The 52,347-nt window shown below is 63.9% G+C and carries 71 protein-coding genes (2 of these 71 cut by a window edge); 23 read left to right on the top strand and 48 right to left on the bottom strand.

The features are described from left to right. Positions 1-82 carry the 5' portion of a hypothetical protein gene (locus NYR54_RS12220; protein ID WP_261515941.1) on the bottom strand. 71 nt of this gene lie to the left of the window's left edge, so 82 of the gene's 153 nt are visible here — the first part of the coding sequence; it begins with the start codon at positions 80-82; the stop codon falls past the left edge of the window. Positions 83-285: 203 nt separating this feature from the next. On the opposite strand from NYR54_RS12220, the gene NYR54_RS12215 reads away from it, so the two are divergent. Further along, the gene (locus NYR54_RS12215; RefSeq protein WP_261515940.1) at positions 286-1,116 is read left to right on the top strand and encodes a class I SAM-dependent methyltransferase; all 831 of its coding nucleotides are present in this window, start codon (positions 286-288) and stop codon (positions 1,114-1,116) included. Positions 1,117-1,194: 78 nt separating this feature from the next. On the opposite strand, the gene NYR54_RS12210 is transcribed toward NYR54_RS12215, so the two are convergent. Continuing rightward, positions 1,195-1,893, bottom strand: a complete 699-nt coding sequence (locus tag NYR54_RS12210) for a hypothetical protein (protein ID WP_261515939.1) — start codon at positions 1,891-1,893, stop codon at positions 1,195-1,197. A 129-nt stretch (positions 1,894-2,022) separates the two neighbouring features. On the opposite strand from NYR54_RS12210, the gene NYR54_RS12205 reads away from it, so the two are divergent. The 3 genes from NYR54_RS12205 to NYR54_RS12195 all read left to right on the top strand — a co-directional run bounded on the left by NYR54_RS12205 (position 2,023) and on the right by NYR54_RS12195 (position 4,542). Further along, entirely contained in the window at positions 2,023-2,283 is a 261-nt protein-coding gene (locus tag NYR54_RS12205) for a DUF4212 domain-containing protein (RefSeq protein WP_261515938.1), read from the top strand. 15 nt (positions 2,284-2,298) lie between these two features. After that, positions 2,299-4,110, top strand: coding sequence for a sodium:solute symporter family protein (locus NYR54_RS12200; RefSeq protein WP_261515937.1), 1,812 nt, complete (start codon positions 2,299-2,301; stop codon positions 4,108-4,110). A gap of 84 nt (positions 4,111-4,194) precedes the next feature. Continuing rightward, positions 4,195-4,542, top strand: a complete 348-nt coding sequence (locus NYR54_RS12195) for a YggT family protein (RefSeq protein WP_261515991.1) — start codon at positions 4,195-4,197, stop codon at positions 4,540-4,542. A 127-nt stretch (positions 4,543-4,669) separates the two neighbouring features. Here NYR54_RS12195 and NYR54_RS12190 read toward each other — a convergent pair whose 3' ends face one another. From NYR54_RS12190 to NYR54_RS12170, 5 genes are all read right to left on the bottom strand, one after another. Then, positions 4,670-5,470, bottom strand: coding sequence for an ATP12 family chaperone protein (locus tag NYR54_RS12190; protein ID WP_261515936.1), 801 nt, complete (start codon positions 5,468-5,470; stop codon positions 4,670-4,672). A 62-nt stretch (positions 5,471-5,532) separates the two neighbouring features. Next, positions 5,533-6,516: an RluA family pseudouridine synthase gene (locus tag NYR54_RS12185; protein ID WP_261515935.1), complete on the bottom strand. Its 984-nt coding sequence runs from the start codon at positions 6,514-6,516 to the stop codon at positions 5,533-5,535. 754 nt (positions 6,517-7,270) lie between these two features. Then, entirely contained in the window at positions 7,271-7,645 is a 375-nt protein-coding gene (gene crcB, locus NYR54_RS12180; protein ID WP_261515934.1) for a fluoride efflux transporter CrcB, read from the bottom strand. A gap of 39 nt (positions 7,646-7,684) precedes the next feature. Continuing rightward, the gene (locus NYR54_RS12175; protein ID WP_261515933.1) at positions 7,685-9,010 is read right to left on the bottom strand and encodes a replication-associated recombination protein A; all 1,326 of its coding nucleotides are present in this window, start codon (positions 9,008-9,010) and stop codon (positions 7,685-7,687) included. Positions 9,011-9,014: 4 nt separating this feature from the next. Further along, positions 9,015-10,487, bottom strand: a complete 1,473-nt coding sequence (locus tag NYR54_RS12170) for a DegQ family serine endoprotease (RefSeq protein WP_261515932.1) — start codon at positions 10,485-10,487, stop codon at positions 9,015-9,017. A gap of 211 nt (positions 10,488-10,698) precedes the next feature. Between NYR54_RS12170 and NYR54_RS12165 the strand changes: the two genes are divergently transcribed. Continuing rightward, entirely contained in the window at positions 10,699-11,049 is a 351-nt protein-coding gene (locus tag NYR54_RS12165) for a DMT family protein (RefSeq protein WP_261515931.1), read from the top strand. A 58-nt stretch (positions 11,050-11,107) separates the two neighbouring features. Here the strand turns inward: NYR54_RS12165 and rplQ are convergent, their stop codons facing one another. The 31 genes from rplQ to rpsL form a co-directional block, all read right to left on the bottom strand. Then, positions 11,108-11,539, bottom strand: a complete 432-nt coding sequence (gene rplQ, locus NYR54_RS12160; RefSeq protein ID WP_261515930.1) for a 50S ribosomal protein L17 — start codon at positions 11,537-11,539, stop codon at positions 11,108-11,110. A gap of 41 nt (positions 11,540-11,580) precedes the next feature. Continuing rightward, positions 11,581-12,594, bottom strand: a complete 1,014-nt coding sequence (locus NYR54_RS12155) for a DNA-directed RNA polymerase subunit alpha (protein WP_261515929.1) — start codon at positions 12,592-12,594, stop codon at positions 11,581-11,583. A 98-nt stretch (positions 12,595-12,692) separates the two neighbouring features. Next, positions 12,693-13,082, bottom strand: a complete 390-nt coding sequence (gene rpsK / locus NYR54_RS12150) for a 30S ribosomal protein S11 (RefSeq protein ID WP_261515928.1) — start codon at positions 13,080-13,082, stop codon at positions 12,693-12,695. Positions 13,083-13,203: 121 nt separating this feature from the next. After that, complete coding sequence (rpsM, locus tag NYR54_RS12145) at positions 13,204-13,572, bottom strand: 30S ribosomal protein S13 (protein ID WP_261515927.1); 369 nt, start codon at positions 13,570-13,572, stop codon at positions 13,204-13,206. 247 nt (positions 13,573-13,819) lie between these two features. Next, complete coding sequence (locus NYR54_RS12140; RefSeq protein WP_261515926.1) at positions 13,820-14,419, bottom strand: adenylate kinase; 600 nt, start codon at positions 14,417-14,419, stop codon at positions 13,820-13,822. Further along, positions 14,416-15,756, bottom strand: a complete 1,341-nt coding sequence (gene secY / locus NYR54_RS12135) for a preprotein translocase subunit SecY (RefSeq protein WP_261515925.1) — start codon at positions 15,754-15,756, stop codon at positions 14,416-14,418. The genes NYR54_RS12140 and secY overlap by 4 nt, the downstream gene beginning before the upstream one ends. Positions 15,757-15,961: 205 nt before the next feature. Then, entirely contained in the window at positions 15,962-16,438 is a 477-nt protein-coding gene (rplO, locus tag NYR54_RS12130; RefSeq protein ID WP_261515924.1) for a 50S ribosomal protein L15, read from the bottom strand. A gap of 20 nt (positions 16,439-16,458) precedes the next feature. Then, a complete protein-coding gene (gene rpmD, locus NYR54_RS12125) occupies positions 16,459-16,659 on the bottom strand; it encodes a 50S ribosomal protein L30 (protein ID WP_261515923.1) in 201 nt (66 codons plus the stop codon). Between the two features lie 31 nt (positions 16,660-16,690). After that, the gene (rpsE, locus tag NYR54_RS12120) at positions 16,691-17,251 is read right to left on the bottom strand and encodes a 30S ribosomal protein S5 (RefSeq protein WP_261515922.1); all 561 of its coding nucleotides are present in this window, start codon (positions 17,249-17,251) and stop codon (positions 16,691-16,693) included. 72 nt (positions 17,252-17,323) lie between these two features. Next, positions 17,324-17,683 carry a 50S ribosomal protein L18 gene (gene rplR / locus NYR54_RS12115; RefSeq protein WP_261515921.1) on the bottom strand — a complete coding sequence of 120 codons (360 nt, stop codon included), beginning with the start codon at positions 17,681-17,683 and terminating at the stop codon, positions 17,324-17,326. Positions 17,684-17,694: 11 nt separating this feature from the next. Next, positions 17,695-18,228 carry a 50S ribosomal protein L6 gene (rplF, locus tag NYR54_RS12110; protein WP_261515920.1) on the bottom strand — a complete coding sequence of 178 codons (534 nt, stop codon included), beginning with the start codon at positions 18,226-18,228 and terminating at the stop codon, positions 17,695-17,697. 37 nt (positions 18,229-18,265) lie between these two features. Continuing rightward, a complete protein-coding gene (rpsH, locus tag NYR54_RS12105; RefSeq protein WP_261515919.1) occupies positions 18,266-18,664 on the bottom strand; it encodes a 30S ribosomal protein S8 in 399 nt (132 codons plus the stop codon). 12 nt (positions 18,665-18,676) lie between these two features. Further along, positions 18,677-18,982: a 30S ribosomal protein S14 gene (gene rpsN, locus NYR54_RS12100; RefSeq protein ID WP_261515918.1), complete on the bottom strand. Its 306-nt coding sequence runs from the start codon at positions 18,980-18,982 to the stop codon at positions 18,677-18,679. Positions 18,983-19,009: 27 nt separating this feature from the next. Next, entirely contained in the window at positions 19,010-19,570 is a 561-nt protein-coding gene (rplE, locus tag NYR54_RS12095; RefSeq protein WP_261515917.1) for a 50S ribosomal protein L5, read from the bottom strand. After that, entirely contained in the window at positions 19,563-19,877 is a 315-nt protein-coding gene (gene rplX, locus NYR54_RS12090; protein WP_261515916.1) for a 50S ribosomal protein L24, read from the bottom strand. The genes rplE and rplX overlap by 8 nt, the downstream gene beginning before the upstream one ends. A 13-nt stretch (positions 19,878-19,890) precedes the next feature. Next, positions 19,891-20,259, bottom strand: a complete 369-nt coding sequence (gene rplN / locus NYR54_RS12085; protein ID WP_261515915.1) for a 50S ribosomal protein L14 — start codon at positions 20,257-20,259, stop codon at positions 19,891-19,893. Between the two features lie 67 nt (positions 20,260-20,326). Beyond that, positions 20,327-20,578, bottom strand: a complete 252-nt coding sequence (rpsQ, locus tag NYR54_RS12080) for a 30S ribosomal protein S17 (RefSeq protein ID WP_261515914.1) — start codon at positions 20,576-20,578, stop codon at positions 20,327-20,329. Positions 20,579-20,586: 8 nt separating this feature from the next. Continuing rightward, positions 20,587-20,787, bottom strand: a complete 201-nt coding sequence (gene rpmC, locus NYR54_RS12075; protein ID WP_261515913.1) for a 50S ribosomal protein L29 — start codon at positions 20,785-20,787, stop codon at positions 20,587-20,589. Positions 20,788-20,800: 13 nt separating this feature from the next. Next, positions 20,801-21,214 carry a 50S ribosomal protein L16 gene (gene rplP / locus NYR54_RS12070; protein ID WP_261515912.1) on the bottom strand — a complete coding sequence of 138 codons (414 nt, stop codon included), beginning with the start codon at positions 21,212-21,214 and terminating at the stop codon, positions 20,801-20,803. 24 nt (positions 21,215-21,238) lie between these two features. After that, complete coding sequence (gene rpsC, locus NYR54_RS12065) at positions 21,239-21,940, bottom strand: 30S ribosomal protein S3 (protein ID WP_261515911.1); 702 nt, start codon at positions 21,938-21,940, stop codon at positions 21,239-21,241. After that, the gene (rplV, locus tag NYR54_RS12060; RefSeq protein WP_261515910.1) at positions 21,940-22,329 is read right to left on the bottom strand and encodes a 50S ribosomal protein L22; all 390 of its coding nucleotides are present in this window, start codon (positions 22,327-22,329) and stop codon (positions 21,940-21,942) included. Before rplV ends, rpsC begins: the two co-directional genes overlap by 1 nt. Positions 22,330-22,331: 2 nt before the next feature. Then, positions 22,332-22,610 (bottom strand): 30S ribosomal protein S19, encoded by a 279-nt coding sequence (gene rpsS / locus NYR54_RS12055; RefSeq protein ID WP_261515909.1) that lies wholly within the window; start codon positions 22,608-22,610, stop codon positions 22,332-22,334. Positions 22,611-22,628: 18 nt separating this feature from the next. Then, positions 22,629-23,465: a 50S ribosomal protein L2 gene (gene rplB / locus NYR54_RS12050; protein ID WP_261515908.1), complete on the bottom strand. Its 837-nt coding sequence runs from the start codon at positions 23,463-23,465 to the stop codon at positions 22,629-22,631. Positions 23,466-23,485: 20 nt separating this feature from the next. Next, positions 23,486-23,779 (bottom strand): 50S ribosomal protein L23, encoded by a 294-nt coding sequence (locus NYR54_RS12045; RefSeq protein ID WP_261515907.1) that lies wholly within the window; start codon positions 23,777-23,779, stop codon positions 23,486-23,488. Next, a complete protein-coding gene (gene rplD, locus NYR54_RS12040) occupies positions 23,776-24,396 on the bottom strand; it encodes a 50S ribosomal protein L4 (RefSeq protein ID WP_261515906.1) in 621 nt (206 codons plus the stop codon). The genes NYR54_RS12045 and rplD overlap by 4 nt, the downstream gene beginning before the upstream one ends. Continuing rightward, a complete protein-coding gene (gene rplC / locus NYR54_RS12035; protein WP_261515905.1) occupies positions 24,396-25,124 on the bottom strand; it encodes a 50S ribosomal protein L3 in 729 nt (242 codons plus the stop codon). The genes rplD and rplC overlap by 1 nt, the downstream gene beginning before the upstream one ends. Before the next feature lie 74 nt (positions 25,125-25,198). Next, on the bottom strand, positions 25,199-25,507 hold the full coding sequence (gene rpsJ, locus NYR54_RS12030) for a 30S ribosomal protein S10 (RefSeq protein ID WP_007066362.1): 309 nt from the start codon (positions 25,505-25,507) through the stop codon (positions 25,199-25,201). Between the two features lie 70 nt (positions 25,508-25,577). Continuing rightward, positions 25,578-26,753, bottom strand: coding sequence for an elongation factor Tu (gene tuf, locus NYR54_RS12025; RefSeq protein ID WP_261515863.1), 1,176 nt, complete (start codon positions 26,751-26,753; stop codon positions 25,578-25,580). 59 nt (positions 26,754-26,812) lie between these two features. Beyond that, complete coding sequence (fusA, locus tag NYR54_RS12020; RefSeq protein WP_261515903.1) at positions 26,813-28,903, bottom strand: elongation factor G; 2,091 nt, start codon at positions 28,901-28,903, stop codon at positions 26,813-26,815. 27 nt (positions 28,904-28,930) lie between these two features. Next, on the bottom strand, positions 28,931-29,401 hold the full coding sequence (gene rpsG, locus NYR54_RS12015) for a 30S ribosomal protein S7 (protein ID WP_261515902.1): 471 nt from the start codon (positions 29,399-29,401) through the stop codon (positions 28,931-28,933). Positions 29,402-29,464: 63 nt separating this feature from the next. After that, complete coding sequence (gene rpsL / locus NYR54_RS12010) at positions 29,465-29,836, bottom strand: 30S ribosomal protein S12 (RefSeq protein ID WP_159593254.1); 372 nt, start codon at positions 29,834-29,836, stop codon at positions 29,465-29,467. A 460-nt stretch (positions 29,837-30,296) separates the two neighbouring features. Here rpsL and NYR54_RS12005 point away from each other — a divergent pair, with 460 nt between their 5' ends. Further along, the gene (locus NYR54_RS12005; RefSeq protein WP_261515900.1) at positions 30,297-30,578 is read left to right on the top strand and encodes a transcriptional regulator; all 282 of its coding nucleotides are present in this window, start codon (positions 30,297-30,299) and stop codon (positions 30,576-30,578) included. Positions 30,579-30,653: 75 nt separating this feature from the next. Here NYR54_RS12005 and rpsD read toward each other — a convergent pair whose 3' ends face one another. Next, a complete protein-coding gene (gene rpsD / locus NYR54_RS12000) occupies positions 30,654-31,271 on the bottom strand; it encodes a 30S ribosomal protein S4 (RefSeq protein ID WP_261515899.1) in 618 nt (205 codons plus the stop codon). A gap of 269 nt (positions 31,272-31,540) precedes the next feature. On the opposite strand from rpsD, the gene NYR54_RS11995 reads away from it, so the two are divergent. Together NYR54_RS11995 and NYR54_RS11990 are read left to right on the top strand one after the other, a co-directional pair. Next, complete coding sequence (locus NYR54_RS11995) at positions 31,541-31,885, top strand: ArsR/SmtB family transcription factor (protein WP_261515898.1); 345 nt, start codon at positions 31,541-31,543, stop codon at positions 31,883-31,885. A gap of 4 nt (positions 31,886-31,889) precedes the next feature. Further along, on the top strand, positions 31,890-32,147 hold the full coding sequence (locus NYR54_RS11990; protein WP_261515897.1) for a hypothetical protein: 258 nt from the start codon (positions 31,890-31,892) through the stop codon (positions 32,145-32,147). 110 nt (positions 32,148-32,257) lie between these two features. Here NYR54_RS11990 and NYR54_RS11985 read toward each other — a convergent pair whose 3' ends face one another. From NYR54_RS11985 to NYR54_RS11960, 6 genes are all read right to left on the bottom strand, one after another. Then, a complete protein-coding gene (locus NYR54_RS11985) occupies positions 32,258-33,871 on the bottom strand; it encodes a molybdopterin-binding/glycosyltransferase family 2 protein (protein WP_261515896.1) in 1,614 nt (537 codons plus the stop codon). Continuing rightward, positions 33,868-34,575 (bottom strand): XdhC family protein, encoded by a 708-nt coding sequence (locus NYR54_RS11980; RefSeq protein ID WP_261515895.1) that lies wholly within the window; start codon positions 34,573-34,575, stop codon positions 33,868-33,870. Before NYR54_RS11980 ends, NYR54_RS11985 begins: the two co-directional genes overlap by 4 nt. A gap of 6 nt (positions 34,576-34,581) precedes the next feature. Continuing rightward, positions 34,582-34,920, bottom strand: a complete 339-nt coding sequence (locus NYR54_RS11975; protein WP_261515894.1) for an XdhC family protein — start codon at positions 34,918-34,920, stop codon at positions 34,582-34,584. Positions 34,921-34,991: 71 nt separating this feature from the next. After that, entirely contained in the window at positions 34,992-36,236 is a 1,245-nt protein-coding gene (locus NYR54_RS11970) for a vWA domain-containing protein (protein WP_261515893.1), read from the bottom strand. 4 nt (positions 36,237-36,240) lie between these two features. Continuing rightward, positions 36,241-37,170 (bottom strand): AAA family ATPase, encoded by a 930-nt coding sequence (locus NYR54_RS11965; RefSeq protein WP_261515892.1) that lies wholly within the window; start codon positions 37,168-37,170, stop codon positions 36,241-36,243. Positions 37,171-37,191: 21 nt separating this feature from the next. Beyond that, positions 37,192-37,686 (bottom strand): flavin reductase, encoded by a 495-nt coding sequence (locus NYR54_RS11960; RefSeq protein WP_261515891.1) that lies wholly within the window; start codon positions 37,684-37,686, stop codon positions 37,192-37,194. 136 nt (positions 37,687-37,822) lie between these two features. Between NYR54_RS11960 and NYR54_RS11955 the strand changes: the two genes are divergently transcribed. The 5 genes from NYR54_RS11955 to purB are packed head-to-tail and all read left to right on the top strand — an operon-like array spanning position 37,823 to position 42,542. After that, positions 37,823-38,890, top strand: a complete 1,068-nt coding sequence (locus NYR54_RS11955) for a branched-chain amino acid ABC transporter substrate-binding protein (protein WP_261515890.1) — start codon at positions 37,823-37,825, stop codon at positions 38,888-38,890. Next, complete coding sequence (locus NYR54_RS11950) at positions 38,890-39,894, top strand: P1 family peptidase (RefSeq protein WP_261515889.1); 1,005 nt, start codon at positions 38,890-38,892, stop codon at positions 39,892-39,894. The genes NYR54_RS11955 and NYR54_RS11950 overlap by 1 nt, the downstream gene beginning before the upstream one ends. A 26-nt stretch (positions 39,895-39,920) precedes the next feature. Beyond that, positions 39,921-40,649, top strand: coding sequence for a DUF2259 domain-containing protein (locus NYR54_RS11945; RefSeq protein ID WP_261515888.1), 729 nt, complete (start codon positions 39,921-39,923; stop codon positions 40,647-40,649). Further along, complete coding sequence (locus NYR54_RS11940) at positions 40,646-41,176, top strand: hypothetical protein (protein ID WP_261515887.1); 531 nt, start codon at positions 40,646-40,648, stop codon at positions 41,174-41,176. The genes NYR54_RS11945 and NYR54_RS11940 overlap by 4 nt, the downstream gene beginning before the upstream one ends. Positions 41,177-41,234: 58 nt before the next feature. Beyond that, positions 41,235-42,542, top strand: coding sequence for an adenylosuccinate lyase (gene purB / locus NYR54_RS11935; protein ID WP_261515886.1), 1,308 nt, complete (start codon positions 41,235-41,237; stop codon positions 42,540-42,542). Positions 42,543-42,633: 91 nt separating this feature from the next. On the opposite strand, the gene NYR54_RS11930 is transcribed toward purB, so the two are convergent. Continuing rightward, positions 42,634-43,443 (bottom strand): VOC family protein, encoded by an 810-nt coding sequence (locus tag NYR54_RS11930; RefSeq protein WP_261515885.1) that lies wholly within the window; start codon positions 43,441-43,443, stop codon positions 42,634-42,636. Between the two features lie 219 nt (positions 43,444-43,662). Here NYR54_RS11930 and NYR54_RS11925 point away from each other — a divergent pair, with 219 nt between their 5' ends. Then, a complete protein-coding gene (locus NYR54_RS11925; protein WP_261515884.1) occupies positions 43,663-44,211 on the top strand; it encodes an RBBP9/YdeN family alpha/beta hydrolase in 549 nt (182 codons plus the stop codon). Here NYR54_RS11925 and NYR54_RS11920 read toward each other — a convergent pair. Together NYR54_RS11920 and NYR54_RS11915 are read right to left on the bottom strand one after the other, a co-directional pair. Continuing rightward, a complete protein-coding gene (locus NYR54_RS11920) occupies positions 44,200-45,000 on the bottom strand; it encodes an HpcH/HpaI aldolase family protein (protein WP_261515883.1) in 801 nt (266 codons plus the stop codon). The two genes, NYR54_RS11925 and NYR54_RS11920, sit on opposite strands and share 12 nt — an antisense overlap. A gap of 12 nt (positions 45,001-45,012) precedes the next feature. Then, on the bottom strand, positions 45,013-45,333 hold the full coding sequence (locus tag NYR54_RS11915) for a DUF1476 domain-containing protein (RefSeq protein ID WP_261515882.1): 321 nt from the start codon (positions 45,331-45,333) through the stop codon (positions 45,013-45,015). A 277-nt stretch (positions 45,334-45,610) separates the two neighbouring features. Between NYR54_RS11915 and purC the strand changes: the two genes are divergently transcribed. From purC to NYR54_RS11870, 9 genes are all read left to right on the top strand, one after another. After that, a complete protein-coding gene (gene purC / locus NYR54_RS11910; RefSeq protein WP_261515881.1) occupies positions 45,611-46,402 on the top strand; it encodes a phosphoribosylaminoimidazolesuccinocarboxamide synthase in 792 nt (263 codons plus the stop codon). A 19-nt stretch (positions 46,403-46,421) separates the two neighbouring features. Then, positions 46,422-46,664 carry a phosphoribosylformylglycinamidine synthase subunit PurS gene (gene purS, locus NYR54_RS11905; RefSeq protein WP_261515880.1) on the top strand — a complete coding sequence of 81 codons (243 nt, stop codon included), beginning with the start codon at positions 46,422-46,424 and terminating at the stop codon, positions 46,662-46,664. 19 nt (positions 46,665-46,683) lie between these two features. Next, the gene (locus NYR54_RS11900; RefSeq protein WP_261515879.1) at positions 46,684-46,938 is read left to right on the top strand and encodes a hypothetical protein; all 255 of its coding nucleotides are present in this window, start codon (positions 46,684-46,686) and stop codon (positions 46,936-46,938) included. Continuing rightward, complete coding sequence (gene purQ / locus NYR54_RS11895; protein ID WP_261515878.1) at positions 46,935-47,603, top strand: phosphoribosylformylglycinamidine synthase subunit PurQ; 669 nt, start codon at positions 46,935-46,937, stop codon at positions 47,601-47,603. The genes NYR54_RS11900 and purQ overlap by 4 nt, the downstream gene beginning before the upstream one ends. 50 nt (positions 47,604-47,653) lie before the next feature. After that, complete coding sequence (locus tag NYR54_RS11890) at positions 47,654-48,070, top strand: hypothetical protein (protein WP_261515877.1); 417 nt, start codon at positions 47,654-47,656, stop codon at positions 48,068-48,070. A gap of 187 nt (positions 48,071-48,257) precedes the next feature. Next, a complete protein-coding gene (gene purL, locus NYR54_RS11885; protein WP_261515990.1) occupies positions 48,258-50,474 on the top strand; it encodes a phosphoribosylformylglycinamidine synthase subunit PurL in 2,217 nt (738 codons plus the stop codon). Positions 50,475-50,513: 39 nt separating this feature from the next. Then, positions 50,514-50,747 (top strand): BolA family transcriptional regulator, encoded by a 234-nt coding sequence (locus tag NYR54_RS11880; RefSeq protein ID WP_261515876.1) that lies wholly within the window; start codon positions 50,514-50,516, stop codon positions 50,745-50,747. Positions 50,748-50,887: 140 nt separating this feature from the next. After that, entirely contained in the window at positions 50,888-51,223 is a 336-nt protein-coding gene (gene grxD / locus NYR54_RS11875) for a Grx4 family monothiol glutaredoxin (RefSeq protein WP_261515875.1), read from the top strand. A gap of 182 nt (positions 51,224-51,405) precedes the next feature. Then, positions 51,406-52,347 carry the 5' portion of a multidrug effflux MFS transporter gene (locus NYR54_RS11870; RefSeq protein WP_261515874.1) on the top strand. The gene runs 306 nt beyond the window's last position, so 942 of the gene's 1,248 nt are visible here — the first part of the coding sequence; the start codon lies at positions 51,406-51,408; its stop codon lies beyond the right edge, outside the window.

Raw genomic sequence — 52,347 nt, 5'->3', positions numbered from 1 at the left:
GCTGCCGTATCACCAGAAGCGTCCAACGTTCGGCAAGAATCTCCGAGGCTTTGGCCAAAGGGCAAAGCTGGCCGTGTTCCATGAAGCCTCCATCAAGGCCAAGTATAATTCAAAGCTGCTCTTGATGCCGTTTCAAATTATGGACTGGAGTTATCTCCCCCGCGCGCGCATGCTGTCCGGCTGGAGCATTCGGAAAAGAAAACGCGGCGCGCAGCCTGGCCGCCGCATTCCGGAAAGGCTGGCGCGGATGAGAGCTATCGCCGGCGCGCTCGGGAGGAGGACAAGATGACACCGATCGAACAGGATGTGGTCCGCCACTGGACCCATGGTTCACTCGAAGAGGCGATCCGCAATGGTCTGATCGCCGCGGGGCTCAGCCTCGAGAGGCTTCAGCCGGACGATCTCGCTCCGGTTGACGAATTTCACATGGGCGGGCGCGACGCCACCGTTCATCTGGCGGAAGGGCTCGGCCTCAAGGAGGGCATGAGTGTCCTCGACATCGGCTCCGGCATCGGCGGGCCCGCCCGCTTTTTTGCCAGCCGCTATGGCTGCCGCGTCACCGGAATCGATGTCACGCCCGAGTATGTCCAGGTCGCCGGGAGCCTGACAGCTATGGTCGGCCTTACCGACCGGGTGACGTTCAGAATCGGCAGCGCCACGGCGCTCCCCTTCGACGCGGAAAGCTTCGATGCGGCCACCTTGATCCACGTGTCCATGAACATCGCTGACAAGGAGAAGCTCTGCGCCGAGGTCGCGCGCGTAGTCAAGCCGCAGGCGGTCTTCGGGCTCTACGAGGTGATGCGCACCGCCGACGGGGACCTGTCCTACCCGGTCCCCTGGGCCGAAACGCCAGCCCTTTCCATTCTCGCCACCCCTCTTGCGTACCGGCAGGCACTCGAACGGAACGGCTTCGAGGTGATGGCCGAGGAAAACCGGCGCGATTTCGCTCTCGATTTCTTCCACCGGGTACGGAAGCGCATCAGCGAAAGCGGCCTGCCGCCGCTCGGCATTCACCTCCATATGGGGCCGAGCGCGGCGGAGAAGATCGCCAACATGGTGGTCAACTTGGAGCGCGGGTTGATCGCCCCGGTGGAGATGATCTGCCGGCGCAGATAGCACCGACACGGCCGCCTACGAACGATCAGCGGCTGACGATACGCCTGGGATTGAGGTCGAACGGAAAGGGAGCCACGGTCAGAGTTTGGCAAACTCCCTCTGCCGGAAATCCGCAGCGATTTCAGCAGGAACGGCGCGTTTGCGAAAGTCGCGTATGATCTCCGCCCAAGCGAAGCGGATGGAGTTTTCCACAATCTCACGGTCGAGGCGCTTGAGTGAATCCTCTATCGGAGCCCAGACATAGAGCGCCTTGGGACTTTCGGTCATCGCGTCCCCTCCGGCCGCCAGCCGCTGCCAGTTCGTGCCGGCAAGCCGATGGGCGAAAGCCTCTTTCCACTGTGACACCAGCGTATCGTCAGGGATGCCTTCCGCATTGGCGGCAAGTCCCGCCTCATGGCAGTGCCGGGCCAGCGCCTCGCTCTCGCTTTCCGTCAGCCTCCCCTCCGGCATCACCCGGGCGGCCGCGTGAATCGCGATATCCGACAGGCAGGCGGCAAACACGTGCCACTTGGCGAGGTCGACCGACTGCATGAAAACCTCGTCCTTGAACATGATGGGATAGCGCGTTCCCATCCGCGCTTTCAGATAGCCGTAGAGCTTCTTCTGCGCCACGAAGGCCGCACGCGTGTGGGCAAAGCGCGCAAGCCCCTCCACCTTGTCGATGCGGCTCGTCTCCTGGCGGACATACAGCCGCTTCGCCGCCTCTAGAAGCAGCATGCGTGTGCGGGCGAGAAGTCCTGTCCCAGCCGGGGAAGGCCTGTCACCGGTTACGACCAAGGTTTAATTCCATTTGCCTATCGAATTCGACAACACTCCCAGTGCGCCATTGTGGTTCCGATTCGCTTTGTCGGCAATGGCACTCGGCAGCGACTTTGGTCGCAAGCGCATCTGAGGGAGGAGGACATCATGTCCGATAACACCGACGCGCGAGACCGCTACTGGCAGAAGACCAGGAACCTGACGATCGTCATCCTGGTGCTGTGGGCGTTCTTCTCGCTCTTCATTCCGTTGATCGTCAGTCCGCTCAACAACCTGACGTTCCTGGGCTTCCCGCTCGGCTACTACATGATCGCGCAGGGCTCGCTCATCGCCTTCGTTCTCCTGATCGTGATCCAGAACTGGCGTCAGGACGCGATCGACCGGGAATTCGGCTTCGACGAAGAGTGAGCGGGAGGAACCGTCATGGCTCTCATGCAGGGACGTTTCATAGACAATATCGGGCGCGTCTACGGCCTCTACACCGGCGGCTTTCTCGTCTTCATCATCCTGATGGCGATCCTGGAGCAGCTCGGGGTGAGCGCCAACACGATAGGCGTGCTCTTCGTGGCCTTCACGATCGGCATCTATGCAGTGATCGGATGGCTGTCGCGGACGATGGAGGTGGACGCCTATTATGTCGCCGGGCGCCAGGTCCCGGCGGTCTACAATGGCATGGCAACGGCGGCAGACTGGATGTCCGGTGCCTCCTTCGTCGCCATGGCCGGCGGCATCTTCTTCGGCGGCTATGGCTACATGGCCTATATCATCGGCTGGACGGGCGGCTACGTGCTCGTCAACTCGCTGATGGCGCCCTATCTGCGCAAGTTCGGCTGCTACACCGTGCCCGACTTCATCGGCACGCGCTACGGCGGCAATCTCACCCGGTTGTTCGCCGTGGTGGTGCTTGTCGTCGCCTCCTTCACCTATGTGACGGCGCAGATCGACGCTACAGGCACGATCGCTGCCCGCGTGCTGCAGATCCCCTACTCCGTCGGCGTGTGGTTCGGGCTCCTCAGCATTTTGCTCTGCTCGATGCTCGGCGGCATGCGCGCGGTGACCTGGACCCAGGTGGCGCAGTACATCGTGCTCATCGTCGCCTATCTGGTGCCGGTGATCTGGATGTCCAACGTGCAGGACTTCGGCATCATCCCGCACTTCACCTATGGAGAGGCCGCCTCGACCATGAGGGAACTCGAAGCGCAATTCGGGTTGAACCCGCCGGCTGAAGCCATTCCCGGCCTTTCGGTGCTCACGACGCCGCACACAAGCCCTGTGGGCGCTCTGGCCGAGTGGCGCTTCATCACGCTGGCGCTTTGCATGATGGCCGGTACGGCGTCCCTGCCGCACATCCTGATGCGCTATTTCACGACGCCATCGGTGCGTTCGGCGCGCAAGTCCGTCGGCTGGTCGCTGTTCTTCATCTTCCTGCTGTACTTCACGGCGCCGGCGCTCGCCACGCTGACGAAGCTGCAGCTTCTGGATCCGAACCTGCCCACCGCCGTCATCGGCAAGCCCTTCGAGGAGGTCGCCTCGCTCGCCTGGATCCAGAACTGGTCGTCCGTGGGCTTCCTGGCCATTGCTGACCAGAATGGAGACGGTATCCTGCAGCTCAACGAGTTCTTCATGCGGCCGGATATCGTGGTGCTCGCCACGCCTGAGATCGCCGGGCTTCCCTATGTGATCTCCGGTCTCGTGGCTGCGGGCGGCATGGCCGCTGCCATGTCAACGGCGGACGGTCTCCTGCTTGCCATCGCCAACGCGCTGTCCCACGATCTTTACTACAAGATCATCGACCCGAAGGCGGACACCGCCGTGCGGCTGATCGTGGCGCGTGTGCTGCTGGTGGGCATCGGTGCCATCGGCGCGCTCATCGCCTCGCTCCAGCTCACGAGCATCCTCGGCGCGGTGGCCTGGGCGTTCTGCTTCGCCTGCTCCGGCCTCTTCTTCCCGCTTGCCCTCGGCGTGTGGTGGAAGCGGGCGAACAGGCAAGGCGCGCTTGCAGGCATGTTTGCCGGCTTCGTGGCCGGGTCCGCCTACCTCTACTATGTCTACAACGGCGGCACGCCGTGGCTGGGCCTGGATGATGTGCGCTTCGGCATCATCGGAATGGCAGCAAGCCTCGTGGCGATGGTGGTCGTCACACTGATGACGCCCGAGCCCGACGAGGAAATCCAGCGCATGGTGGACGAGACGCGCGTTCCCGTTGGGGAGCCGATCATCGTTCACAAGCACTGAAAAAGGCTTGCCAGAAACACTAGGGGCGGGACATTCTCCCGCCCCTCTTCTCGTTTGCACTCCGGGGGATCAATCGTGCAGGGAATGCTCGCCGCCTTTCCGTTGTGGGTCATCGTCATCGACTACGTGCTGGGCATGGTGATGTGGACCCTGATCGGCCGCGCGGCCATGAACATTTTCCTGTCCGAGGACTCGAACTTCTTCTTCATGCGCTTCTTCGTTCGCGCGACGAATCCGATCCTGCGGCTGTTCGCCCCCATCACGCCCGGCTTCCTGATCGACTTCCTGGTGCCGGTCTACGTGGCTTGGTTCTTCTTCATGATCCGTTTTTATCTGATGCCCTGGCTGCTCGGCTATTCCGTCATGGGCATGCTGTCCTTCCCGCTGGAAAGCGAGATCGCAGCGGTGCTTTATCGGGCGTTTGGGAGATGAAGAGCCAATAGGGAGGAATGGTGAAATTGCTTGTAGCGTTCAGTTCGTCAACTACCAATCTTAAAAAACCGATACCGCTTTTTCCATTCGCTATTCACCGTTCACTGCTCCCCCTCCTCGCTACTTGCTATTCACTCGCCCCTATCGCCTCCAACAACGCCACAGCCCCCATCATGTCCCGCTTGCGCGCGGCGCGGCGATCGGCGGCTTCGGCGTCCTCGCCCCATTGAGCGATGTTCCAGTCTTCGTCCACATGGGCGGCCTTCCAGGCGGTGTCGGCATCGACCGCCCCGGCCTCAACCGCAAGCGCAAGGAGTGCCGAGCCGGTCAGCGTCGTCATCACATGGAGGGCGGCGAGCCGCAGCGGCTCGCGGCGGGGCCTCACATAGGCCCCGACCGCCGCGATCGTCGCGCGCGGCTGCTCCACATGCATGACGCCTTCGGCAAGCATGAAGCGCACGCCCAGCTCTCCCTCTGCCCATTCGAGCACCGGGTCCCAGGCCTCCGCCTCCAGCGCGATCAGGCGCTCGGGGGAATCGGCGCGGTAGCACAGAAGATCGCTGGAGGCGTAGCGCAGGATGTCCTCAGCCACCGCCTGCGGATCGCTCGCCACCCCGTCGATGGCCGTGTTGACGAGGCGCGTCACCGGCATGGTGATCGGATCGATGTACTCGCCCTGAGCCTCATATTCCTGCGCGACGAGCTGCGCGGCTCGCTCGGTCGGCAGCAAGAGTTCCGCCTTCGCGGGCGTGCGCACCGCCCGCCCGTCAAGCAGAACGCGGAACGTACCGCCGTCACCCTCCACCTCCACGCGGGTATAAAACCGTTTCGGCCGCGGCGTCTGCATATGCTTCTGCGCGCGGCGCATGGGATCGAGGTCCGACGGATGATGCCGGCCGTGGTCGAGATCGTTCAGGATATCACGCATGGTCCCTCATATAGGTGACGGGCGGATCGGCGCTACCCGCATGGGCGGATTGCCACCCTTCTTCAGGCCAATTCCTCCGCGGCGGTTGCGTCGAAGCCGAGCAGGTTCCAGCTCTGCTGCATATGCGGCGGCAGTTCGGCCGTCACGTCGAGAGTTCCGCCGTCGGGGTGCGGGATGACGATGCGGCGGGCGTGCAGGTGCAGGCGGTTCTGGATGCCGCCGGGCAGCTGCCAGCTCGGCTCCGCCTCGAAATATTTCGGGTCGCCGATGATCGGGCATCCGATATGGGCGGCATGCACGCGCAGCTGATGCATGCGGCCCGTATAGGGCTCCATCGCAAGCCAGGAAAGCGCCGTTCCCGCCCGCTCGATCACGCGATAGGTGGAGATGGCATGGTCGGCACCCGGCTCTCCATGCCTGGCGATCCGCATGCGGTCGCCGTCAGGCTTTGCCTCGCGCAAGAGCCATGTCGAAATCCGCCCCTCCTCCTTCTTCGGAACGCCCTTCACCAGCGCCCAGTAGATCTTCTTCGTCTCCCGCGCGCGGAACGCCTCGGCAAGCTTCACCGCGGCGAGCCGCGTGCGTGCCACTACCAGCACGCCGGAAGTATCTCGGTCCAGGCGGTGCACGAGGCGCGGCTTTTCGCCCTTCCTGCTGCGCCAGGCTTCCAGCATGCCGTCCACATGGCGGTTGATGCCGGAGCCGCCCTGCACCGCAAGGCCTGCAGGCTTATTGAAGACGAAAACCTTCTCGTCCTCATGGATCAGCATCTGCGAGAGCACCTCGGCATCGCCATGGTCGCGTATGGTGCGTATGGTGGTTGGCGCGCCCTTGCGGTCGACCGCAAGCGGCGGCACCCGGATCACCTGCCCCGGCTGAACACGCGTATCGGCCTTGGCGCGCGCGCCGTCCACGCGCACCTGCCCCGTGCGCAGCAGCTTCTGAAGCTCTCCGAAACCCAGGCCGGGATAATGGGCCTTGAACCAGCGATCGAGCCGCATGCCCGCCTCGCCGCTATCCACCTTGATCTGCTCGACGCTTGCCATCTTCTCACCGTCTTGAATGGCGGCAATAGCACCGCAAACGCCTTCTTGCGAGCCGCAAAATGGCCCGGCACCTCCCAAATGGTAGCTGCGCGGCCATACGAAATGGCGAGGCTGCCGAACAGCTTCGTGCAGGCAAGAGGCGCCACCGGGCTCGGCGCGCTCAATCGTGTGGACAAGGCCGCCCTGCTTCTCGGTCGCGGCGGGCATGTGCTGGAAATCAATAGCAAGGCCGAAACTCTTCTGCAGCAGCAGGGGTCGCCGCTCTTCATCAAGGCGGGCATGTTGGGGATCCTGGACTCCGCAAGCGACCGAAAGCTTCACGCCTTGGCCGTCACCGCGACGTCGCCTCGATTTGCGTCCTCGCCACGCTGGTCGCCCCTGCCGGTCATCGTGGAGCGTCCGGCTGGCCGACCGCTGATGGTCGAGGCGGTTTACCTCCCGGATGTCATCCAGCCGATGGTGCCGAACGCCTATGGCATGCTTCTCGTCACCGATTTCGACTGGCCGTCCTCGACCCGGCAATCCTCTTGGGCAACACTGTTCCGCCTCACCGCTGCGGAAATCCGGCTGTGCGAAGCCCTTATGGACGGCAAATCCTTGAACGAAGCTGCCGAGGCCTTGCAGATCAGGTCGGCACGGCGCGCCAGCGCCTCAAGACCGTTCTGCACGAGACGGAGACGCGTCGCCAGGGCGAGCTTATTCTCCTCCTCTCGAAGACTTAAGGCAGAGAATGGCGATCACACACGAGCCTGGGCTACAGGCTTCTCACCAGCCATAGGCCCGCAAACAGGGCGGTTATCGCGCCAGCGACGCTCGCCAGTACATAGCCCGCGGCGGCGCCTTGCGCGCCGCGCTCCCACAGCGCTGCGACATCGAGCGAAAAGGCGGAGAAGGTCGTGTAGCCGCCCAGAAGGCCGGTGGCAACAAAGAGCCGGAATGCCTCTGAGCCTCCAAACCGGCGGGCAAGAAGCTCGATAAAGACGCCCATGGCCAGGCAGCCCGCGATATTGACCGTGAGCGTGCCCCAGGGAAAAGCCGTGCCGAACAGGCGGCCGGCTGCCGCATTGCTCAAGTGCCGCAAACCCGCGCCGATGGCGCCTCCCGCACAAACCAGCAGCAAATGATACAATCACACCCCCTTTAGCGCTGCGCCGCTTGAAGATATTGGCTATCCGCCCGCCTTCTGCGCCCTTTCCCGCCGCAGCTTCGCCCAATAGTCAAGCCGCTTCCTGATCTCGCGCTCGAAGCCGCGCTCGGGCGGATCGTAGAAGGTCTTCCGCCCCATGGCCTCCGGAAAATAGTCCTGGCCGGAAAAGGCGTCCGGCATGTCGTGATCGTACTGATAGCCGGAGCCGTAGCCCGTCTCCTTCATCAGCTTCGTGGGGGCGTTCAGAATGTGCTTTGGCGGCAGGAGCGAGCCGTACTCCTTGGCGGCCCCCATTGCCGCCTTGAAGGCGGTATAGACGGCGTTGGACTTCGGCGCGGTGGCGAGATAGACGCAGGCCTGCGCCAGCGCCAGCTCGCCCTCGGGCGAGCCCAGATAGTCATAGGCATCCTTCGCCGCATTGGCGATGACAAGCGCCTGCGGGTCCGCAAGGCCGATATCTTCCACCGCCATCCGTACGAGCCTCCGCCCGAGATAGAGCGGGTCCTCGCCGGCATCCAGCATGCGCGCCAGATAGTAGAGCGCCGCGTCGGGATCGGAGCCGCGCACGGATTTGTGCAGAGCCGAGATCAGATTGTAGTGCCCGTCCTGACGCTTGTCATAGATCGGCGCGCGCCGCTGCACGATCCGTTGAAGCGCTTCCGCATCGAAAATCTCCTCTTCGCGTGCCGCGCGCCACACCTCCTCCGCAAGCGTAAGGGCCGCTCGCCCGTCTCCGTCAGCCATGCGGATGAGAACCGCCCTCGCCTCCTCGTCCAGCGGCAGCTTGCGGCCCTCCGCGGCTTCGGCGCGGCTCAGGAGGCGTTCCAGGCTGTCCGCCTCGAGCGGGTAAAAGATCAGCACACGCGCGCGCGAAAGAAGCGCGGCATTGAGCTCGAAGGAGGGGTTCTCCGTCGTGGCGCCCACAAGCACGACAGTACCGTCCTCCATCACCGGCAGGAAGGAATCCTGCTGAGCCCGGTTGAAGCGATGGATCTCGTCCACGAAGAGGAGCGTCTGGCGTCCCTGGGCGCGCCGCAGACGGGCGGCCTCGAACACCTTCTTCAGGTCCGCGACGCCGGAAAAGATGGCCGAGATCTGCTCGAAAGCCATCGAGGTTTCGCCGGCAAGCAGGCGCGCGACCGTCGTCTTGCCGGTGCCCGGCGGTCCCCAGAAGATGAGCGATCCGAGAGAACCAGAGCGGATCATGCGCGTCAGCGCCCCTTCAGGGCCCGTCAGATGCTCCTGCCCCACCACCTCGTCGAGCTGTCTGGGGCGCAACCGGTCGGCCAGCGGTTTGCCGATCTCCGGTGCGGCTGGCGGTGTGCTCTGGTCAAACAGGTCGCTCATTGCTTCAGAACCGCAATGTCTGGCGGATGACGCGCCCTCCGCGCTCAATGGTGAAGCGCCACCAGCGCCCGCCGGCTTCGGCCAGTTCCTTCATCTGATCGACATTCGCGATCTGCTGCCCGTTGAGCTCGCGCACGATGTCACCGGGCCTCAGGCCGATGCTGGCCGCGGGCGAATTGCGCTCAAGCGCCACGATGACCACGCCGGACCGGCTGAAATCGAGCCGCAGACGCTGGGCCAATGCCGGCGAGAGCTCCGCAATCCGCGCCCCGGCGAACGGGCCGCGGCCGCCGATCTCGACTTCGCGACCATCCCCTTTCGGCGCATGCTCAATGGGCATGGTCAGCGTCAGCCGTTTGCCCTCGCGCAGCACGTTAAGTTCAGCCGTCTCGCCGACGGGAAGGGTCGCCAGCCGGTAGTCGAGCGCTTCGGGCGTTTCCACGGGCTTGCCGTTGACCGTCACGACCACATCGGCCGGCTTCAGGCCGGCGCGCTCTGCCGGGCTTCCGGGCGCCACATTCGTAACGAGCGCGCCCGCCGGACGATCCATGCCCAGCGCCTCGGCAATGTTCGACGTGATCCGGTCGAAACTCGCGCCCACATAGGGGCGCTCGAAATACTCCGCCCCGTTCCTGGCCGATTCCAGCACGGCGCGCACGATGTTGGAGGGAATGGCAAAGCCGATGCCGTTAGACCCTCCCGAGCGGCTGTAAATGGCCGTGTTGATGCCCACCAGCTCCCCGCTCATATTGATGAGCGCGCCCCCGGAATTGCCCGGGTTGATCGCGGCGTCCGTCTGGATGAAGAAACCGAAATCGGAAATGCCGCCCAGCGAGCGCGCGAGCGCGGAAACGATGCCGCTCGTGGTCGTCTGGCCGACCCCGAAGGGATTGCCGATCGCCAGCACCAGGTCGCCGACTTCCAGGGCCTCCGAGTCGCCGATGGCAATCGCCGGAAAGGGCTCGCCGCCTTGGATCTTCAGCACCGCAAGATCGAGCCGCTCGTCCTGAAGCAAGACCTCGCTTTCGAACTCCCGCCCGTCGGGCATGGCCACCTTCACCTCGTCGGCCTCGCGGATGACATGATAGTTCGTCACCACCAGACCGGAGGGATCCACGAGCACGCCCGAGCCGAGCGAGGAACGCTGGCGCGGCGGCATCTGCGGAAAATTGAAGAAGCGCTCGAAGAAGGGATCGCCCATGAAGGGCGAACGCGCCTCCACCATCGCGGAAGCGTAGACATTCACCACCGCGGGCGCGGTCTGTTCCACCAGCGGCGCGAAGGAAAGCTGTATTTCCTCGCGGCTGAACGGCACGCGGCGCTGCGGCCCTTCAGGGGCTTCCACGCCCGTCTCGCCGCCGCCGCGCAAGAGGCGCGAAAGCGGATCGAGCAAAGAGCCCCCCTCATCCTGCGCATAGGCGGGAACGCTCAGGGCGAAGACCAAGACCAGGATCAGCCGGAGAAGAAGAGCCTGCATGAGAATCCCTAAAACTCCAAAGCCTGCATCTTTCCCACAGGATTGTGCACAAGAAAAGGCTTGGGAGGGCCGCCCGGACAAAGCGGCGCAGGCGCAAGGAAGCAGGTGAAGAGAGCCCGAGGATTGGATAAATCTTCGCCCACGGTCATGCCGATTCGGCCGGGCCGGAGCTTCCGCCGCGCATTCCAGCCGGCGGTTATCGGGGTCATCCATGGCCATATACCACGTGCTGCCGATCGCATTGCTCGCGATCTCGAATATCTTCATGACCTTTGCCTGGTATGGACACCTGAAGTTCGGCGACAAGCCGCTTCTTCTGGTGATCGTGGCGAGCTGGGGCATCGCCTTCATCGAATACTGCTTCGCGGTGCCTGCCAACCGCTACGGTCATGCCGTCTATAGCGCCGCCGAGCTCAAGACCATGCAGGAGGTCATCACGCTCACGGTGTTCGCTGTCTTTTCCGTGTTCTATCTGGGCGAGCAGCTCACCATCAACCACGCCATCGGCTTCGCGCTCATCTGCCTCGGCGCCTTCTTCATCTTCAAGGGGCCGTTGGGCTGAACCGCCAATGAAAAAGGGGCCCCCGGGCCCCTTTTAAATGCTTGCCTCGAGAGGGCGATCATGCCGCCTCGGCGGCCTCCTCGGCCCCTTCGGCTTCCGCGCGGGCGCGGTCTGCGGCTCCCTTCGCCGAAACGTCGCGATCGACGAACTCAATCACGGCCATGGGCGCGTTGTCGCCATAACGGAAACCCGCCTTCATGATGCGCGTGTAGCCACCATTGCGCTCCGCATAGCGCGGGGCAACCGTATCGAAAAGGCGCTTCACCAGCTTCTCATCACGGATCGCCGCGATGGCCTGGCGGCGGGCATGCAGGTCGCCGCGCTTGCCGAGCGTGACGAGCTTCTCGACAATCGGGCGAAGCTCCTTCGCCTTGGGCAGGGTGGTGACGATCTGCTCATGCTCAATGAGCGAAGCCGCCATGTTGGCGAACATCGCCTTGCGGTGGCTTGACGTCCTGTTCAGCTTGCGGCCGGCTTTTCCGTGGCGCATTGCTTGTCTCCTTCAAATCCCGGCGGGCTGCAGCCCCACGGTCAATACTGGTCCTCGTAGCGCTTGGCGAGCTCTTCGATGTTGTCCGGCGGCCAGTCCGGCACTTCCATGCCAAGATGCAGGCCCATCGACGCCAGCACTTCCTTGATCTCGTTCAGCGACTTGCGGCCGAAGTTCGGCGTGCGCAGCATCTCGGCTTCCGTCTTCTGGATCAGGTCGCCGATATAGACGATGTTGTCATTCTTCAGGCAGTTGGCCGAACGCACCGAGAGCTCAAGCTCGTCCACCTTCTTGAGCAGAGCGGGGTTGAAGGCAAGCTCAGTGACCTGCTCGGCAGGCTGCTCCTTCTGCGGCTCCTCGAAGTTGACGAACAGGCCAAGCTGGTCCTGCAGAATGCGCGCAGCGAACGCCACCGCATCCTCACCCGTCACCGAGCCGTCCGTCTCGATGGTCATGGTCAGCTTGTCATAGTCGAGCACCTGGCCTTCGCGGGTGTTCTCGACCTTGTAGGAGACCTTCTTGACCGGAGAATAGAGGCTGTCGACCGGGATAAGGCCGATCGGCGCATCCTCGGCACGGTTGCGGTCAGCGGGCACATAGCCCTTGCCGGTGTTGACCGTGAATTCCATGCGGATCTCGGCGCCCTGGTCAAGCGTGCAGATGACGTGATCCGGATTGAGGATTTCGACATCGCCCACCGTTTGGATATCGCCGGCGGTAACCACGCCCGGGCCTTGCTTGCGCACGACCATGCGCTTCGGGCCATCGCCGTCCATCTTGATGGCGATTTCCTTGATGTTCAGCACGATATCGGTGACATCCTCGCGCACGCCGGCGATCGAGGAGAACTCATGCAGCACGCCGTCGATCTGGACGGCCGTGACAGCCGCGCCCCTGAGGGAGGACAGAAGCACGCGGCGCAGCGCGTTGCCGAGCGTCAGGCCGAAGCCGCGCTCCAGCGGTTCGGCCACCAGCGTCGTATGCGTGCGGCCCTTGGAGGTGAACTCAATCTTGTTCGGCTTGATGAGTTCCTGCCAGTTTTTCTGGATGCTCATGGTTGTTCCTTCCGTTACCCCGCCACCATCCAATCGTGGCGGGCGATCTGGAAACCGCAGAGGAGCGCGGAGCCCGCGCTCTTACGGCAAAATCGTCGCTAGACGCGGCGCTTCTTGCGCGGGCGGCATCCGTTGTGCGGAATGGGGGTTACATCACGGATGGAGGTAATGGTGAAGCCCGCCGCCTGCAAGGCCCTCAGCGCGGATTCGCGTCCGGATCCCGGGCCGGAAACCTCCACCTCCAGCGTGCGCATGCCGTGCTCGGCCGCCTTCCGCGCGCAATCCTCGGCAGCCACCTGTGCGGCAAAAGGCGTCGACTTGCGCGAGCCCTTGAAGCCCTGCGAGCCGGCCGACGACCAGGCGATCGCATTGCCCTGGGCGTCCGTGATGGTGATCATCGTGTTGTTGAAGGTCGAGTTGACGTGCGCGATACCCGACGAAATGTTCTTGCGCTCACGACGGCGAACGCGTGTGGCTTCCTTGGCCATGGTCTTCCTTTCGATCGATCTCTACACCGCCGTAATTCCAGCGGCTCCACCTGAAGGCGGATGGTGAATGGTTAATACACGGGCGCTACGGCAGGCTCCCTACCATTCACTATTCACCCGACTACTTCTTCTTCCCCGCAATCGGCTTGGCCGGTCCCTTGCGGGTGCGCGCATTGGTGTGGGTGCGCTGGCCGCGTACGGGCAGCGAGCGGCGATGGCGCAGGCCGCGATAGCAGCCCAAATCCATCAGGCGCTTGATGTTCATCGACACCTCGCGGCGAAGGTCACCCTCCACCTGGTAGTCCCGGTCGATGGTCTCACGGATCGCCAGCACTTCCGCATCCGTCAACTGATGCACGCGCCGGTCATCCGGGATGTTGACCTTGTTCACGATCTCACGCGCAAGCTTCGGGCCAATGCCGTGAATGTACTGCAGCGCGATCACCACGCGCTTGTTGGTTGGAATATTGACGCCAGCGATGCGGGCCACGTCGTTCTCCTTGGTTCCTTCTCACCGCCTCAGCCGGCGGCCTGTTGCTGTCGGCCGGACAGGACAAAAGCGCCCGGACCGGCCATCTCTTCTCAGACCGGCACCGACCGCTTCGACATTCAAGCGAATTGGCGCCGTCTTTGACGGAATCCCCGGGAAATGTCAACTCCCCTGCGGGTTCTGTTGGACGAGCCGGCAAACCGGGCCATCCCGTGAGGGCACGCCGATGCGCGCCGGGTCCAAGTTCCTACGCCCGGCCGCTCCGGACCGTTTGCAGTGTCCTTTCGATCTCGGCCGTCACGGCCGCGATATCGGCCATGCCGTCGACCCGGTAAAGCTTTCCCTTGGCGTGATAGTAGCCGGTAAGCGGGGCCGTCTTCTTGTAATATTCGCGCAGCCGCTCCTCGAACACTTCCGGATTGTCGTCCTTGCGCACCGGCTGACCGGCAGCCTCAGCCTCTCTGGCGCGCTTCGCTATGCGGCCGACAAGCGCCTTGTCGTCAACAATGAGCTCGATCGCGGCGTCAAGCGCCAGGCCACGCTCGGCAAGCATCGCCTCGACGGCGTCCGCCTGGGCAAGCGTGCGCGGATACCCGTCCAGAATGAAACCGTTCGCGCAGTCCGGCTGGTCGATCCTCTCGGCGACGATCGCATTGACGATCTCGTCCGACACCAGCTCGCCGGCATCCATGACGGCCTTCGCCCGCAGGCCCACTTCGGTCCCGGCCTTCACGGCCGCCCGCAGCATGTCACCGGTGGAGAGCTGAGGGATACCGTATTTCTCCACCAGGATTTGCGCTTGTGTCCCCTTGCCTGCTCCCGGTGGTCCGAGAAGTACCAGTCTCATCTTCCTCTCCTGCCGCCGCGCAGCTTCGACTTCTTGATAAGCCCCTCATACTGATGCGCGATCAGATGTCCCTGAATCTGCGCCACGGTGTCGAGCGTGACGCTTACGACAATGAGCAGCGACGTGCCGCCGAGATAGAAAGGCACGCCGGTCGCCGAGATCAGGAACTCCGGAAGAAGGCATACCAGCACAAGATAGATGGCGCCGACCACGGTGATGCGGGTCAGCACATAGTCGATATATTCGGCGGTACGCTCGCCCGGCCGGTAGCCGGGAATGAAGCCAGAATGCTTCTTGAGCTGCTCGGCCGTGTCCTTCGGATTGAAGACGATGGCCGTGTAGAAGAAGGCGAAGAAGACGATCAGCGCCGCATAGAGAACCATGAAGAGCGGCTGGCCGTGACCCAGCGTGGCAAGAACCGTGCTCGCCCAGGCCGGAAGTTCCGTCGTGTTCGAGAAACCGGCCGCCGTCGTCGGCAGAAGAAGCAGCGATGAAGCGAAGATCGGCGGAATCACGCCGGAGGTGTTCAGCTTCAGGGGCAGGTGCGACGTGTCGCCTTGGAACATGCGGTTGCCCACCTGCCGCTTTGGATACTGGATCAGAAGCCGCCTTTGCGCGCGCTCGAAGAAGACGATGACGCCGATCACGACTATGGCAAGTGCGATGATGGCAAGGATCAGCCCGGTAGACAGCGCGCCCGTACGGCCGAGTTCCAGCGTGCCGCCGATGGCGGAGGGAAGCCCGGCCACGATGCCGGAGAAGATGATGAGCGAAATGCCGTTGCCGATGCCGCGCGCGGTGATCTGCTCACCGAGCCACATCAGGAACATGGTGCCGCCGACGAGGGTGATGACGGCCGAAAGGCGGAAGAACCAGCCGGGATCGGTGACGATGTTCGCCCCGCTTTCAAGCCCTATCGCAATGCCGTAGGCCTGCACCGTGGCAAGTAGAACCGTGCCGTAGCGCGTGTACTGGTTGATGACCTTGCGCCCCTGCTCGCCTTCCTTCTTGAGCTGCTCGAGCGACGGCACGACGGACGTCATGAGCTGCATGATGATGGAGGCCGAGATGTAGGGCATGATCCCGAGCGCGAAGATCGCCATGCGCTCGACCGCGCCGCCGGCAAACATGTTGAACATGCCGAGCACGCCGCCGGCCTGCTGCTGGAAGGCCTGAGCGAAGGCTTCCGGATTGATGCCCGGCATCGGGATATAGGTGCCGAGACGGTAGACGAGCAGCGCGCCGAGCGTGAACCAGATACGCTTCTTCAGATCCTCCGCCTTGGCGAAGGCGGCGAAATTCAGATTTGACGCAAGTTGCTCGGCTGCCGATGCCATAAGAATTCTCCGCTTCGTTGCCCCCAAGCGCGACCAGGAAAAGTGAGACCGCTTGAACTCTCCACCGCCGGAGGCGGGCCAGAAGGTCCGCTCACCTGGGGCGGATCATGCGCCGGCCCGTCGGGCCAGCGCAAGTTGCCGAAGCCCCGAGATAGGCCGGCCAGGATGCGGTTGCAAGCGGCACATCGTCCCGCGGCGGGACGGCTTAAGCCTCTTGTGCCGCCTTCTCGGGCAGCTTCACCGAGCCGCCGGCCTTCTCGATCTTTTCCACGGCGGACTTCGAAGCCCCGGCGACGTCAAGCGTCACCTTGGCCGTGATCTCGCCGTTGCCGAGCACCTTCACTCCGTCCTTGGCGCGGCGAATCACACCGGCCTTGACGAGCGCGGCGGTGTCGATCGTCTCCTTGGGGTCGAGCTTCTTGGCGTCGATCGCCGCCTGGATGCGGCCGACGGACACCTCGTTCAGGTCGCGGGCGAAGATGTTGTTGAAGCCGCGCTTGGGCAGGCGCCGGTAGAGCGGCATCTGGCCGCCTTCGAAGCCCTTGATGGCCACGCCCGAGCGGGACTTCTGTCCCTTCACGCCGCGCCCGCTTGTCTTGCCGAGGCCGGAACCGATGCCGCGGCCGACGCGCTTGCGCGCATGCACCGCGCCTTCCTTGTCCCTGAGTTCGTTGAGTTTCATCGCTCTTGTTCCTCGCTTCCTCAGGCCTCGTCGACGACGCGCACGAGATGCTGGACTTTTGCGATCATGCCGCGCACCGAAGGCGTGTCCTCCAGGGTCGCGCGGCGATGCAGCTTGTTGAGCCCCAGGCCGATCAGCGTCGCACGCTGATCCTTGGGGCGGCGGATCGGGCTGCCGATCTGTTCGACCGTGATCGTCTTGCCCTTGTTCTTCTCAGCCATCTTTGTCGTTCCTCGTCAGGGCCGGCAACCGTTATTCCTCGCCCCCGGCAGAGACAGTGCCGCGGCGCGCCTGCAGGGTGGAGTACTTGATGCCCCGTTGGGCGGCGACATCCTTGGGATGCACCTGGCGCTTCAGGGCATCGAAGGTGGCGCGAACCATGTTGTAGGGGTTCGAGGAGCCGAGAGACTTGGCCACAACGTCCTGCACACCCAGGGTCTCGAAGACGGCTCGCATCGGGCCGCCGGCGATGACACCGGTGCCGGGCTTCGCCGCGCGCAGAAGCACGCGGCCCGCGCCGTGACGGCCCTGCACGTCATGGTGCAGCGTGCGGCCCGCCCGCAGGGGCACGAAGATCATGTCGCGCTTGGCATTTTCCGTCGCTTTGCGGATCGCTTCCGGCACTTCGCGCGCCTTGCCATGGCCGAAACCGACCCGGCCCTTCTGGTCTCCAACGACCACGAGCGCTGCGAAGCCGAAACGGCGGCCGCCCTTGACCACCTTGGCAACGCGGTTGATGTGAACGAGCTTGTCGACGAACTCTGCATCGCGCTCCTCGCGATCGCGGCGGTCGTCCCTGCGGCCTTGTGCCATTGTCCTTGTCCTTATTCTTTTCCGGTAGCACGGATTGAGGATATTCCGGACGTCCATCGCGTCCGGAACGGTTCAGAAGTCCAGGCCCCCTTCCCGAGCGGCGTCCGCCAGGGCCTTGACGCGACCGTGATAGAGGTAGGCGCCGCGGTCGAAAACAACCTTGTCGACGCCCGCCTTCTTCGCGCGCTCCGCGATCAGCCTGCCGACCTCGCTCGCCGCCGCCACATCGGCGCCGGTCTTCAGCTTGCCCTTCAGCTCCTTCTCGAGCGTGGAGGCAGCCGCAAGCGTATGTCCCTTCGCATCGTCGATGATCTGTACATAGATGTTCTTCGACGAGCGATAGACCGAAAGCCGCGGACGATCGCCCGCGACCGATTTGATCTTCCGGCGAACGCGTCCGGCGCGTCGCGTAACGGATACCTTCGACACCATGGCGTGCGTTCCTACTTCTTCTTGCCTTCCTTGCGGACGATCGTCTCATCCGCGTATTTCACGCCCTTGCCCTTGTAGGGCTCCGGTCCGCGGAACTTGCGGATCTCGGCCGCGACCTGGCCAACGGCCTGCTTGTCGATACCGGAGACCACGATCTCCGTCGGCTTCGGCACAGTGATGGTGATGCCTTCCGGCGGATTGTAGTTCACGTCATGGCTGTAACCGAGCGAGAGCTGCAGCGTCTTGCCCTGCATCGCCGCGCGGTAGCCGACGCCGTTGATCTCCAGCCGCTTCTCAAAGCCCTGCTTCACGCCGTTGATAATATTGGCGATCTGGCTCCGGGACATGCCCCATTTGGAGCGCGCCCCCTTGGACTCGTCACGCGGATCGACTGTGATCGCGCCGTTCTCGAGCTTCACAAGAACCTCGTCGTTGACCACGAAGCGCAGCTCGCCCTTCGGCCCCTTCGCCGTAACCGTCTGGCCTTCAACGGTCGCCGTCACGCCATCGGGAAGCGGAATCGGCTTTTTTCCAATACGAGACATCGATCTTGTCCTCGTTCGTTCTGTCGTTTCGGCCCGATCAGAAGATCCGGCAGAGCACCTCGCCGCCGACGTTCAGCTCGCGCGCCTGGTGGTCGGCCATCACGCCCTTAGGCGTCGAAAGAATCGCCACACCCAGGCCATTGGCGACCTGCGGGATCGACTTCACCGACACATAGACGCGCCGCCCCGGCTTGGACACACGCGCGATCTCGCGGATGACCGGCGCACCGTCGAAATATTTCAACTGGATTTCCAGCTCCGACTTGCCGTTGCCATAGTCGATCTGGCTGTAATCCCGAATATAGCCCTCCGCCTTCATGACGTCGAGCACGCGAGCGCGCAGCCGCGAGGCCGGCGTGGAAACGGTCGGCTTCCGGCGGCCAATGGCGTTGCGGATACGGGTCAGCATATCGCCGAGCGGATCATTCATAGACATGAGTGCCCCTCCTTACCAGCTCGACTTGACCAGACCCGGGATGCGGCCGCTATTGCCGAGCTCGCGAAGCGCAATACGCGACATTCTGAGCTTGCGGTAATAGGCACGCGGGCGACCGGTCACTTCGCAGCGATTGCGGATGCGCGTTTTGGAAGAATTGCGCGGAAGCTCGGCCAGCTTGAGCTGCGCCTTGAAGCGCTCCTCCATGGGCCTCGTCTGGTCCTTGATGATGGCCTTCAGCGCCGCGCGTTTCGCGGCATAGCGGTCCACCATCTTGCGGCGCCTCTTGTTCTTCTCGACTGCGCTGACTTTTGCCATGTGGTTTTCCCTTGTGCTCGCCTGCCGTTACTGCTGACGGAACGGGAAGTTGAACGCCTTCAAAAGCGCCCTCGCCTCGTCGTCGGTCTTGGCAGTCGTACAGACGATGATGTCCATTCCCCAGATCTGGTCGACCTTGTCGTAGTTGATCTCGGGGAACACGATATGCTCCTTGATGCCCATGGCGAAATTGCCACGTCCATCGAAGCTCTTGGGGCTCAGGCCCCGGAAGTCGCGCACGCGCGGCAGCGCCACGTTCACGAGCCGGTCCAGGAACTCGTACATGCGGTTCTTGCGCAGCGTCACCTTGGCGCCGATGGGCATGCCCTCGCGCACCTTGAAGCCGGCGATGGACTTGCGCGCCCGCGTGATCACCGGCTTCTGGCCGGCGATCAGCGCCAGATCCTCGGCCGCGACCGAAGGCTTCTTGGAGTCGCCCGTCGCCTCGCCCACGCCCATATTGATGACGACCTTCTCGATGCGCGGAACCTGCATCTCGTTCCGGTAGCCGAACTGCTCGAGAAGCTGCTTGCGGATCACCTCCTCATACTGCTTCTTCAAGCGCGGCTGATACTCTGCGTTAGCCATCGATCAATTCTCCTGAGCGCTTCGCCACGCGCACCTTCTTGCCGTCGTCCTGGATACGGAAGCCGACGCGGGTCGGCTTGCCATCCTTGGGATCGGCGATCGCCAGATTGGAAATGTGGATCGGCGCTTCCTTGGTGATGATGCCGCCTTCGGTCTGCGCCGTCTGCTTCTGATGCCGGCGCACGAGATTGACGCCGCGCACCAGGGCGCGGTTTTCCTTCGGCATTACTTTCAGTACTTCGCCCGTGCGACCCTTGTCGCGGCCGGCGAGCACGACGACCTTGTCGCCTTTCTTGATCTTCTGCATCCGTCCGGCCTCCTTAAAGCACTTCCGGCGCCAGCGAGATGATCTTCATGTGGTTCTTGGCGCGAAGCTCGCGCGGAACCGGGCCGAAGATGCGGGTGCCGATGGGTTCCTTCTTGTTGTCCACCAGCACGGCGGCGTTGCTGTCGAAGCGTATGACGCTGCCGTCGGGACGGCGGATGTCCTTGGCGGTGCGTACGACCACCGCCTTCATCACGTCACCCTTCTTCACGCGGCCGCGCGGAATGGCCTCCTTCACCGAGACGACGATGATGTCGCCCACCGAGGCATACTTGCGCTTGGAGCCGCCGAGCACCTTGATGCACATGACACGACGGGCGCCGGAATTGTCCGCCACGTCGAGGTTTGTTTGCATCTGAATCATGACTGGCCGCCTTCTCGTCTATTCCTTTGGGATGCGGCCTTGGCCGCTCCTGGTTCTCTGAAAACGTCTATTGAGCCTGCTGCCGGGGCTGGTTCTTGATCACAACCCAGCACTTCTCCTTGGAGATCGGCCGCGACTCCTGGATCAGCACGATGTCGCCGACCTTGCACTCGTTGTTCTCGTCATGAGCCTTGTACCGCTTGGAGCGGCGCACGGTCTTCTTGAGAAGCGGGTGTGAGAAACGGCGCTCGACCCGGACGACAACCGTCTTGTCGCTCTTGTCGCTGACCACCATGCCCTGCAAAACGCGCTTTGGCATCTTTGTCCTCAGGCTTGCTTGCCGGCCGCCTTTTCGGCGGCGATTGTCTTGATGCGCGCAATGTCACGGCGAACCTGCTTGACCCGCGCGGTTTTCTCCAACTGCCCCGTCGCCTTCTGGAAACGGAGGTTGAACTGTTCCTTCTTCAGCTTCGCCAACTCGTCTTCGAGCTGGTCGAGCGTCATCGCTCTCACGTCGGCGGCCTTCATGACGTGCTCTCTCCTACTCCGCAATGCGCTGGACGAAGCGCGTCTTGACCGGCAGCTTGGCCGCGCCCAGCCTCAGGGCCTCGCGCGCCACATCCGCGCCCACACCGTCGATCTCGAACATGATGCGGCCCGGCTTCACCCGGCACGCCCAGTAATCGACCGAGCCCTTGCCCTTACCCATACGCACCTCGGTCGGCTTGGAGGTGACCGGGACGTCCGGGAAGACACGGATCCACACGCGGCCCTGGCGCTTCATGAAGCGCGTGATGGCACGGCGCGCGGCCTCGATCTGGCGGGCCGTCACCCGCTCGGGCTCCATCGCCTTCAGTCCGAAGGAGCCGAAATTCAGTTCCGTCCCGCCCTTGGCGGCGCCGTGAATGCGGCCCTTGAACTGCTTTCGGAACTTGGTCCGCTTGGGTTGCAGCATTTTTCGTTACTCCAGAGTTCCGGCTCAGGCGTTCTCGCGGCGGCGCTGACCGCCCTGATCGCCCTCGACCGCACGGCGCTCGGACGCCATGGGGTCGTGTTCCATGATCTCGCCCTTGAAGACCCAGACCTTCACGCCGCACACGCCATAGGCGGTCTTGGCCTCAGCCGTGCCGTAATCGACGTCGGCGCGCAGGGTGTGAAGCGGCACGCGGCCTTCGCGGTACCACTCGATGCGCGCGATCTCGGCACCGCCCAGACGCCCGGAGCAGTTGATGCGGATGCCTTCCGCACCCAGCCGCATGGCCGACTGCACGGCCCGCTTCATGGCGCGGCGGAACGCAACGCGGCGCTCGAGCTGCTGGGCGATCGACTGCGCGATGAGCCGGGCGTCGATCTCGGGCTTGCGCACCTCGACGATGTTGAGATGCGTTTCCGCCTCGGTCATCTGCGAGATCTTGCGGCGCAGCTTCTCGATGTCGGCGCCCTTCTTGCCGATGATGAGGCCGGGTCGCGCCGTGTGGATCGTCACACGGCACTTCTTGTGCGGCCGCTCGATCACAACCTTCGAGATCGCAGCCTGCTTCAGCTCGTTCTCGATATAGTCGCGGATCTTCAGATCCTCATGCAGCAGCTGCCCGTATTCGGCATTACCCGCGAACCACCGGGAGTCCCAGGTGCGGTTGATGCCGAGCCTGAGGCCGATTGCGTTGACTTTCTGGCCCATCAGGCGGCCTCCATCTGCTCTTCGACTTCGCGCACGACGATCGTCAGGTTGGAAAAGGGCTTCTCGATCCGGCTGGCACGGCCGCGGCCGCGCGCGTGGAAGCGCTTCATGACGATCGACTTTCCGACATAGGCCTCGGCAACGACGAGCGCGTCCACATCCAGATCGTGGTTGTTTTCGGCATTGGCGATCGCCGATTCCAGCACCTTCTTTACCGTTCCGGCGATACGCTTGCGCGAGAACTCCAGATCCGCGAGCGCATCGGCCACCTTCCTGCCGCGGATCATGGCAGCGACGAGGTTGAGCTTCTGCGGGCTGACGCGGATCGTACGCAGGACCGCGCGCGCCTCATTGTCCGCAAGCCTGCGCGGCGCTTTGGCCTTGCCCATCTCTATTTCCTCTTTGCCTTCTTGTCCGCCCCGTGGCCGTAGTAGGTCCGGGTCGGCGCGAACTCACCGAATTTGTGGCCCACCATCTCCTCGGTGACGAGCACCGGAATGTGCTTCTGGCCGTTATAGACGCCGAAGGTCAGCCCGACGAACTGGGGCAGGATGGTGGAGCGACGGCTCCACATCTTGATGACCTCCTTGCGGCCGCTCTCCCGGGCCTTCTCGGCCTTCTTCAGGAGATAGCCGTCGACGAAAGGGCCTTTCCAGACTGAACGGGACACGGGTTTTCCCTACCTTTCCTATTTCTTGCGCTCGTGGCGCGAGCGCATGATGAACTTGTCGGTGGCCTTGTTCGAGCGCGTCTTCATGCCCTTGGTCGGCTTGCCCCAGGGCGAGACGGGGTGACGGCCGCCGGAGGTGCGGCCCTCGCCGCCGCCGTGCGGATGGTCCACCGGGTTCATGGTCACGCCGCGGTTGTGCGGACGCCGCCCCAGCCAGCGGCTGCGGCCGGCCTTGCCGAGGCTGGTGTTCGAATGGTCGGGATTCGACACCGCGCCCACCGTCGCCATGCAGGCGCCCGGAACGAAGCGCTGCTCGCCGGAATTGAGGCGCAAGATCGCCATGTTCTGGTCGCGGCCGACGAGCTGCGCATAGGTTCCCGCCGAGCGCGCGATCTGCCCGCCCTTGCCCGGCTTCATCTCCACATTGTGGATGATGGTGCCGACCGGCATGGTGGACAGAGGCATCGCGTTGCCGGGCTTGACGTCCGCGCCCTTCTGCGAGGAGATCACGCGATCCCCCACCGCCAGACGCTGGGGTGCCAGGATGTAGGAAAGCTCGCCGTCGTCATAGCGCACTAGCGCGATGAAGCCGGACCGGTTCGGATCGTATTCGAGCCGCTCCACAACGCCCGAGACGTCGAACTTGCGACGCTTGAAGTCGATCAGCCTGTAGGCGCGCTTGTGACCGCCGCCCTGGAAGCGCGCGGTGATGCGGCCGGTGTTGTTGCGCCCGCCCTTGCTCGTCAGGCCCACGGTCAAACCCTTCACGGGCTTGCCCTTGTAGAGGCCCGAGCGGTCGACAATCACGAGCTGCCGCTGGCCAGGCGTGACCGGTTTATAGTGCTTGAGTGCCATATCCTAATCCTCGCGGCCTCTCAAAGACCCGTGGCTATGTCGATCGAATGGCCTTCGGCCAGCGTGACGATCGCCTTCTTGACGTCGCTCTGCCGCCCGACGGTGCCGCGGAAACGCTTCACCTTGCCCTTCCGGTTGAGCGTGTTCACACCCTTGACCTTGACATTGAAGAGCGCCTCAACGGCGGCCTTGATCTCGGGCTTGGTGGCCTTGCGCGCGACGTTGAAGATGACCTGGTTGTACTCCGAGGCCTGCGTCGACTTCTCGGTGACCACCGGGCTGATGATCACGTCGTAGTGGCGAAGATCCGTCATTTGAACCGCTCCTCGAGAGCCTCGACCGCGGCCTTGGAAAGCACCAGCTTGCCGCGGCGCAGGATGTCGTAGACATTGATGCCCTGAACGGGCAGCACGTCGATGTTGGGAATGTTCGCTGCAGCGCGCTTGAACCCCGCGTCGATCTCCGCTCCGCCGATCATCAGCGCATTGTCGAGCCCGAGCTTCGCAAAGCTCTCGGCGAGCACCTTGGTCTTGGCTTCCTTGGCCGACAATTCATCGACGATGATGAGGTTTTCCGACCGCGCCTTGGCCGAAAGCGCATGCTTCAGGCCCAGCGCCCGAACCTTCTTGGGCAGGTCGTGGGCGTGGCTGCGCATCACCGGCCCGTGGGCCTTGCCGCCGCCGCGGAACTGCGGCACGCGCGCCGAGGAGTGGCGGGCGCGGCCCGTACCCTTCTGGCGGTACATCTTCGCGCCGGTGCGCGAAATCTCCGAGCGGCCCTTCGCCTTATGGGTGCCCTGCTGCTTCTTGGCGAGCTGCCAGCGCACGACCCGGTGCAGGATGTCCTCGCGCGGCTCCAGACCGAAGATCTCCTCGGAGACCTTCAGCGTGCCGGCATCCTCGCCCGTCAGCGTGGTGATCTTCAAATCCATTATTCTGCCCCCTCGCTGGCGGCCGGTTCTTGAGCCTTGGCCGAGTCACCGCCGGCCGGACGGATCGCGGCGGGAAGCGGCGCCTCCTTGGGTAGCGGCGCCTTCACGGCATCGCGCACCATGATCCAGGAGCCCTTGGAGCCCGGAACGGCGCCGCGCACCAGGATCAGGCCGCGCTCCGTATCGGTGGAAACGACTTCCAGATTCTGCGTGGTCACGCGCCGGTGACCCATATGGCCGGCCATCTTCTTGCCCTTGAAGACCTTGCCGGGATCCTGACGCTGACCGGTTGAGCCGTGCGAGCGGTGCGAGATCGAGTTGCCGTGGGTCGCGCGGCCACCACCGAAATTGTGGCGCTTCATAACCCCTTGAAAGCCCTTGCCGATGGAGGTGCCGGTCACATCCACCTTCTGGCCGGGCACGAAGTGGTCGGCAGTGATCTCCACACCCACCTCGAGCAGATTCTCCGGCGAGACGCGGAATTCGGCCAGCTTCGCCTTCGGCTCCACCTTGGCGGCGGCGAACTGCCCGCGCAGCGGCTTGGGCGTGTTCTTCACCTTGGCCAGCCCTACGCCGAGCTGAACGGCGGTGTAGCCGTTCTTCTCCTCAGTGCGCTGGGCCACCACCTGGCAATTCTCCATGCGCAGCACCGTGACGGGAACATGCTCGCCCGCCTCGTTGTAGACGCGCGTCATCCCGATCTTCTGTGCGATAACACCTGAACGCATCGGTTCGATTTCCTTTCAGACTTCCCGCTACCGGTCCTGCGGCCCCGCGGGGTCTACACCCAAGTCTTCCGCCTCTACAGCTTGATCTCGACGTCGACACCCGCTGCCAGATCGAGCTTCATGAGCGCGTCCACCGTCTGCGGCGTCGGGTCCACAATGTCGAGAAGCCGCTTGTGGGTGCGCATTTCGAACTGCTCGCGGCTCTTCTTGTCGATATGCGGCGAGCGGTTCACCGTGAACTTCTCGATCCGAGTGGGCAGCGGGATCGGGCCGCGAACATTGGCGCCCGTGCGCTTGGCCGTGGAGACGATTTCACGCGTCGAGGCATCCAGCACCCGGTGGTCGAAAGCCTTGAGGCGGATACGGATATTTTGTCCGTTCATCTATCGGTTCCTTGTCCCCGCACAGCGGCGCGCGTGAAGCGCGCCGCGGTGCCGAGTGCGTACGGCCTTGTTACTCGGTGATGGAGGCGACGATGCCGGCACCCACGGTGCGGCCGCCCTCGCGGATGGCGAAGCGAAGACGCTCCTCCATCGCAATCGGCACGATCAGCTCCACATCCATCGTCACATTGTCGCCCGGCATCACCATCTCGGTGCCCTCGGGCAGCTTCACCACGCCCGTCACGTCCGTCGTCCGGAAATAGAACTGCGGACGGTAGTTGGTGAAGAACGGCGTGTGACGCCCGCCCTCCTCCTTCGTCAGGATGTAGGCCTCGGCCTTGAACTTCGTGTGCGGCGTCACGGAACCGGGCTTCGCAAGAACCTGCCCGCGCTCCACCCCGTCGCGGTCGATGCCGCGCAGAAGCGCGCCGATGTTGTCGCCCGCCTGGCCCTGGTCGAGCAGCTTGCGGAACATCTCGACGCCCGTCACCGTCGTCTTCTGCGTCGGACGGATGCCGATGATCTCAACCTCATCGCCAACCTTCACGATGCCGCGCTCCACACGGCCCGTCACAACCGTGCCGCGGCCCGAGATCGAGAACACGTCCTCGATCGGCATCAGGAACGGCTGGTCGATCGGACGCTCCGGCGTCGGAATGTACTCGTCAACCGCCTTCATCAGCTCGCGAACCGCGTTCTCGCCGATCTCGGGGCTGTTGCCCTCCAGCGCAGCCAGCGCCGACCCCTTCACAATCGGAATCTCGTCGCCCGGGAACTCATAGGACGACAGAAGCTCGCGCACCTCAAGCTCCACCAGCTCCAGAAGCTCCGGATCGTCAACCTGGTCAACCTTGTTCATGAACACAACGATCGCCGGAACACCCACCTGGCGCGCCAGAAGAATGTGCTCGCGCGTCTGCGGCATCGGGCCGTCGGCCGCCGAAACCACCAATATCGCCCCGTCCATCTGCGCCGCACCCGTGATCATGTTCTTCACGTAGTCCGCGTGCCCAGGGCAGTCCACATGCGCGTAGTGCCGGTTCTCCGTCTCGTACTCCACATGCGACGTCGAGATCGTGATGCCGCGCGCCTTCTCTTCCGGCGCAGCGTCAATCTGATCGTACTCCTTGAACTCACCGAAAAACTTCGTGATCGCCGCCGTCAAGGTCGTCTTCCCATGGTCAACGTGACCAATCGTCCCGACATTCACATGCGGCTTCGTGCGCTCGAATTTTCCTTTGGCCATCTGAGGTCTCCGTTATCTCTAGCCTTGTCGGCCTACTCGCTTGTGAGCCCTGCGGGCGGTCACGCGAACTTCTTCTGGATCTCCTGCGCCACGGCGCTGGGGACCGGCTCGTAATGGTCGAACTGCATCGTGTACTGGGCGCGGCCCTGAGACATCGAGCGCAGGGTGTCGACATACTTGAACATGTTGGCAAGCGGCACCATGGCGTTGACGACGACGGCGTTGCCGCGCGTCTCCTGGCCCTGGATCTGGCCGCGCCGCGAGTTCAAGTCGCCGATGACGCTGCCGACATACTCCTCGGGCGTCACCACCTCGACCTTCATGATCGGCTCGAGGAGCTGCGCTCCGGCCTTCTGCGCGCCCTCGCGGAACGCCGCACGCGCGGCAATCTCGAAGGCGAGCACCGACGAGTCCACATCGTGGTAGGCGCCGTCGACCAGCGTGGCCTTCACGCCCAGCATCGGGAAGCCGGCGATCGGACCGGAGGAAAGCACGCTCTCCAGACCCTTCTGCACGCCGGGGATGTACTCCTTCGGCACGGCGCCGCCGACGATCTTGGATTCGAACACGAAATCCTCGCCATCGGGATTCGGCTCGAAAACGATCTTCACACGGGCGAACTGCCCCGAACCGCCGGTCTGCTTCTTGTGGGTGTAGTCCACCTCGGCGACCTTGGTGATGGTCTCGCGGTAGGCCACCTGCGGAGCGCCGACATTGGCCTCCACCTTGAACTCGCGGCGCATGCGGTCGACGATGATGTCGAGATGCAGCTCACCCATGCCGGCGATGATGGTCTGACCGCTCTCCTCGTCCGTCTTGACGCGGAAGGAGGGATCCTCAGCCGCCAGACGATTGAGCGCGAGGCCCATCTTCTCCTGGTCACCCTTGGTCTTGGGCTCGATCGCGATCTGGATGACGGGCTCCGGAAACTCCATGCGCTCCAGAACCACGGGCTTCAGCGGGTCGCACAGCGTGTCGCCCGTCGTCGTCTCCTTGAGGCCCGCCAACGCCACGATGTCGCCGGCGTAGGCCTCCTCGATGTCCTCGCGGGAGTTCGCGTGCATCTGCAGCATGCGGCCGATGCGCTCGCGTTTGCCCTTGACCGTGTTCTCCAGCGACACGCCCTTCTTCAGCACGCCCGAATAGATGCGGCAGAAGGTGAGCGAGCCCACGAACGGGTCGTTCATGACCTTGAAGGCGAGCATCGAGAGCGGCTCGTTGTCGTCCGCGTGACGCTCGATCGGCTCCTCGGTCTTCGCGTCCACACCCTTGATCGAGGGAATGTCGACCGGGGACGGCAGATAATCCACCACCGCATCAAGCAACGGCTGTACGCCCTTGTTCTTGAAGGCGGAGCCGCAGAACATCGGGAAGAACTTGCCCTCGATTGTGCCTTTGCGGATCAAGGAGCGGATCTCCTCCACCGAGGGCATCTCGCCTTCGAGGTAGCGCTCCATCGCGGCCTCGTCCATCTCGACGGCCGTCTCGATCAGCTTCTCGCGGTACTCCTCGGCCTTCTCGACATATTCGGCGGGGATGTCCAGCACGTCCCAGGCTGCGCCGAGGGTCTCGTCGCGCCAGATCAGAGCCTTCATCTCCACCAAGTCGATGACGCCCTTGAAATCGCTCTCCGCGCCGATGGGAAGCTGCATGACGACAGGAGTCGCCCCGAGACGGCTCTTCACCATCTCGACGGAGCGGTAGAAGTCCGCGCCGAGCTTGTCCATCTTGTTGCAGAAGATCATGCGCGGCACATGATACTTGTCGGCCTGCCGCCACACGGTCTCCGTCTGCGGCTCCACGCCCGCATTCGCGTCGAGCAGCGCGATGGCGCCGTCGAGCACGCGCAGCGAGCGCTCCACCTCGATGGTGAAGTCCACGTGGCCCGGCGTGTCGATGATGTTGAAGCGGCGCACCCTGCCGTCGCGGCCCTTCCAAAAAGTCGTGGTCGCCGCCGACGTGATGGTGATGCCGCGCTCCTGCTCCTGCTCCATCCAGTCCATGGTGGCAGCGCCGTCATGGACCTCGCCGATCTTGTGCGACCTGCCGGTGTAATAGAGGATGCGCTCGGTCGTCGTCGTCTTACCGGCGTCGATATGCGCCATGATACCGAAATTTCGGTAGTCTTCGATTTTAAATTCGCGGGCCATCGTAAGGTCCTCTTCTTCCGTCCCGCCTTACCAGCGGTAATGCGAGAACGCACGGTTGGCCTCGGCCATCTTGTGCGTGTCCTCGCGCTTCTTGACGGCGGTGCCGCGATTGTTGGACGCGTCGAGAAGCTCGCCCGAAAGGCGCTCGATCATCGTCGTCTCGTTGCGGTTGCGTGCAGCCGCGATCAGCCAGCGGATGGCAAGCGCCTGACGGCGCTCGGGGCGGACATCCACCGGCACCTGATAGGTGGCGCCGCCGACGCGCCTGGAGCGCACCTCCACATGGGGCGCCACGTTCTCGATCGCCTGGTGGAAAACCGCGACCGGCTCCTGCTTCGTCTTTTCCTGCACCTGTTCCAGCGCACCATAGACGATCCGCTCGGCGACGGACTTCTTGCCGTCGAGCATGATGGCGTTCATGAACTTGGTCACAACCACGTCGCCGAACTTCGGATCCGGGTTGATCTCGCGCTTTTCTGCACGGTGGCGTCGGGACATTGTCTTCGTCTCTCACCTTCAGGGCCCGGCGCCACAAACAAAAAGCGCCGAAGCCGGAAAACCCTACTTCGGACGCTTTGCGCCGTATTTGGAGCGGCGCTGCTTGCGGCTCTTCACACCCTGCGTGTCAAGCACGCCGCGGATGATGTGATAGCGCACGCCGGGAAGGTCCTTCACGCGACCGCCGCGGATCATCACCACGGAGTGCTCCTGAAGGTTATGGCCTTCACCCGGAATGTAGCCGATCACCTCAAAGCCATTGGCAAGCCTGATCTTGGCCACCTTGCGCATGGCCGAGTTCGGCTTCTTCGGCGACGTCGTATAGACGCGCGTGCACACGCCCCGCTTTTGCGGGTTCGCCTGCATGGCCGGCACCTTGTTGCGCTTCACTGGGGCCTTGCGCGGCTTGTTGATCAGCTGATTTACGGTCGGCATCAAACCTTCCCTTGGTTCTCAATCCTGTGTCTTCGCGTCTCAGGGTCCGCTCCTGCGAGACGCCACCTTCCTAACGCAAATTCGGGCATCAAACCGCTTTTGTGCGGTCCTGCCCGAACACATGCAGAGGAAGCGGAAGCCGCTTCTTGCCCCGGAAGTCTGTCGCTCGTTAAAAAACGAACCCTGTTTGAGGCCTTGGCTCCACAGCGCGCCGCCACGGAAAAAGAAGCCTCACATCGGCTCAGACGTGGGGCGCCTAATACGCGCAACCTCAAGACGCGTCAAGCCCGTACGGGCAATAATCTTGCCCGCGGGCGCGTCAGACGGCCCCATGCGAACGTCCGCGGCCCAATATGGGAAGATGAAGCGGGATTTTCCAGCCCTTGCCCTGTCCTTCGCCGGCCATAAATGCCAGCATACACCCATGCGCCTGCAACGGCGCCCCACAGGAGCGGTTCACATGAACGACAATGAAGAGCGGCCTGTCACCATCATTACCGGCCGCGTATGGCGGGAGCCGGGCGAGTCGAGCGAGGGCGTTCATGTGATGCTCGTCGCTCCCGACGACGATACCGCCGTGCGACTCGCCCTCGAGGCGCTGGCGCAGGAGGGGTATGCGGAGGCCGAACTCGACCAGATCGGGGAAATGATCGGCGCGCCCGACGAGGAGCCTCACCTTTCCGCCTGGCAGGGCGCCACCGAGGGCGAAATCGCGATCGTCACCTTCGAAGAACCCGCGTGATTCTCCACCGGCAGCGGCACAAACAAAACGCCCGGCAAAAGCCGGGCGCTTGAAAACGATTCGCCTACGGACAGATCAGCGCGAATAGTACTCGATGACCAGATTCGGCTCCATCTGGACCGGATAAGGCACGTCGGCAAGCGACGGCACACGAACGTATTTGGCGACCATCTTGCTGTGGTCGACATCGATATAGTCCGGCACGTCGCGCTCGGGGAGCTGGACAGCCTCCAGAACGATGGCGAGCTGCTTCGACTTCTCGCGCACTTCAATCACGTCGCCCGCCTTGCAGCGGTAGGACGGAATGTTGACCCGGCGGCCGTTCACCTTGACGTGGCCGTGATTGACGAACTGGCGCGCGGCGAAGATCGTCGGTACGAACTTCGCGCGGTAGACGATGGCGTCGAGACGCGATTCCAGAAGGCCGATCAGGTTCTCCGTCGCCTCACCCCGGCGGCGGATCGCCTCATCGTAAATGCGGCGGAACTGCTTTTCAGAAATATCGCCGTAATGGCCCTTCAGCTTCTGCTTGGCGCGCAGCTGCTGGCCGTAGTCCGACAGCTTGCCCTTGCGGCGCTGGCCGTGCTGGCCGGGACCGTACTCACGGCGATTGACCGGCGACTTGGGCCGGCCCCAGACATTTTCGCCCAACCGGCGGTCGAGCTTGTATTTTGCGGATTGGCGTTTGCTCATCGCATTCCCTTTCAAATCATGAACGCCCGGCACGTCGCGTTCCGGGCGAAGGAAACGCGCCCTCCTCTGACCCCCATTTCCGAGGCCTGACAGGAGATCACCGCACGCTCGAGGCGATCCCCACGGGACACGTCAAGGACACGAACGCTGCAGGCAGCCGTCGCGCCAGCGGCGGCACATAAGGGAGGCGAGGCGGAAAGTCAACGTTGTGCTGCGCCTCGGTGAACCCATTGACATCCTAATTCCGATGTGTAAGATTTTTCTTACACATGAAACAGACTAGCGACGCACCACCCTCGGGCGAGGAATTGCTGCGTATCCTCGCGGCACTCGCCAATCCGCACCGTATGCGGATTCTGGCCACGTTGTGGGCGAACGGCCGCAACTACATCAGCCAGCTTGCGCGGGAGATCGGGATCAGCCGGCCCCTTCTCCACCTGCATCTCAACAAGCTGGAAGAAGCCGGCCTGGTGCGCAGCGAAATGGAGCTTTCGGAAGACGGCAAGGCCCTCAACTATTTCGAGGTGACGCCGTTCGAGGTGCTGCTCCACCCTCACGTGATCGAGCAGGCGGCACAAAGCCTGCCGCCCGAGAACAGGAAGGAGGACGTTTGAGAGTATGGAACAGGACTATCTGATGGGCGTAATGGTGCTGACCCTCGGCACCATCGTCGCCGTCACCATCATCATTCAGCTCGCAGCCACCTGGAGAGCGCGCATGAGCGCCGCCCGCGAGGAAAACTACCGCCAGCTTGCTGAACGCGCGACGGCGGCGCTCGCCGAGAACACAAAGAGCCGCAAACGGGTCGAGCGCGAACTGGCGGATATCCGCGCCAAGCTCGCTTCCATCGACCATGTGCTGCGTCAGGTCGAATAAGGGCTGCTTCAGGTCAATTCAATAATGAGAAGCGCAAGCGGGCCATGCGGCACCCGCTATCGGCACTTGCCATTGATGACATCGTCGCCCGAACCAGGCGAAAGGCAGCGTCACCCTTCCGTCAGCACGCCGCCCGCCGCGCGTAAGGCGTCCGGCGTATCCACGTCGAGGCTTGCCGCCTCGCCCAGTTCGACGTCGATCACGTCCAGAGGTGCGCTTTCAACGATCTGGCGCGCACCGGTATCGCCTTCGAGGCGCTCGACCTCGGCAAACAGGGCGCGCGGGAGGATCACCGGATTGCCCCGCTTGCCGTTATGGGTGGCGCGCACGATCGCCTTGCCGCCCGCCGCGATGAAGGCGTCGATCAGCCGGTCGAGGTCGGCCGTTTTCACGCCCGGCATATCGGAAAGCGCCACCAGCGCACCCGCCGCATCCGGCGGCAGGGCACGGATTCCAGCCTTCAGCGAGCTTGCAAGGCCGGTGGCGTAATCCAGGTTTTCCGCCGTCTTGATTTCCAGGCCTGACAGTGCATCGCGCACGGCTTCCGCCTCATGGCCGAGCACGGCCACACTTCCCGCCGCCTTGCTCTTAAGGATGCGCTCGGCCATGCAGCGCACGAGCGGCTTTCCCCCGAAATCGGCAAGCAGCTTGTTTGCGCTTCCCATGCGGCGCGACTGACCTGCCGCCAGAAGCACCGTCCAGACCTTCGCCTGAGCGGGCGCCGGCCTGGCCTCGCGCGGTTGCGGCCGCGTGGGGATTTCCATCAGTAAGCCGCCGACGCCCATGCCCGCGATATCCTCCGGCCGTACCTCCATTCCCGCAAGCAGTCGGTCGAGCACCCAGTCGAAGCCGTTCAGCTTGGGACTGCGTGCGCAGCCTGGTACGCCCAGCACCGGCTTGCCATTGAGGGACCCGAGCACCAGCAGATTGCCCGGATCGACCGGCATGCCCACGCGCGCCACATCGCCGCCCGCAAGCCGGATGCCCGCGGGCACGACATCATCCTCGTCGCAGACCGCCGAGGCGCCGAAAACAAGCAGAATGTCGCTGTCTTCAAACTGAGCGCGGATCGCGCGCGCCACCGCCTCCGCCTCATGCGGCGGGCGCAACTCCCCGGCGATCCGGCTTGCCGAGCGCGCAAGCCGCGCCTCGGTGATGCGCGCGGTCTTGTCGAGCACGCTCGCCTTGACGCCCGGCAAGGTGGTCTGGATGAGCCCCACCCGGCGCGGCGCAAAGGGACGCACGAAAAAAATGTCCCCTGCCCTGCAGGCATTCTCCGCCTGCGCCACCAGATTTTCGGCCACTGCGAAGGGAATGATCTTGACCGTCGCCACCATCTGCCCGGCTTCCACCGGCGCGTAAGGATTCAGGGTGGCGAGCGTGATGGCGGGGTCGATGCCATTCACCGCATCGACGATCTTGCGATCGACCAGGAACACGCCCGCTTCCGTGGCATGGATATTGACGCGGCCCGTGGAGGGCGGCCGCGCCTCCACATTGGCGGCCCGGCAGGCCGCGGCGATGCGCCGCGCGGCTTCATCCTCATCAAGATCGTCGGGTTCGAGGCTCGCCGCGATCACCTCGCGCACGCCCGCTTCCGCCAGGTCCTTCAGGTCCTCAGCCGTCAGGCGGTGCGCCTTGCGGAATCGCTTCTCGCCCGCATGCGTGGCGTGGGCGAGGATTGCGCCTTCGGCGTTTTCTATGGCGATCGGTCCGAATTTCATGCCGCCACGCTCCTGCTGGCCGAAAGCCCCCGCGAACGCAGCGCTTCGATGATTTCGGCAAGCACGGCAACGGCGATCTCGGCCGGGCTCGCGGCACCGATCTTCAGTCCGATGGGCGCCCGGATACGCTCGATCGCTGCAGGCGAAACACCCGCCTCCGTCAGCCGCTCCACGCGCCTGGCGTGGGTCTTCCGGCTGCCCAGAGCGCCCACATAGAAGCAGCCCGCCTCCAGCGCGGCCTTCAGCGCCGGATCGTCGATCTTTGGGTCATGTGTAAGCGCAGCGAGCGCGCAATAGGCGTCAAGCGGGCTTCGCGCCAGCGCTTCCTGCGGCCACTCGGCGTCGAGCCGCACATTGGGGAAGCGTTCCGGCGAGGCGAAGGCCGTGCGCGGATCGATGATGTGCAGGTCGAAGCCCGCTATGGCCGCCATCGGCGCCAATGCCTGGCTGATGTGGACCGCCCCGATCATGACGAGCCGTGGCGGCGGCAAATGCACGTTGAGGAAGAAGCTTCGGCCGTCAACCTCCACCACCCCCGACTTGCCGGAGCGGAAGGCGGAGGCCACCGCCTCGCCCAGATTGCCCGCGACCAGATCGCCTTCCACAACCACGCGGTCGCGCCCGTCGCCAAGGTCGGTGAGCAGAATCGCCGCGCGGCGCTCGCGGCGGCACTGGTTGAGCTTCTTCAGCGAATAGGGATCCATGGCCCCTCAGCCCAGCCGCTCGACATAGACTTTGATGCGCCCGCCGCAGGATAGGCCCACCCGCCAGGCCGTCTCGTCGGCGACGCCGAATTCCAGCATGCGCGGCTTGCCGTCGGCGATCACCTCCGCGGCCTCGGCAATGACCGCGCCTTCCACGCAGCCGCCGGAGACAGAGCCCTCGAACTGGCCGTCGGCGTCGATGACGAGGTGGCTGCCGACCGGGCGCGGGGCCGAGCCCCAGGTTTCCACCACTGTGGCGATGGCCACGTCGCGCCCCTCCTTCATCCATTCCTCGGCGATCGTCAGCGGATCGCGTAAGGTTCCGCCTTCAACGATGTCGGACATTCCGCCTCCTCCTCGTCGAATCGCATATGAGGATTCCGCCGCCTGGCGCGCAGCGAACCCTAACAATATGGTCACGCACGCACGCGCTTGCCAAGTCCTGCGGCCGGGGAAAGCCGCGTCCCCCGCCCAGGAGCGGCGGAGAGCGCGGCGCACAGGTCCGACAGCGCCTCCAGATTGTGCACGGGTCGCAGCTCGTCCACATAGGGCAGCATGGCGCGCACGCCGCGGGCGCGCGGCTCGAAGCCCTCGAAACGCAGAAGGGGATTGAGCCAGACGAGCCTGCGGCAGGATTTCTGCAGCCGCTCCATCTCCCGCCCTAGCGTTTCGACATCGTCACGCTCCAGGCCGTCTGTGATCAGAAGGACGATAGCGCCCTGCCCCAGCACACGGCGCGACCAGAGCCGGTTGAAGGAGCCGATCGCCTCGCCGATGCGCGTGCCGCCCGACCAGTCCTTGACCGCACCGGCGCATTGCGCCAGCGCCTCGTCCGGATCGCGGTGTCGCAACTGCCGCGTCAGATTGGTGAGCCGGGTGCCGAAGACGAAACTGTGAACACGCCTGCGCCGCTCCGTCAGGGCGTGGAGGAAATGCAGGAAGATGCGTGTGTACTGGCTCATGGAGCCGGAAATATCGGCGAGCACCACCACTGGCGGATGCACGCGGCGCGGGCTGCGGTAACGCGGCAGAAGAAGGTCGCCGCCCGTGCGCAGGCCGAACCGCATCATCGCCCGCGGGTCGATGCGCGCGCCGCGTGGATCAGGCCTGAAACGGCGGGTAACCACGAGATCGTGCGGCATCAGGAGCGCTGCAATCGCCTTGCGCGCCTCCGCCAGCTCCTCGGCCGTCATCTGCGCGAAATCCTTCTGCCGCAGCACCTCCCGCGCGGAGACGGAAAGGCGGGCATCGACCTCCACCTCCTGCTCCTGCCATTCCTGCCGGTCCAGATTCGCGAACGCCTCGCTTGCGCGGGTCTGGCCTGCGCGGGGTTTTTCCTTCTGTGCAGCCGCGCGCGCCACCGGCGACAGCATGGCGAGCATCTTCTCGATCAGCCCGCGCGAACGCCAGAACAGCCGGAATGCCTCATCGAAGACCGCATGGTCCTCGCGGCGGTTGACCAGAACCGAATGGAGCGTCCAGTAGAAATCCTCCCGCGAGCCGATTCCGGCGGCCAGCACCGCCTGTATCGAATCGGTCACGGCCGCTGGCCCCACACGCAGCCCCGCCTTGCGCAGCGCGCGGGCAAAAAAGACGATGTTGTCGGCAATCCGACCCTCCGTAGAGGCCGTGTTGTGGCCGCTTGCGTTGGGTTCCCGCATCGCCTTACTGGGCCGCGGCCAGCTCGGCCCTCACCTCGTTTAGGATTCGCGCGCTCTCGCCTTCCTGTAGGCGGGCGATATCGTCCTGATATTTAAGCAGCACGCCGAGAGTATCGGAAACCGTCTCGGGATCGAGCGCCACCTTGTCGAGCTCGGCAAGCGCATTGGCCCAGTCGATCGATTCGGCCACGCCGGGAACCTTGAAGAGATCGATTTCCCGCAGCCGCTGAATATAGGCCACCACTTCCCGCGAAAGCCTCTCATTTGCCCGCGGCACCTTGCGGCGCACGATCTCCAGCTCTCGCGCGGCATCGGGATAATCCACCCAGTGATAGAGGCAGCGCCGCTTGAGCGCGTCGTGGATTTCGCGCGTGCGGTTCGTGGTGATGATGACGATGGGCGGCTCTTCCGCCTTGATCGTGCCGAGCTCCGGCACGCTCACCTGATAGTCCGATAAGATCTCCAGCAGGAAGGCTTCGAATGCCTCGTCGGTGCGGTCGAGCTCGTCTATGAGAAAGACCGGAGCTGCACCGGCCTTGCCCGTCAGCGCCTCCAGAACAGGCCTGCGGATCAGATATTTTTCCGAGAAGACGTTGCGCTCCATCGCCGCGCGGTCGGACACGCCCGCCGCCTCCTCCATGCGGATCTCGATCATCTGCGCCGCATAGTTCCATTCATATACGGCGGAGGAGACGTCGAGCCCTTCATAGCATTGCAGGCGGATGAGCCGGCGCCCGAGAGACGCGGCCAGAACCTTGGCGATCTCCGTCTTGCCCACGCCCGCCTCACCTTCGAGAAAGAGCGGGCGGTGCATTTTGAGGCTCAGGAACAGCACGGTCGCAAGCGCCCGGTCGGCCACGTAGTCGGCCGCGTTCAGCATTTCGACCGTCTCGTCGATCGATTGCGGAAGGGGGCGCGGTTGTGGCTCGGGCATGACGCCTCCGGGAGATTTGCGCTACAGCACGCGGTAGCCGCGGTCGTGGTAAAGAAGAGGCCTGAGCTTATCGCCGATGCGCAGGCCTGTCACCTTGCCGAAATAGATGCGGTGAGTGCCGAGTTCCTTCGTGTCGATCACCTGACAGTCGAACACCGCCAGAGCGCCGACCAGCGTGGGCGCGCCCGTGGTCAGCACATCCCATTCGGCAAGGGCGAAGCGCTCTTCCGGCGGCAGGCCGGTGAGGCCCGAAAAGGCGTTCGACACCGCCTCGTGCTCAGCGGCGAGCGTGTTGAGCGCGAAGACGCCATTGTCCCGGAAAACGTCGTTGTTGACGTTTTCGCGGTTGAGACAAACCAGAACGATGGGTGGATTGTCCGAAACGGAACAGGCGGCGATCACCGTAACGCCGCGCCGGCCTGCCTGCCCGTCGGTCGTGACCACGTGCACCGCGCCGGCAAAGCGAGCCATCGCGTTGCGATAATCCTGCGGTGCAATGTTGTTGATCTTGAGCACTAAAACCTCGCCGCCTCGATATAGGTTCGACCCCTGCGCTTGCAAGCGCGGCGTCTCAATAGCGTGTTGCGCGCATCCGTGCCACCATTTACCAGTGTCGGGACCGACAACCGCACAAGGATGTTCCGCCCTGCCGATGCGCTTTGCCTTTTTTGCCTTTCTGCTCCTGGCCGCGCTCGCAGCACCCCGCTCCGATGCTCAGGAGGCGTTGGTGGTCGGCCTGGCCGCGCCTCTCAGCAACGATCTTGCCGTACTGGGACGGCAATGGGCGGACGGCGCCCGGGTTGCCGCAAACCGGGACGGTTCGGTGCGCCTGGTCGAGGCCGACAGCGGCTGCACGGAGGATGGCGGTGCGGCAGCCGCAAGGCAGCTCATGGAAAAAGGCGCCTCCATCGTCATCGGCTTTCTGTGCACACCGGCGATCGAGGCCGCCCTGCCGCTTTTTACGGAAGCAGGCATACCCGTCATAACGCCCGTGCGAACCACTGGCCTCACGGACCACAAGACGCGCACCGGATGGCTCGTCTATCGCCTCGGCCCGCGCGCCGACGCCGAACGCAAGGCGGTGTCGGACATTCTTGTGCGCCGCTGGCGCGGCGAATTCTTCGCCATCGTTGACGACGGCACGATCTATGGCAGGGAGCTCGCGGAGGATCTGCGGGCGCAGGCGGAACTGGCGGAGCTCAAGCCCGTCTTCGTGGACACGTACCGGCCGCAGCTCGACAATCAGATCGGCCTTGTCGGCAGACTGAGGCGCGCAGGCGCAACCCACGTCTTCGTCGGAGGCGACCGCGCCGATATAGCCATCATGGCTCGCGACGCCGCAAACCTCGGCTATGACGTGGTTTTTGCAGGCGGAGAGGCGCTCAAGGCCGAGGACGGCTCGGTCCCGCTGCCGGAAGGCGTGCTGATGGTCGGCATGCCGGACTGGCGCGAGCTTGCAGCACCGGAGGCGCTCGCTGCGCTTCAGGAGGCGGAGGTGATCGTGGAAGGCTATGTCGTTCCGGGCTTCACAGCCCTCGAGGTGGCGGCCGCCGCCCTTCGCGAGGCCGCCTCGCAAGGCGTTCCCGTCCAGGACGTCCTCGCTGGACGGGATTTTCCGACAAGCATCGGCACCGTCCGTTTTGACGAAAAAGGTGACATGACGGGAGACCTCTACCACCTCTTCCGTTATGACGGCCACGCTTTCGTGGAGGTGGAATAGTGTTCCAGGCCGGCCCCAGAAACCTGATTACGGATGTCGCGGGCCTGAAGGTCGGCAACAGCCGGGACGATCGCCTGAAATCGGGCGTCACGGTCGTTCTGGCGGACGAGCCGGCGGTCGCGGGCGTGAAGGTGCTGGGCGGCGCGCCGGGAACGCGCGAGACCGATCTGCTCGCGCCCCATGCGCTCGTCGAGCGCGTCGATGCGGTGGTGCTTTCCGGAGGCTCTGCTTTCGGCCTTGATGCCGCCGCCGGCGCTCAGGCCGCTCTGCGCGAAATGGGCCGGGGCTTCCAGGCGGCCGGCCATCGCGTGCCCATCGTGCCTGCCGCCATCCTGTTCGATCTTGCCAATGGCGGAGAGAAGAACTGGGGCCGCTTTCCGCCCTATCGCGAGCTTGGCTTCGAGGCCGTTCACGATGCGCACGCGGAATTTCCCATCGGCTCCGAGGGCGCGGGTACGGGTGCCCTCACGGCCGGGCTCAAGGGCGGGCTCGGCTCCGCCTCCACGGTGCTTTCGGACGGCATTACCGTCGGCGCGCTGGTGGCGGTGAACGCCGCCGGGTCGGTGACCATCGGCGGCACCGCACATTTCTGGGCTGCCCCCTTCGAAATCGGTGACGAGTTCGGCGGGCTTGGAATGCCCTCCCCGTTCCCGGCGGATGCCAGCAGGGTCGTACGGAAGAAATTCGGCAACCTGGAGAACACCACCATCGGTGTCATCGCCACGGATGCCAAGCTGGACAAGGCTGGAGCCACCCGGCTTGCGATCGCCGCTCACGGGGGCCTGGCACGGGCCATCTGGCCCGCGCACACGCCCGTAGATGGCGATCTCGTCTTTGCCCTTTCGACCGAGCGCAAGGAGGTGGCGTTCGACCGCGACTTCGCGATGGAGCTTCACGCAGCGGCGGCCGCCACCATGGCGCGCGCGATCGCCCGCGCGGTTTACGCCGCCGAAAGCGCCGAAGGCGATATCGCGCCCGCCTGGCGCAAACGGTTCGGAAGCTGATCTCGGCCCAGCATGGGGGACAGACTATGACGATCATCCGCCTCGCAGCTCTCGCCGCCGCGCTCCTTCTTCTCTCGGTGGCCGCACGCGCTGGGGACATGGCCACCGTCCAGATCCTCGGCTTCAGCGACGACGGAGGAATCTTCGCCTTCGAGGAATACGGCGTGCAGGACGGCTCCGGCTTCCCCTACGCCAATCGCTATTACATCGACACCGCGAACGACACTTTCCTTCCCGGTACGCCCGTCCGCGTGCGGCTGGACGACGAGCAGGCGAGCGTGGAGCAAGCACGTCAGAGCGCAAAAGAACGTGGCGACGCAATCATTTCCGATGAAGAGCTAACGAAGAACATCGGTTTCACCGCCGGCTGGAACGCCGTCACCGAACTCTCGGCCGACCCGCACCGCATGCTGGTCAATCCCCGGCCCATCATGCCCGCACTCGATGACGCGCTTGAGTTCCGGCTCGAGGAACTGCACCTGCAGCATCCGGAAAACTGCGACGATCTGGGCGAAAGGATCGTGGGCTTCCGCCTCCTGCGAATCGGCACCGTGCCGGGCGAGGAAACGCAGACAGTACACGAGGACGAATCCATACCGGAAAGCCGCGGCTGCCCGCTCGGCTATCGCATCACGGGCGTTCAGACATTCCATCCCGAGGGAGCAAACCCCGTCTTCGCGGTGATGATCGCGGTCCGCCGCTTCGGCTTCGAAGGGCCCGACCACCGCTTTATAGCAGTGACCGGACGGCTGTGACCGGCAACACGGACATTCTGGATCATTCCGCCGTCGGTGCGCCGCTCAAGGTGCGGCTGCGCCGGGCGGTGCCATCCCCGCGCACGGCACTCGCGGGAGCCCTGCTCTGGGGCTTGACCATAAGCCTCAGCGCCTATCTTGGCATCGCGCACTGGGCCAATCCGCACCACGCGGCCCTCGTCGTCCTCCTGTTCGGGATCGGCGCGGCCCTCGCGTTCCCCGCAGCGCTCTTCCTCTCGCGCCTTGTTGCGGAAAACAAGGCACCCAGCGGGCGGTTCGCTGCCGCCTTCGTGATGCTGGCGCTCGGTACCATCGCGGTGACGGCAATCCTTTTCGCGCTCGACTATCGCATCTATTACGCTGCCTGGCACGAGGAGCCGTTCACGCGCGGCTGGTTTGTGCAATTCGCTTTCACGGTGGCCGGCGCCCTCTATCAGTTCGCCGTCATCGGCCTCAGGCTCTATTTTCCCATCGGCTTCGCGGCGCTTTTCGCGGCCTCGCTGTGGTTTGCGCTGCGCGTGCGTTGACTTCGTTCCTCCGTCTGATAGGACCCGAACCGGCATTCCCGAAGCATAGGCAGGCCCCATGATCCCGCGCTACTCGCGGCCGCAAATGGCCGCAATCTGGTCGCCCGAGTCGAAATTCCGCATCTGGTTCGAGATCGAGGCGCATGCCGCCGATGCCATGGCCGAGCTCGGCATCATCCCGAAAGAGGCTGCCAAAACCATCTGGGAAAAGGGCGGCAATGCCACCTTCGACATCGGCCGCATCGACGAGATCGAGCGCGAGACCAAGCACGACGTCATCGCCTTTCTCACGCATCTTGCAGAGATCGTCGGGCCCGACGCGCGCTTCGTGCATCAGGGGATGACGTCGTCCGACGTTCTAGACACCTGTTTCAACGTCCAGCTCGTGCGGGCGAGCGATATTCTTCTCGCTGATCTCGACCAGCTGCTTGCCGCGCTGAAACAACGCGCTTTCGAGCACAAGGACACCGTCACCATCGGCCGCAGCCACGGCATCCACGCCGAGCCCACCACCTTCGGCCTCAAGCTGGCGCAGGCCTATGCCGAGTTCGTCCGCTGCCGCGAAAGGCTGGAGCGGGCGCGCGAGGAGGTCGCCACCTGCGCCATCTCCGGTGCGGTCGGGACCTTCGCCAATATCGATCCGCGCGTGGAAGCCCATGTGGCGGCAAAGATGGGGCTGAAGCCCGAGCCGATCTCCACCCAGGTGATCCCGCGCGACCGCCACGCGATGTATTTTGCCACGCTCGCCGTCATCGCCTCCTCCATCGAAAGGTTGGCGGTGGAAATCCGCCACCTGCAGCGCACGGAGGTTCTGGAAGCGGAGGAATTCTTCTCACCCGGCCAGAAAGGCTCGTCGGCAATGCCGCACAAGCGCAACCCGGTGCTTTCGGAAAACCTCACTGGCCTTTCGCGCATGGTGCGCGCCTATGCCCTGCCCGCCATGGAGAATGTGGCCCTGTGGCACGAGCGCGACATCTCCCACTCCTCGGTGGAGCGCATGATCGGACCGGACGCCACGGTGACCCTCGATTTCGCGCTGGCGCGGCTTACCGGGCTCGTGGAAAGGCTGGTCGTTTATCCGCAGAACATGCAGAAGAATCTCGACCGCTTCCGCGGCCTCGTCCATTCGCAGCGCGTGCTTTTGGCGCTTACACAGGCCGGCGTCAGCCGCGAGGACGCCTACCGGCTGGTGCAGCGCAATGCCATGAAGGTGTGGGAGCAAGGCGCCGATTTCCTGGAAGAGCTGCTGGCCGACAAGGAGGTGCGCGCCGCGCTGTCGGAGGAGGAAATCCGGGAGAAATTCGACCTCGCCTACCACACCAAACACGTGGACACGATTTTCAAGAGGGTGTTCGGAGAGGCTTGAAAGCGCCTCCGAACACCGCGCTTCCGCACAGGCGCGCGGAACGGAAGCGGAGCCATGGCGCCAGTCCTGCCAGGGCCGCGTTTCGTATAGGCTATGCCTGCTCTTGCGGCACCAGCTTCACCACCGTGCCCCAGGGGTCTTCGAGGACACGTTCCTCCGCGACATCGGCGGATTTCAGGCTGATCCACGCCAGCCCCGCGCGGCGGGGATCGCGCCGGCCCGCACCGGCGCTGCGCCAGCTGTTGACGCCGATGTGGTGATGATAGCCACCTGAGGCGAGAAACACGGCCTGCGGCCCGTAGCGCGCCATGGTGTCGAGCCCGACCGCCTCCCGCCACCACTTTTCCGCCTCGGCGGGGTCGCCCACGCGCAGATGCACATGGCCGATCACAGTCCCCTCCGGCGCGCCGTTCCAGGCCCCCTCGCCCGCTTCGGCGAAAAGATCGTTGAAGTTGAGCCGCAGCGTCTTCATGGCCACTTCGTCATCCTGCCTGGGCCAGAGCTCCTGCGGCCTGTCGGCGTAAATCTCGATACCGTTTCCCTCGGGGTCGCTCAGATAGATGGCCTCGCTAACCAGATGGTCCGATGCGCCTTCGACCCCAATCTGCCGGTCGATCGCGTAGCGCGCCCAGTGGGCGAGGTCAGACCGGGTGGGCAGCAGGAAAGCCGTGTGGAAAAGGCCCGCCTCGCGCGGATCGTCCGGCTTTGCGGCATCGTCCTGCTCGATTTCGAGAAGCCAGCGCTCGCCGGCCCCCATCACGATCACGCTGCCCCGGCGTTCAAGCTCCTGAAGCCCCACAACATCGCGGTAGAAATGGCCGAGTGCCTCGGCGTCACGCGCTTTGAGAGCAACCCGGTCGAGGTGGACGGGCGTGGTGGCGGAAAAGGGAAGCGCGGTCATCTTTTATCTCCGGGGCTCTGCGTTCCGGCGCGGCTGCCGGAAGCTTTGACGGTGTCCCGTATGTGATCCCCGCAAGGTACCATCACAAGGCCGGAAATGAAAACGCGCTGTTCACCAATCGGCATCCGACCGGATCGCCAATCGGGGTCCAACCGGAAGGAAAAAATATGAGACGCCGGGCGCTTGCACTGCGGGAACACGCTGGCTACATGCGCGGCCATGAAAGCAAGGGACGCCGACATCCTCATCATCCCCGGCTACACCAATTCCGGCCCCGATCACTGGCAGAGCCGGTGGCAGGCGCGCCTGTCCACCGCCCGCCGCGTAGAACAGGCCGAATGGTCAAAGCCCGTCCGCGAAGATTGGGTGGACAATGTCGTCAAGGCGGTGAACGAAGCCGAAAAGCCGGTCGTTCTGGTCGCCCACTCATTGGGCATTGCCTGCGCCGTACATGGCATACCGCGCTTCCGCAAGCCGGTGGCGGGCGCTTTCTTCGTCGCGCCGCCGGAGGTCACCAATCCGAACATCAGGCCAAGGCACCTGATGACGTTCGGCCCTTACCCGCGCGATCCGCTGCCCTTCCCATCGATCGTGGTGGCAAGCCGCAACGACCATTTCGGCAGTTTCGAAGCGGCCGAGGATATCGCGGCCGCCTGGGGTTCGCTTTTTCTCGATGCAGGAAACGCCGGCCACATCAATGCCGAGGCAGGCTATGGGCCGTGGCCGGAAGGCTCCCTCACCTTCGCGCGCTTCCTGTCAAAGCTTTGACTCGGGTTCGGTACTCGAATTGATGCTCGCCTGCGCCCTCTCGATCATGTCGGCCGCGCCCTGCGCGATATAGCTGTAGTCGTTGCCGAAGGCGAAAAAGCGGAATCCCATGGCATGATACCGCCCCACCATCCTGGGATCGGCGCAGTAGATGGCCGCGTGCTTGCCCGCCGCCCGCGCCCGCTCCGCGATCTCGCCGATGGCCTGCATCATGTCCGGCAATGTCGGGTCAACCGTTCGACCGTTGCTCCAGGCGATGGAGAAATCCGCCGGACCGACGAAAATCCCGTCGATCCCTTCCGTACCGACGATCTCGTCCACTAATGCGAACGCGGCGCGGGTCTCGATCATGGCAAAGGCCAGCGTGCGCCCCTTGGCCGTGTCGAGCCAGTGCTGACCGCCCGGCTCTTTCGAGCGGGGCAAGGCGAAGGTCGGCCCCCAAGACCGCTCACCCACCGGCGGATAGTTCGTGGCGGCGGCGAAACGGCGCGCATCCTCCAGCGAATTCACCATAGGCGCAATCACCGCTTCGGCGCCGAAATCGAGCGCGCGGCTCGCCATGTCGAACCGGCCGACCGGAATGCGCACGATCACATGCCGGCCGCGCTCCTTGAGCGGCAGAACGCCGCGCAGCACGCTGTTCTCATGATGGCCGCCATGCTGCATATCGAGCGTCACGGCCTCGAAGGCGGTGCTGGCGATGGCTTCTATCGTGAGGGAATCTGGAATGGTGGACCAGGCCGAAAATACGGTCTCGCCCGCCTTGAGCCGCTCGGAAAGCGTGGCCATCGCCGCCGTACCTTAAGAGCTCTTCACCTGCTCTATGGCCTCCGCGAGCAGATCGATCATCTTCTTGCGGATGACCTCATCCGGTTCGCTGATGCCGGCCGCGTCGAAATCGCCCCTGATCTTGCGGAAGACGTCTTCGTCGCCCGCCTCCTGGAAATCCGCGACCACCACCTGCTTGGCATAGGCTTCGGCCTCGTCGCCGCTCTTGCCGAGCTTTTCCGCCGCCCAGAGGCCGAGCAGCTTGTTGCGGCGCGCCGTTGCCTTGAACTTCAGCTCCTCATCACGGACGAACATTCGCTCGAAGGTTTCTTCACGTTCTTTCATGCTGCTCATGGGCTACCCTCGGATCAAGCACTGCCGCGCGCCGCGCGGCCACGCGATAGATGGATATTCAGGATAGGAGTGTTAGAGACCAGAAGCCATCTCCGGTCAATCGCGTAATCATCCGTTCGCCGGGGGTCAATCCCGCATTGGTTACAACCAGGAAATGGCGATTGAGATAATAACGCATTTGCGTTACAGACCGCGAGTGCTATCAGGCGCCTCCCTCTTGCCGAGTCGGGCTCATGATCACCATTTGGAAGACCGGCACCCAACATCAGAGAATGCCATGAACCGTCGCCGCCGCATTTACGAAGGCAAGGCCAAGATTCTTTACGAAGGGCCTGAGCCCGGCACGCTCATCCAGTTCTTCAAGGACGATGCCACGGCCTTCAACAAGAAGAAGCACGAGGTCGTGGACGGCAAGGGCGTGCTCAACAACAGGATTTCCGAGTACCTGTTCGAGCATCTCAACCGGATGGGCATTCCCACCCACTTCATCCGGCGCCTCAACATGCGCGAGCAGCTGATCCGGGAAGTCGAGATCATTCCGCTCGAAATCGTGGTGCGCAACATCGCCGCCGGCTCGCTTTCCAAGCGGCTCGGCATCGAGGAAGGCACGGTGCTGCCGCGCTCCATCATCGAGTTCTACTACAAGGCGGACGCGCTGGATGACCCGATGGTCTCCGAGGAGCACATCACGGCCTTCGGTTGGGCGAGCCCCCAGGAGATCGACGACATCATGGCGCTCGCCATCCGCGTCAACGACTTCCTTTCCGGCCTCTTCCTGGGCGTCGGCATCCAGCTCGTCGATTTCAAGATCGAATGCGGACGCCTGTGGGAAGGCGACATGATGCGCATCGTCGTGGCCGACGAGATTTCCCCCGACTCCTGCCGTCTGTGGGACATCTCCACCCGCGACAAGCTGGACAAGGACCGTTTCCGCCGCGACATGGGTGGGCTTGTGGAAGCCTATCAGGAAGTGGCCCGCAGGCTCGGCATCATGAACGAGAACGAGCCGCCAAAGCCCTCCGGCCCCGTGCTCGTCTCCTCCAAGCCGAACGGCCAGACCCGGCACTGAAGACAGGGAACCGGTTTTCGTGATCAAGGCACGTGTCACAGTCACGTTGAAAGACGGTGTACTCGACCCGCAGGGGAAGGCCATCGAAGGCGCGCTCCGGGCCCTCAGCTTCTCAGGCGTCGGCGAAGTGCGCCAGGGCAAGGTGTTCGATATCGAGCTCGACACGGCCGATCGCGCCCGGGCCCAAGCCGATCTCAAGGATATGTGCGAGCGCCTGCTGGCTAATACGGTGATCGAAGACTATAGTATCGCCATTACCTGAGGTTGTGGCGGGGCAGGATATGACAGAAGTCAGCCAGGAACAGCTCTACGGAATGGTCTTGGACATGGAGCAGCATTTCCGCAACCTGTCGGACGCCCTGGGTGACATCAAGCGGGAAGTTAAAGTAATCAACGGGCAGCTTGCAGCCGCCGAGCGCGACCTTTCGAACGTTTGTGTAATTTTGTCGCGCCACGACAAGCGCCTCGATCGAATTGAACGTTACCTCGATCTAAACTCCACCGCCGACAGGCCACAGCCTCATCACGACGCATGAAATCCGCTGTCATCCAGCTTCCCGGCCTCAACCGTGACCGCGACATGATCGCGGCGCTGACGAAGATTTCGGGCAAACCGCCCCTCACCGTCTGGCAGACGGAAACGGAGCTGCCCGACGTCGATCTCATCGTCATCCCGGGCGGCTTCTCCTATGGCGACTATCTGCGCTGCGGCGCGATTGCCGCGCGCATGCCGGTGATGCGCGCCGTAGCTGAAAAGGCGGCGCAGGGCGTGCTCGTCATGGGCGTGTGCAACGGCTTCCAGATCCTGCTCGAGGCCGGCCTGCTGCCGGGCGCGCTGATGCGCAATGCGTCGCTCAAATTCGTCTGCCGCCATGTGAAGCTCCAGGTCGCCAACGCCAACACCGCCTTCACCCGTGCCTATTCCCCGGGCCAGATCATCCGCTGCCCGGTCGCTCACCACGACGGCAACTATTTCGCCGATCCTGAAACACTGGCCCGCATCGAAGGCGAAGGTCAGGTGGTCTTCCGCTATGCAGAGGGCACCAACCCCAACGGTTCGGTCAACGACATCGCCGGCATCGTGAACGAAGCGGGCAATGTGCTCGGCCTCATGCCGCATCCGGAAAACCTGATCGAGGACGCCCATGGCGGCACGGACGGGCGGCCGCTCTTCGAAAGCGTCATGAGCCTGGCGGCTTAAGGCGATACTGCCCGATCCCGTCTTACCGGGCGACAATCGAAGGTGCAGAGATGAACGGAAGCCGGGCGCTGGTAGCAGCACCCCTCGCAGCCCTGATGATGCTGGCCCTCGGCGCTTGCAAGGCAACGGTGCCTGCCTCCCGGCCCTCTTCCGGCAAGAGCGCCTCGCTACAAGCCATGGAGCAGGTAGCGATGGCGGCGCACAGATGCTGGTTCGCCAGCGCGGACAAGGCTTTCAGCGCCTATCGCATGGCCAATGAACTCAATTCCTTCAGCGGCCGGCCGCGATTCCTAGTCGTTCCTTCCGGCGACTATGAGGGCCTGCCCCTTTTGGTGGTCCAGGCCGAAGGCGAATCGAGACGCATCGAATTTTTCGGGCCACTGCTGGAGGGTTCTCTCGGGCCGAGGATTACGGCCGACCTCCAGCGCTGGCAGAGGGGCGACACCAGTTGCACGCAGGGCGTTTAAAGACCCGCGGCGCAGAGGAATCGTTGGAACTCGACGTCTATTTCTATACCGCCGTGCACGCGTTATGGCTTAAGCAGAACGTGACCTTCCCGGCACGCTTCGAATCAGGTTTGACATGCCCCAAGCGAACCGTGACAACGGCGCCAAGCACGCAACCAGCCGACCAATCCCGCCGAAGCAGCAGCAGATGACCATTCCCAACACGGTTCCCATCACGGACGAACTCATCGCAGCCCACGGGCTCAAGCCAGACGAGTACCAGCGCATTCTCGATCTGATCGGCCGCGAGCCGACCTTCACCGAGCTGGGCATCTTCTCGGCGATGTGGAACGAGCATTGCTCCTACAAGAGCTCGAAGAAGTGGCTGCGCACGCTGCCCACCTCCGGCCCGCAGGTGATCCAGGGGCCGGGCGAGAACGCAGGCGTGGTCGATATCGGCGACGGCCAGTGCGTCGTCTTCAAGATGGAGAGCCACAACCACCCCTCCTATATCGAGCCCTATCAGGGTGCGGCCACCGGCGTGGGCGGAATCCTGCGTGACGTCTTCACCATGGGCGCACGGCCCATCGCGGCCATGAACGCGCTGCGCTTCGGCGCGCCGGACCATCCGAAGACGCGGCATCTCGTGGCGGGTGTTGTGGCCGGCATCGGCGGCTACGGCAATTCCTTCGGCGTGCCGACGGTGGGCGGCGAGGTCAATTTCGATCCGCGCTACAACGGCAATTGCCTTGTCAACGCCTTCGCCGCCGGGCTCGCCCGCACCGACGCGATCTTCTATTCGAAAGCCGAGGGCGTCGGCCTGCCGGTCGTCTATCTGGGGGCCAAGACGGGGCGCGACGGCGTGGGCGGCGCCACCATGGCCTCGGCCGAGTTCGACGAGGGCATCGACGAGAAGCGCCCCACCGTGCAGGTGGGCGACCCCTTCACGGAAAAATGCCTGCTCGAAGCCTGCCTCGAACTGATGGACACCGGCGCCGTCATCGCCATCCAGGACATGGGTGCCGCGGGGCTGACCTGCTCCGCCGTGGAAATGGGCGCCAAGGGCAATCTCGGCATTGAGCTCGACCTCGACAAGGTGCCCGTGCGCGAGGAAGGCATGTCGGCGTACGAAATGATGCTGTCGGAAAGCCAGGAGCGCATGCTCATGGTGCTCCGGCCAGAGAAGCGGGAGGAAGCGGAAGCGATCTTCCGCAAATGGGGCCTCGACTTCGCGGTGGTCGGCCGCACGACCGACGATCTTCGCTTCCGCGTGCTTCACCAGGGCGAAGAAGTCGCAAACCTGCCGATCAAGGAGCTGGGCGACCAGGCGCCGGAGTATGACCGGCCCTGGGTGGCTCCCAAGGCGCCCCCTGCCCTTGATCCGGCAAGCGTGCCGCAAACCGATATCGCCGAAGCGCTCGTCAGGCTCATCGGCTCGCCCGACCTTTCCTCCCGCCGCTGGGTCTGGGAGCAGTACGATACGCTGATCCAGGGCAATTCGCTGCAGATACCGGGAGGCGACGCCGGCGTCGTGCGCGTGGAGGGGCATCCCACAAAGGCCCTCGCCTTCTCCTCCGACGTCACCCCGCGCTACTGCGAGGCCGATCCTTACGAGGGCGGCAAGCAGGCCGTGGCCGAATGCTGGCGCAACCTCACCGCCACCGGCGCCGATCCCCTCGCCGTCACGGACAACCTCAATTTCGGCAATCCCGAGCGGCCGGAGATCATGGGCCAGTTCGTGCGCGCCATAGAGGGCATCGGAGAGGCCTGCCGGGCGCTCTCCTTCCCGATCGTCTCCGGCAATGTCTCGCTCTACAACGAGACGCTCGGCCAGGCGATTCCGCCCACGCCCACCATCGCCGGCGTCGGCCTCATCCCCGACTGGTCGAGGATGGCGCGCACTGCCTTTGCGGCTGAAGGCCAGGCGATCCTGCTTGCCGGCGCGCCGGAAGGCTGGGGCACGCATCTCGGCCAGTCCGTCTATCTGCGCGACATCCACGGCCGCGCCGCAGGCACGCCGCCTCCGGTTGACCTGGAACACGAGAAGCGCACTGGCGATTTCGTGCGCGGCCTGATCCGCTCAGGCAAGGCCACCGCCGTGCATGATTGCTCCGATGGCGGGCTTGCCGTGGCGCTCGCCGAAATGGCGATGGCCTCCGGCATCGGCGCGATCATCGACGAGCCGCCCGCGGATCCCGCAGCCGCCTTCTTCGGCGAGGACCAGGGACGCTACGTACTCACCGCCCAATCCGATGATGAAGCCCTTCAGGCGCTCTTCGAGGAAGCTGAAAAAGCGGGGGTGTCGCTTGTCTGCATCGGGATGACCGGCGGTCGCGAATTGAAACTTGGCGGGGCGCGTGCCATATCGGTGGCAGAACTAGAAGAAGCCCATGAGGGATGGTTCCCGGCGTTTATGCAGGGCTGAGACGCTGTTACACGGACGGGATGCAGGGGAGTTTTCACCATGGCAATGAGCGCCGGTGACATTGAGCGCCTGATCAAAGAGGCCATTCCCGACGCGAAGGTCACCATCCGCGACCTTGCAGGCGACGGGGATCATTATGCGGCGGAGGTCGTTTCCGAGAGCTTCCGCGGCAAGACGCGCGTCCAGCAGCACCAGATGATCTACGAGGCGCTGAAGGGCAAGATGGGCGGCACGCTGCACGCGCTCGCCCTGCAGACGAGCGTGCCTGATTAAACGGGAGTTGCCTGCGCCGGATTGCGCATTGGCCCGGATAATCTTTCCCGCTGCATTGCACCCGGCGGCTTCCTGCAATAGATAATGGTCAGCACAGCTTACGAGTGCCGGGCTTCGACTCGGCTGCGAAAGGACAACCGATGAGCGGTATCAGCGAATTCATCGACAACGAGGTGAAGTCAAACGACGTCGTTCTCTTCATGAAGGGAACGCCTACCTTCCCCCAGTGCGGTTTTTCCGGCCAGGTGGTGCAGATCCTCGATTACCTCGGCGTCGACTATCATGGCGTCAACGTCCTCACCTCCGACGAGCTGCGGCAGGGCATCAAGGAATATTCCAACTGGCCGACTATTCCGCAGCTTTATGTGAAAGGCGAATTCGTCGGCGGATGCGACATCGTGCGCGAGATGTTCCAGTCCGGCGAGTTGCAGACCTTCCTCGAGGAAAAGGGAGTCAGTGTCCGCGGGGCGGCCTGACCGATCCCTCCGGCATGGCCGGTCTTAACCCGGCCAAGTGCCTCTGAAGAATCGATTTTCACGCGCGTCGACCTAACCGGTCGACGCATTTTTTCGCCCCTGTTGCACGCCGGGCGGCTCCAGCCGTCAGCCCGGAGTTTTGACCATTGAAGGCGCTTCGACGCCCCTGCCTGGAGCAGACCATGGACGATTCAGCTATTGAAAAAGAGCCCGCCCGATCGCGCTCCGCCATCGGCAAGGCCGAATTTATTGGACTTACCGCCGCGCTTATGGCGCTCAACGCCATGGCCATCGACATCATGCTGCCCGGCTTGCAGCAGATAGGCGCCGCGCTCGGCGTTGCGGACGAAAATGAGCGGCAATTCATTATCACTGCCTACATTCTGGGTCTGGGCGGCGCACAGCTTTTCTACGGCCCGATCGCGGACCGTTTCGGACGGCGCGGGCCGCTTCTGGTCGGCCTCGCCATCTATGTCGCCACGGCCTTCGCCGCGGCCTTCGCGTCGAACTTCGCCGCCCTTCTCGCATTCCGCTTTCTGCAGGGCATCGGAGCCGCCGCCACCCGCGTCATCGCCATCTCGGCCATTCGCGACACCTTCGGCGGCCGGCGCATGGCGGAGGTCATGTCGATGGTCATGATGGTGTTCATGATCATCCCCGTCGTCGCGCCCGGCCTCGGGCAGGCCGCCATGATCTTTGGCGACTGGCCGGTCATCTTCCTTCTGATGGGCGGCGTTTCGCTTGCCATCACGTTCTGGGCCGCCACGCGCCTTCCCGAGACGCTCGCGCCCGAACAGCGCCGCTCGCTGTCGTTCCAGGTGATCATGGAAGGGTTCCGGTTCGTCGTCACCGATCGCATCGCGCTCTGCTACACGCTTGCCTCGACGGTGATTTTCGGCGGGCTGTTCGGCTTCATCAATTCCGCCCAACAGATCTATGTGGATATCTACGGGCTCGGTGCCTGGTTCCCGCTGATCTTCGCCATCGGCGCGGGGTTGATGGCCGTCTCCTCCTTCACCAACGCCCGGCTGGTCGGCCGCTTCGGTATGCGCCGCCTTTCGCATGGCGCACTGATCGGCTTCATCGTCGTCAACGGCATCTGGCTGGCGCTTTCGCTCGCCGGA

This window comes from Chelativorans petroleitrophicus (assembly GCF_025398195.1).
GTDB classification, from domain to species: Bacteria; Pseudomonadota; Alphaproteobacteria; order Rhizobiales; family Rhizobiaceae; genus Chelativorans; species Chelativorans petroleitrophicus.
Note: the sequence above shows the minus strand (reverse complement) of the source record. Positions and strands in the feature narration are given on the sequence as shown.

What these genes read in the sequence shown, in the direction of transcription:
- rpsJ (WP_007066362.1), bottom strand. Translation starts at nt 25,507, where the DNA reads ATGAACGGACAAAATATCCGTATCCGCCTCAAGGCTTTCGACCACCGG.
- rpsE (WP_261515922.1), bottom strand. Translation starts at nt 17,251, where the DNA reads ATGGCACAAGGCCGCAGGGACGACCGCCGCGATCGCGAGGAGCGCGAT.
- NYR54_RS11880 (WP_261515876.1), top strand. Translation starts at nt 50,514, where the DNA reads ATGGCAATGAGCGCCGGTGACATTGAGCGCCTGATCAAAGAGGCCATT.
- rpsH (WP_261515919.1), bottom strand. Translation starts at nt 18,664, where the DNA reads ATGTCTATGAATGATCCGCTCGGCGATATGCTGACCCGTATCCGCAAC.
- purC (WP_261515881.1), top strand. Translation starts at nt 45,611, where the DNA reads ATGAACCGTCGCCGCCGCATTTACGAAGGCAAGGCCAAGATTCTTTAC.
- NYR54_RS11995 (WP_261515898.1), top strand. Translation starts at nt 31,541, where the DNA reads ATGAAACAGACTAGCGACGCACCACCCTCGGGCGAGGAATTGCTGCGT.
- rpsD (WP_261515899.1), bottom strand. Translation starts at nt 31,271, where the DNA reads ATGAGCAAACGCCAATCCGCAAAATACAAGCTCGACCGCCGGTTGGGC.
- NYR54_RS11945 (WP_261515888.1), top strand. Translation starts at nt 39,921, where the DNA reads ATGACGATCATCCGCCTCGCAGCTCTCGCCGCCGCGCTCCTTCTTCTC.
- NYR54_RS11890 (WP_261515877.1), top strand. Translation starts at nt 47,654, where the DNA reads ATGAACGGAAGCCGGGCGCTGGTAGCAGCACCCCTCGCAGCCCTGATG.
- rpmD (WP_261515923.1), bottom strand. Translation starts at nt 16,659, where the DNA reads ATGGCTGAGAAGAACAAGGGCAAGACGATCACGGTCGAACAGATCGGC.
- NYR54_RS12185 (WP_261515935.1), bottom strand. Translation starts at nt 6,516, where the DNA reads ATGGCAAGCGTCGAGCAGATCAAGGTGGATAGCGGCGAGGCGGGCATG.
- rplC (WP_261515905.1), bottom strand. Translation starts at nt 25,124, where the DNA reads ATGCGTTCAGGTGTTATCGCACAGAAGATCGGGATGACGCGCGTCTAC.
- rplB (WP_261515908.1), bottom strand. Translation starts at nt 23,465, where the DNA reads ATGGCACTCAAGCACTATAAACCGGTCACGCCTGGCCAGCGGCAGCTC.
- NYR54_RS12140 (WP_261515926.1), bottom strand. Translation starts at nt 14,419, where the DNA reads ATGAGACTGGTACTTCTCGGACCACCGGGAGCAGGCAAGGGGACACAA.
- NYR54_RS11900 (WP_261515879.1), top strand. Translation starts at nt 46,684, where the DNA reads ATGACAGAAGTCAGCCAGGAACAGCTCTACGGAATGGTCTTGGACATG.
- NYR54_RS12045 (WP_261515907.1), bottom strand. Translation starts at nt 23,779, where the DNA reads ATGACGGATCTTCGCCACTACGACGTGATCATCAGCCCGGTGGTCACC.
- rpsK (WP_261515928.1), bottom strand. Translation starts at nt 13,082, where the DNA reads ATGGCCAAGGAAGCCACACGCGTTCGCCGTCGTGAGCGCAAGAACATT.
- rpsN (WP_261515918.1), bottom strand. Translation starts at nt 18,982, where the DNA reads ATGGCAAAAGTCAGCGCAGTCGAGAAGAACAAGAGGCGCCGCAAGATG.
- NYR54_RS11925 (WP_261515884.1), top strand. Translation starts at nt 43,663, where the DNA reads ATGAAAGCAAGGGACGCCGACATCCTCATCATCCCCGGCTACACCAAT.
- rplD (WP_261515906.1), bottom strand. Translation starts at nt 24,396, where the DNA reads ATGGATTTGAAGATCACCACGCTGACGGGCGAGGATGCCGGCACGCTG.
- purQ (WP_261515878.1), top strand. Translation starts at nt 46,935, where the DNA reads ATGAAATCCGCTGTCATCCAGCTTCCCGGCCTCAACCGTGACCGCGAC.
- rpsL (WP_159593254.1), bottom strand. Translation starts at nt 29,836, where the DNA reads ATGCCGACCGTAAATCAGCTGATCAACAAGCCGCGCAAGGCCCCAGTG.
- rpsG (WP_261515902.1), bottom strand. Translation starts at nt 29,401, where the DNA reads ATGTCCCGACGCCACCGTGCAGAAAAGCGCGAGATCAACCCGGATCCG.
- NYR54_RS11920 (WP_261515883.1), bottom strand. Translation starts at nt 45,000, where the DNA reads ATGGCCACGCTTTCCGAGCGGCTCAAGGCGGGCGAGACCGTATTTTCG.
- NYR54_RS11985 (WP_261515896.1), bottom strand. Translation starts at nt 33,871, where the DNA reads ATGAAATTCGGACCGATCGCCATAGAAAACGCCGAAGGCGCAATCCTC.
- NYR54_RS11965 (WP_261515892.1), bottom strand. Translation starts at nt 37,170, where the DNA reads ATGCCCGAGCCACAACCGCGCCCCCTTCCGCAATCGATCGACGAGACG.
- rpmC (WP_261515913.1), bottom strand. Translation starts at nt 20,787, where the DNA reads ATGAAGGCCGCCGACGTGAGAGCGATGACGCTCGACCAGCTCGAAGAC.
- NYR54_RS12195 (WP_261515991.1), top strand. Translation starts at nt 4,195, where the DNA reads ATGCTCGCCGCCTTTCCGTTGTGGGTCATCGTCATCGACTACGTGCTG.
- secY (WP_261515925.1), bottom strand. Translation starts at nt 15,756, where the DNA reads ATGGCATCGGCAGCCGAGCAACTTGCGTCAAATCTGAATTTCGCCGCC.
- NYR54_RS12175 (WP_261515933.1), bottom strand. Translation starts at nt 9,010, where the DNA reads ATGAGCGACCTGTTTGACCAGAGCACACCGCCAGCCGCACCGGAGATC.
- rplX (WP_261515916.1), bottom strand. Translation starts at nt 19,877, where the DNA reads ATGCAGAAGATCAAGAAAGGCGACAAGGTCGTCGTGCTCGCCGGCCGC.
- rpsC (WP_261515911.1), bottom strand. Translation starts at nt 21,940, where the DNA reads ATGGGCCAGAAAGTCAACGCAATCGGCCTCAGGCTCGGCATCAACCGC.
- rplP (WP_261515912.1), bottom strand. Translation starts at nt 21,214, where the DNA reads ATGCTGCAACCCAAGCGGACCAAGTTCCGAAAGCAGTTCAAGGGCCGC.
- NYR54_RS12205 (WP_261515938.1), top strand. Translation starts at nt 2,023, where the DNA reads ATGTCCGATAACACCGACGCGCGAGACCGCTACTGGCAGAAGACCAGG.
- NYR54_RS12200 (WP_261515937.1), top strand. Translation starts at nt 2,299, where the DNA reads ATGGCTCTCATGCAGGGACGTTTCATAGACAATATCGGGCGCGTCTAC.
- rplE (WP_261515917.1), bottom strand. Translation starts at nt 19,570, where the DNA reads ATGGCTAACGCAGAGTATCAGCCGCGCTTGAAGAAGCAGTATGAGGAG.
- NYR54_RS11930 (WP_261515885.1), bottom strand. Translation starts at nt 43,443, where the DNA reads ATGACCGCGCTTCCCTTTTCCGCCACCACGCCCGTCCACCTCGACCGG.
- grxD (WP_261515875.1), top strand. Translation starts at nt 50,888, where the DNA reads ATGAGCGGTATCAGCGAATTCATCGACAACGAGGTGAAGTCAAACGAC.
- rplQ (WP_261515930.1), bottom strand. Translation starts at nt 11,539, where the DNA reads ATGCGCCACGGAAAAGCCGGCCGCAAGCTGAACAGGACGTCAAGCCAC.
- NYR54_RS11970 (WP_261515893.1), bottom strand. Translation starts at nt 36,236, where the DNA reads ATGCGGGAACCCAACGCAAGCGGCCACAACACGGCCTCTACGGAGGGT.
- NYR54_RS12165 (WP_261515931.1), top strand. Translation starts at nt 10,699, where the DNA reads ATGGCCATATACCACGTGCTGCCGATCGCATTGCTCGCGATCTCGAAT.
- NYR54_RS11915 (WP_261515882.1), bottom strand. Translation starts at nt 45,333, where the DNA reads ATGAGCAGCATGAAAGAACGTGAAGAAACCTTCGAGCGAATGTTCGTC.
- NYR54_RS12155 (WP_261515929.1), bottom strand. Translation starts at nt 12,594, where the DNA reads ATGAGCATCCAGAAAAACTGGCAGGAACTCATCAAGCCGAACAAGATT.
- NYR54_RS12215 (WP_261515940.1), top strand. Translation starts at nt 286, where the DNA reads ATGACACCGATCGAACAGGATGTGGTCCGCCACTGGACCCATGGTTCA.
- rplF (WP_261515920.1), bottom strand. Translation starts at nt 18,228, where the DNA reads ATGTCTCGTATTGGAAAAAAGCCGATTCCGCTTCCCGATGGCGTGACG.
- NYR54_RS11975 (WP_261515894.1), bottom strand. Translation starts at nt 34,920, where the DNA reads ATGTCCGACATCGTTGAAGGCGGAACCTTACGCGATCCGCTGACGATC.
- NYR54_RS12190 (WP_261515936.1), bottom strand. Translation starts at nt 5,470, where the DNA reads ATGCGTGATATCCTGAACGATCTCGACCACGGCCGGCATCATCCGTCG.
- fusA (WP_261515903.1), bottom strand. Translation starts at nt 28,903, where the DNA reads ATGGCCCGCGAATTTAAAATCGAAGACTACCGAAATTTCGGTATCATG.
- rplN (WP_261515915.1), bottom strand. Translation starts at nt 20,259, where the DNA reads ATGATTCAGATGCAAACAAACCTCGACGTGGCGGACAATTCCGGCGCC.
- rplO (WP_261515924.1), bottom strand. Translation starts at nt 16,438, where the DNA reads ATGAAACTCAACGAACTCAGGGACAAGGAAGGCGCGGTGCATGCGCGC.
- NYR54_RS11990 (WP_261515897.1), top strand. Translation starts at nt 31,890, where the DNA reads ATGGAACAGGACTATCTGATGGGCGTAATGGTGCTGACCCTCGGCACC.
- NYR54_RS11980 (WP_261515895.1), bottom strand. Translation starts at nt 34,575, where the DNA reads ATGGATCCCTATTCGCTGAAGAAGCTCAACCAGTGCCGCCGCGAGCGC.
- NYR54_RS12170 (WP_261515932.1), bottom strand. Translation starts at nt 10,487, where the DNA reads ATGCAGGCTCTTCTTCTCCGGCTGATCCTGGTCTTGGTCTTCGCCCTG.
- tuf (WP_261515863.1), bottom strand. Translation starts at nt 26,753, where the DNA reads ATGGCCAAAGGAAAATTCGAGCGCACGAAGCCGCATGTGAATGTCGGG.
- purL (WP_261515990.1), top strand. Translation starts at nt 48,258, where the DNA reads ATGACCATTCCCAACACGGTTCCCATCACGGACGAACTCATCGCAGCC.
- rplR (WP_261515921.1), bottom strand. Translation starts at nt 17,683, where the DNA reads ATGGTGTCGAAGGTATCCGTTACGCGACGCGCCGGACGCGTTCGCCGG.
- NYR54_RS11955 (WP_261515890.1), top strand. Translation starts at nt 37,823, where the DNA reads ATGCGCTTTGCCTTTTTTGCCTTTCTGCTCCTGGCCGCGCTCGCAGCA.
- NYR54_RS12005 (WP_261515900.1), top strand. Translation starts at nt 30,297, where the DNA reads ATGAACGACAATGAAGAGCGGCCTGTCACCATCATTACCGGCCGCGTA.
- rpsQ (WP_261515914.1), bottom strand. Translation starts at nt 20,578, where the DNA reads ATGCCAAAGCGCGTTTTGCAGGGCATGGTGGTCAGCGACAAGAGCGAC.
- purB (WP_261515886.1), top strand. Translation starts at nt 41,235, where the DNA reads ATGATCCCGCGCTACTCGCGGCCGCAAATGGCCGCAATCTGGTCGCCC.
- rplV (WP_261515910.1), bottom strand. Translation starts at nt 22,329, where the DNA reads ATGGGCAAGGCCAAAGCGCCGCGCAGGCTTGCGGACAATGAGGCGCGC.